Annotated in this window: 56 protein-coding genes and 1 riboswitch (2 of these 57 only partly in view); of the genes, 28 read left to right on the top strand and 28 right to left on the bottom strand. The window is 69.3% G+C overall.

The genetic code is table 11. The annotated features are described in order from the left end of the window. The 5 genes in view from AC07PR_RS28215 to AC07PR_RS28195 are tightly spaced (at most 13 nt apart) and all read right to left on the bottom strand, a layout consistent with a single transcriptional unit that may run on beyond the window. Positions 1-100: the start of a hypothetical protein gene (locus tag AC07PR_RS28215; RefSeq protein WP_495137220.1), read on the bottom strand. Its footprint begins 1,508 nt before the window's first position; the window shows 100 of its 1,608 coding nt (coding positions 1-100); the start codon lies at positions 98-100; its stop codon lies off the left edge, out of view. Positions 101-113: 13 nt separating this feature from the next. Then, entirely contained in the window at positions 114-1,043 is a 930-nt protein-coding gene (locus AC07PR_RS28210) for a tyrosine recombinase XerC (RefSeq protein ID WP_495137219.1), read from the bottom strand. Next, positions 1,021-1,743, bottom strand: coding sequence for a DUF484 family protein (locus AC07PR_RS28205; RefSeq protein ID WP_495137218.1), 723 nt, complete (start codon positions 1,741-1,743; stop codon positions 1,021-1,023). Before AC07PR_RS28205 ends, AC07PR_RS28210 begins: the two co-directional genes overlap by 23 nt. Beyond that, entirely contained in the window at positions 1,740-2,615 is an 876-nt protein-coding gene (gene dapF / locus AC07PR_RS28200; protein ID WP_377157948.1) for a diaminopimelate epimerase, read from the bottom strand. Before dapF ends, AC07PR_RS28205 begins: the two co-directional genes overlap by 4 nt. Positions 2,616-2,624: 9 nt before the next feature. Further along, on the bottom strand, positions 2,625-3,515 hold the full coding sequence (locus AC07PR_RS28195; RefSeq protein WP_377157949.1) for an LpxL/LpxP family acyltransferase: 891 nt from the start codon (positions 3,513-3,515) through the stop codon (positions 2,625-2,627). Between the two features lie 178 nt (positions 3,516-3,693). Here AC07PR_RS28195 and metK point away from each other — a divergent pair, with 178 nt between their 5' ends. From metK to AC07PR_RS28175, 4 genes are all read left to right on the top strand, one after another. Continuing rightward, positions 3,694-4,872 carry a methionine adenosyltransferase gene (gene metK / locus AC07PR_RS28190; protein WP_377157951.1) on the top strand — a complete coding sequence of 393 codons (1,179 nt, stop codon included), beginning with the start codon at positions 3,694-3,696 and terminating at the stop codon, positions 4,870-4,872. A gap of 197 nt (positions 4,873-5,069) precedes the next feature. Then, on the top strand, positions 5,070-6,125 hold the full coding sequence (locus tag AC07PR_RS28185) for a GGDEF domain-containing response regulator (RefSeq protein ID WP_377157953.1): 1,056 nt from the start codon (positions 5,070-5,072) through the stop codon (positions 6,123-6,125). 86 nt (positions 6,126-6,211) lie between these two features. Then, positions 6,212-7,234 carry a GGDEF domain-containing response regulator gene (locus AC07PR_RS28180; protein WP_377157955.1) on the top strand — a complete coding sequence of 341 codons (1,023 nt, stop codon included), beginning with the start codon at positions 6,212-6,214 and terminating at the stop codon, positions 7,232-7,234. Positions 7,235-7,360: 126 nt separating this feature from the next. Then, positions 7,361-8,458, top strand: coding sequence for a DNA glycosylase AlkZ-like family protein (locus tag AC07PR_RS28175; protein ID WP_495137217.1), 1,098 nt, complete (start codon positions 7,361-7,363; stop codon positions 8,456-8,458). A 6-nt stretch (positions 8,459-8,464) separates the two neighbouring features. Here AC07PR_RS28175 and AC07PR_RS28170 read toward each other — a convergent pair whose 3' ends face one another. Next, entirely contained in the window at positions 8,465-9,493 is a 1,029-nt protein-coding gene (locus AC07PR_RS28170) for an aldo/keto reductase (protein WP_495137216.1), read from the bottom strand. A 189-nt stretch (positions 9,494-9,682) separates the two neighbouring features. On the opposite strand from AC07PR_RS28170, the gene AC07PR_RS28165 reads away from it, so the two are divergent. Both AC07PR_RS28165 and AC07PR_RS28160 read left to right on the top strand, forming a co-directional pair. Further along, a complete protein-coding gene (locus tag AC07PR_RS28165; protein WP_297531928.1) occupies positions 9,683-10,624 on the top strand; it encodes an AraC family transcriptional regulator in 942 nt (313 codons plus the stop codon). A gap of 8 nt (positions 10,625-10,632) precedes the next feature. Beyond that, positions 10,633-11,598 carry an AraC family transcriptional regulator gene (locus AC07PR_RS28160; RefSeq protein WP_495137215.1) on the top strand — a complete coding sequence of 322 codons (966 nt, stop codon included), beginning with the start codon at positions 10,633-10,635 and terminating at the stop codon, positions 11,596-11,598. A 72-nt stretch (positions 11,599-11,670) separates the two neighbouring features. On the opposite strand, the gene AC07PR_RS28155 is transcribed toward AC07PR_RS28160, so the two are convergent. Together AC07PR_RS28155 and AC07PR_RS28150 are read right to left on the bottom strand one after the other, a co-directional pair. Next, on the bottom strand, positions 11,671-12,348 hold the full coding sequence (locus tag AC07PR_RS28155) for a hypothetical protein (protein WP_495137214.1): 678 nt from the start codon (positions 12,346-12,348) through the stop codon (positions 11,671-11,673). Positions 12,349-12,456: 108 nt separating this feature from the next. Further along, positions 12,457-13,296 carry an oxidoreductase gene (locus tag AC07PR_RS28150; RefSeq protein WP_495137213.1) on the bottom strand — a complete coding sequence of 280 codons (840 nt, stop codon included), beginning with the start codon at positions 13,294-13,296 and terminating at the stop codon, positions 12,457-12,459. A gap of 534 nt (positions 13,297-13,830) precedes the next feature. Here AC07PR_RS28150 and AC07PR_RS28145 point away from each other — a divergent pair. The 4 genes from AC07PR_RS28145 to AC07PR_RS28130 all read left to right on the top strand — a co-directional run bounded on the left by AC07PR_RS28145 (position 13,831) and on the right by AC07PR_RS28130 (position 15,305). After that, the gene (locus AC07PR_RS28145; RefSeq protein ID WP_197507081.1) at positions 13,831-14,001 is read left to right on the top strand and encodes a hypothetical protein; all 171 of its coding nucleotides are present in this window, start codon (positions 13,831-13,833) and stop codon (positions 13,999-14,001) included. A gap of 85 nt (positions 14,002-14,086) precedes the next feature. Continuing rightward, on the top strand, positions 14,087-14,344 hold the full coding sequence (infA, locus tag AC07PR_RS28140; protein WP_067278543.1) for a translation initiation factor IF-1: 258 nt from the start codon (positions 14,087-14,089) through the stop codon (positions 14,342-14,344). 50 nt (positions 14,345-14,394) lie between these two features. Beyond that, entirely contained in the window at positions 14,395-14,604 is a 210-nt protein-coding gene (locus AC07PR_RS28135) for an oxidoreductase-like domain-containing protein (protein WP_495137212.1), read from the top strand. 218 nt (positions 14,605-14,822) lie between these two features. After that, on the top strand, positions 14,823-15,305 hold the full coding sequence (locus tag AC07PR_RS28130) for a hypothetical protein (RefSeq protein ID WP_377157966.1): 483 nt from the start codon (positions 14,823-14,825) through the stop codon (positions 15,303-15,305). Here the strand turns inward: AC07PR_RS28130 and AC07PR_RS28125 are convergent. After that, complete coding sequence (locus AC07PR_RS28125) at positions 15,233-16,024, bottom strand: HAD family hydrolase (RefSeq protein ID WP_483108713.1); 792 nt, start codon at positions 16,022-16,024, stop codon at positions 15,233-15,235. The two genes, AC07PR_RS28130 and AC07PR_RS28125, sit on opposite strands and share 73 nt — an antisense overlap. 71 nt (positions 16,025-16,095) lie before the next feature. Beyond that, positions 16,096-16,194, top strand: a riboswitch (S-adenosyl-L-homocysteine riboswitch). A gap of 102 nt (positions 16,195-16,296) precedes the next feature. On the opposite strand from AC07PR_RS28125, the gene ahcY reads away from it, so the two are divergent. The 4 genes from ahcY (at position 16,297) to AC07PR_RS28105 (ending at position 20,100) form a co-directional block, all read left to right on the top strand. Further along, the gene (gene ahcY, locus AC07PR_RS28120) at positions 16,297-17,730 is read left to right on the top strand and encodes an adenosylhomocysteinase (protein WP_377157968.1); all 1,434 of its coding nucleotides are present in this window, start codon (positions 16,297-16,299) and stop codon (positions 17,728-17,730) included. A gap of 34 nt (positions 17,731-17,764) precedes the next feature. Beyond that, entirely contained in the window at positions 17,765-18,496 is a 732-nt protein-coding gene (locus AC07PR_RS28115) for a TlyA family RNA methyltransferase (RefSeq protein ID WP_495137211.1), read from the top strand. Beyond that, the gene (gene metF, locus AC07PR_RS28110) at positions 18,493-19,332 is read left to right on the top strand and encodes a methylenetetrahydrofolate reductase [NAD(P)H] (RefSeq protein ID WP_483108712.1); all 840 of its coding nucleotides are present in this window, start codon (positions 18,493-18,495) and stop codon (positions 19,330-19,332) included. The genes AC07PR_RS28115 and metF overlap by 4 nt, the downstream gene beginning before the upstream one ends. Before the next feature lie 129 nt (positions 19,333-19,461). Continuing rightward, the gene (locus AC07PR_RS28105; RefSeq protein WP_495137210.1) at positions 19,462-20,100 is read left to right on the top strand and encodes an OmpW/AlkL family protein; all 639 of its coding nucleotides are present in this window, start codon (positions 19,462-19,464) and stop codon (positions 20,098-20,100) included. Positions 20,101-20,182: 82 nt separating this feature from the next. Here AC07PR_RS28105 and pepQ read toward each other — a convergent pair whose 3' ends face one another. Continuing rightward, a complete protein-coding gene (gene pepQ, locus AC07PR_RS28100) occupies positions 20,183-21,517 on the bottom strand; it encodes a Xaa-Pro dipeptidase (protein ID WP_495137209.1) in 1,335 nt (444 codons plus the stop codon). Positions 21,518-21,549: 32 nt separating this feature from the next. After that, complete coding sequence (locus tag AC07PR_RS28095) at positions 21,550-22,143, bottom strand: 5-formyltetrahydrofolate cyclo-ligase (RefSeq protein ID WP_483108709.1); 594 nt, start codon at positions 22,141-22,143, stop codon at positions 21,550-21,552. 100 nt (positions 22,144-22,243) lie between these two features. On the opposite strand from AC07PR_RS28095, the gene AC07PR_RS28090 reads away from it, so the two are divergent. Next, positions 22,244-22,801 carry a TfoX/Sxy family protein gene (locus AC07PR_RS28090; RefSeq protein WP_495137208.1) on the top strand — a complete coding sequence of 186 codons (558 nt, stop codon included), beginning with the start codon at positions 22,244-22,246 and terminating at the stop codon, positions 22,799-22,801. Here the strand turns inward: AC07PR_RS28090 and AC07PR_RS28085 are convergent. Next, complete coding sequence (locus tag AC07PR_RS28085; protein WP_377157977.1) at positions 22,746-23,108, bottom strand: DUF2917 domain-containing protein; 363 nt, start codon at positions 23,106-23,108, stop codon at positions 22,746-22,748. The two genes, AC07PR_RS28090 and AC07PR_RS28085, sit on opposite strands and share 56 nt — an antisense overlap. Positions 23,109-23,234: 126 nt before the next feature. On the opposite strand from AC07PR_RS28085, the gene AC07PR_RS28080 reads away from it, so the two are divergent. Beyond that, positions 23,235-24,218 (top strand): LysR family transcriptional regulator, encoded by a 984-nt coding sequence (locus tag AC07PR_RS28080; protein ID WP_377157978.1) that lies wholly within the window; start codon positions 23,235-23,237, stop codon positions 24,216-24,218. A gap of 167 nt (positions 24,219-24,385) precedes the next feature. Here the strand turns inward: AC07PR_RS28080 and AC07PR_RS28075 are convergent, their stop codons facing one another. Continuing rightward, on the bottom strand, positions 24,386-24,988 hold the full coding sequence (locus AC07PR_RS28075) for a 5-formyltetrahydrofolate cyclo-ligase (RefSeq protein WP_495137207.1): 603 nt from the start codon (positions 24,986-24,988) through the stop codon (positions 24,386-24,388). Positions 24,989-25,014: 26 nt separating this feature from the next. Between AC07PR_RS28075 and AC07PR_RS28070 the strand changes: the two genes are divergently transcribed. Both AC07PR_RS28070 and AC07PR_RS28065 read left to right on the top strand, forming a co-directional pair. Beyond that, complete coding sequence (locus AC07PR_RS28070; protein WP_495137206.1) at positions 25,015-27,114, top strand: lytic transglycosylase domain-containing protein; 2,100 nt, start codon at positions 25,015-25,017, stop codon at positions 27,112-27,114. 50 nt (positions 27,115-27,164) lie between these two features. Continuing rightward, positions 27,165-27,866: a glutathione S-transferase family protein gene (locus tag AC07PR_RS28065; RefSeq protein ID WP_495137205.1), complete on the top strand. Its 702-nt coding sequence runs from the start codon at positions 27,165-27,167 to the stop codon at positions 27,864-27,866. Positions 27,867-27,935: 69 nt separating this feature from the next. On the opposite strand, the gene AC07PR_RS28060 is transcribed toward AC07PR_RS28065, so the two are convergent. Next, positions 27,936-28,211 carry a hypothetical protein gene (locus AC07PR_RS28060; RefSeq protein ID WP_495137204.1) on the bottom strand — a complete coding sequence of 92 codons (276 nt, stop codon included), beginning with the start codon at positions 28,209-28,211 and terminating at the stop codon, positions 27,936-27,938. A 172-nt stretch (positions 28,212-28,383) separates the two neighbouring features. Between AC07PR_RS28060 and AC07PR_RS28055 the strand changes: the two genes are divergently transcribed. Further along, positions 28,384-29,613, top strand: coding sequence for a multifunctional CCA addition/repair protein (locus tag AC07PR_RS28055; protein WP_377157983.1), 1,230 nt, complete (start codon positions 28,384-28,386; stop codon positions 29,611-29,613). Between the two features lie 14 nt (positions 29,614-29,627). Here the strand turns inward: AC07PR_RS28055 and AC07PR_RS28050 are convergent, their stop codons facing one another. The 12 genes from AC07PR_RS28050 to purE all read right to left on the bottom strand — a co-directional run bounded on the left by AC07PR_RS28050 (position 29,628) and on the right by purE (position 42,726). Further along, positions 29,628-30,809 carry a histidine kinase gene (locus AC07PR_RS28050; protein WP_495137203.1) on the bottom strand — a complete coding sequence of 394 codons (1,182 nt, stop codon included), beginning with the start codon at positions 30,807-30,809 and terminating at the stop codon, positions 29,628-29,630. A gap of 170 nt (positions 30,810-30,979) precedes the next feature. Continuing rightward, positions 30,980-32,089 (bottom strand): class I SAM-dependent methyltransferase, encoded by a 1,110-nt coding sequence (locus AC07PR_RS28045; RefSeq protein ID WP_495137338.1) that lies wholly within the window; start codon positions 32,087-32,089, stop codon positions 30,980-30,982. Between the two features lie 137 nt (positions 32,090-32,226). Further along, a complete protein-coding gene (locus tag AC07PR_RS28040) occupies positions 32,227-34,332 on the bottom strand; it encodes a putative bifunctional diguanylate cyclase/phosphodiesterase (RefSeq protein ID WP_495137202.1) in 2,106 nt (701 codons plus the stop codon). Next, positions 34,333-35,361: a uracil-DNA glycosylase gene (locus tag AC07PR_RS28035; protein ID WP_377157989.1), complete on the bottom strand. Its 1,029-nt coding sequence runs from the start codon at positions 35,359-35,361 to the stop codon at positions 34,333-34,335. Next, on the bottom strand, positions 35,358-35,855 hold the full coding sequence (gene rimI, locus AC07PR_RS28030; protein WP_377157990.1) for a ribosomal protein S18-alanine N-acetyltransferase: 498 nt from the start codon (positions 35,853-35,855) through the stop codon (positions 35,358-35,360). Before rimI ends, AC07PR_RS28035 begins: the two co-directional genes overlap by 4 nt. After that, positions 35,852-36,574, bottom strand: coding sequence for a tRNA (adenosine(37)-N6)-threonylcarbamoyltransferase complex dimerization subunit type 1 TsaB (gene tsaB / locus AC07PR_RS28025; RefSeq protein WP_377157992.1), 723 nt, complete (start codon positions 36,572-36,574; stop codon positions 35,852-35,854). Before tsaB ends, rimI begins: the two co-directional genes overlap by 4 nt. 94 nt (positions 36,575-36,668) lie before the next feature. After that, positions 36,669-37,367, bottom strand: coding sequence for an OmpW/AlkL family protein (locus AC07PR_RS28020; RefSeq protein WP_377157994.1), 699 nt, complete (start codon positions 37,365-37,367; stop codon positions 36,669-36,671). Positions 37,368-37,397: 30 nt separating this feature from the next. Beyond that, positions 37,398-38,795: an alpha/beta hydrolase family protein gene (locus tag AC07PR_RS28015; RefSeq protein ID WP_495137201.1), complete on the bottom strand. Its 1,398-nt coding sequence runs from the start codon at positions 38,793-38,795 to the stop codon at positions 37,398-37,400. Positions 38,796-39,050: 255 nt separating this feature from the next. Beyond that, complete coding sequence (locus AC07PR_RS28010) at positions 39,051-39,989, bottom strand: SGNH/GDSL hydrolase family protein (protein WP_483108698.1); 939 nt, start codon at positions 39,987-39,989, stop codon at positions 39,051-39,053. 22 nt (positions 39,990-40,011) lie between these two features. Beyond that, a complete protein-coding gene (locus AC07PR_RS28005) occupies positions 40,012-41,016 on the bottom strand; it encodes an L-threonylcarbamoyladenylate synthase (protein ID WP_377161600.1) in 1,005 nt (334 codons plus the stop codon). 85 nt (positions 41,017-41,101) lie between these two features. Next, a complete protein-coding gene (locus AC07PR_RS28000) occupies positions 41,102-42,262 on the bottom strand; it encodes a 5-(carboxyamino)imidazole ribonucleotide synthase (protein WP_377158000.1) in 1,161 nt (386 codons plus the stop codon). Continuing rightward, positions 42,262-42,726: a 5-(carboxyamino)imidazole ribonucleotide mutase gene (gene purE, locus AC07PR_RS27995; RefSeq protein ID WP_495137337.1), complete on the bottom strand. Its 465-nt coding sequence runs from the start codon at positions 42,724-42,726 to the stop codon at positions 42,262-42,264. Before purE ends, AC07PR_RS28000 begins: the two co-directional genes overlap by 1 nt. A 170-nt stretch (positions 42,727-42,896) precedes the next feature. Here purE and AC07PR_RS27990 point away from each other — a divergent pair, with 170 nt between their 5' ends. Continuing rightward, positions 42,897-43,856, top strand: a complete 960-nt coding sequence (locus tag AC07PR_RS27990) for a tetratricopeptide repeat protein (protein ID WP_377158002.1) — start codon at positions 42,897-42,899, stop codon at positions 43,854-43,856. Positions 43,857-44,075: 219 nt separating this feature from the next. On the opposite strand, the gene AC07PR_RS27985 is transcribed toward AC07PR_RS27990, so the two are convergent. Beyond that, a complete protein-coding gene (locus tag AC07PR_RS27985) occupies positions 44,076-44,834 on the bottom strand; it encodes a DeoR/GlpR family DNA-binding transcription regulator (RefSeq protein WP_495137200.1) in 759 nt (252 codons plus the stop codon). A 286-nt stretch (positions 44,835-45,120) separates the two neighbouring features. Here AC07PR_RS27985 and AC07PR_RS27980 point away from each other — a divergent pair, with 286 nt between their 5' ends. Genes AC07PR_RS27980 through AC07PR_RS27950 form a run of 7 tightly spaced genes read left to right on the top strand, consistent with a single transcriptional unit; the run spans position 45,121 to position 53,488 of the window. Then, a complete protein-coding gene (locus AC07PR_RS27980; protein WP_495137199.1) occupies positions 45,121-47,385 on the top strand; it encodes a TonB-dependent receptor in 2,265 nt (754 codons plus the stop codon). 25 nt (positions 47,386-47,410) lie between these two features. After that, positions 47,411-48,610: an alkaline phosphatase D family protein gene (locus AC07PR_RS27975; protein ID WP_495137198.1), complete on the top strand. Its 1,200-nt coding sequence runs from the start codon at positions 47,411-47,413 to the stop codon at positions 48,608-48,610. Beyond that, positions 48,607-49,713 carry an ABC transporter substrate-binding protein gene (locus tag AC07PR_RS27970; protein ID WP_495137197.1) on the top strand — a complete coding sequence of 369 codons (1,107 nt, stop codon included), beginning with the start codon at positions 48,607-48,609 and terminating at the stop codon, positions 49,711-49,713. Before AC07PR_RS27975 ends, AC07PR_RS27970 begins: the two co-directional genes overlap by 4 nt. Then, positions 49,710-50,702: an alkaline phosphatase family protein gene (locus AC07PR_RS27965; RefSeq protein ID WP_495137196.1), complete on the top strand. Its 993-nt coding sequence runs from the start codon at positions 49,710-49,712 to the stop codon at positions 50,700-50,702. Before AC07PR_RS27970 ends, AC07PR_RS27965 begins: the two co-directional genes overlap by 4 nt. Next, positions 50,699-51,532, top strand: coding sequence for a hypothetical protein (locus AC07PR_RS27960; protein WP_495137195.1), 834 nt, complete (start codon positions 50,699-50,701; stop codon positions 51,530-51,532). Before AC07PR_RS27965 ends, AC07PR_RS27960 begins: the two co-directional genes overlap by 4 nt. After that, the gene (locus tag AC07PR_RS27955) at positions 51,529-52,374 is read left to right on the top strand and encodes an ABC transporter permease subunit (RefSeq protein ID WP_495137194.1); all 846 of its coding nucleotides are present in this window, start codon (positions 51,529-51,531) and stop codon (positions 52,372-52,374) included. Before AC07PR_RS27960 ends, AC07PR_RS27955 begins: the two co-directional genes overlap by 4 nt. 55 nt (positions 52,375-52,429) lie before the next feature. Then, positions 52,430-53,488, top strand: coding sequence for an ABC transporter ATP-binding protein (locus AC07PR_RS27950; protein ID WP_495137193.1), 1,059 nt, complete (start codon positions 52,430-52,432; stop codon positions 53,486-53,488). Positions 53,489-53,557: 69 nt separating this feature from the next. Here the strand turns inward: AC07PR_RS27950 and AC07PR_RS27945 are convergent, their stop codons facing one another. After that, complete coding sequence (locus AC07PR_RS27945) at positions 53,558-54,241, bottom strand: glutathione S-transferase family protein (RefSeq protein WP_495137192.1); 684 nt, start codon at positions 54,239-54,241, stop codon at positions 53,558-53,560. Between the two features lie 133 nt (positions 54,242-54,374). On the opposite strand from AC07PR_RS27945, the gene AC07PR_RS27940 reads away from it, so the two are divergent. Continuing rightward, positions 54,375-54,737, top strand: partial view of a hypothetical protein gene (locus AC07PR_RS27940; RefSeq protein ID WP_377158016.1) — the 5' portion only. It continues 90 nt past the right edge of the window; the window shows 363 of its 453 coding nt (coding positions 1-363); it begins with the start codon at positions 54,375-54,377; its stop codon lies beyond the right edge, outside the window.

Raw genomic sequence — 54,737 nt, 5'->3', positions numbered from 1 at the left:
GCGCCTGGGCCTGCACATGGGCCGCGAGCAGTGCCGAGCACAGCAGCAGCGGACGGGACGGGAACGGGGCGTTCGAAGCGTTCAGGACGGAGCGGAGCATCGTTGTCGATCGGTTATTTCTTGCGGGCGCGCGGGTGCGCCGCGTCGTAGACCTTGGCCAGGTGCTGGAAGTCCAGCCGGGTGTAGATCTGCGTGGTGCTGATGTTGGCGTGGCCCAGCAGTTCCTGGACCGCGCGCAGGTCGCCGCTGCTCTGCAGCAGGTGCGACGCGAACGAGTGGCGCAGCATGTGCGGATGGACGTGCGTGGGCATGCCCGCCGCCAGCGCGCGCTGCTTGAGACGCTTGCGGATCTGGTCGGCGCTGAGCCGGCCGCCGCGCGGACCGACCAGCAGCGCCGGCTCGTCCGCCGCGGCCCAGTGGCCGCGCAGCGCGATCCAGGCCTTCAGCGCCGTCACCGACGGACCGCCCAGCGGCACGGCGCGGCGCTTCGAGCCCTTGCCGAGCACCTGCGCCTCGGCATCCTCGAGCACGATCCAGCCGGCCGACGACGCCTGGTGGCGCAGGTCCAGGCCCACCAGTTCGGACACGCGCAGACCGCTGCCGTAGAGCAGCTCGACAAGGCAGCGTTCCAGCGCCTCGACGACCGGATCGGCCGCGTCCTGATGGTGTTCCGAGAGCCGCACCGCGTCGTCGACGCCGAGCGCCTTCGGCAGCGGCCGGCCCTGCTTGGGCGCGTGCAGGTCGGCGATCGGGTTCGCGTCGACCAGACCGTTCTGACCCAGCCAGCGGTACCAGCCGCGCCACGCGGACAGGATCAGCGCCAGCGTGCGCGGCTTGAGCTTCTGCGTGTGCAGCTTGGCGAGGAAACGCCGCGCCTGGTGCGCGGACAGGCGCAGCAGGTCCAGGTCCTCGACCGAGGCGAGCCCGGTCAGCCGCTGCAACGCGTCCGTGTAGAGCGTCAGCGTGCGCTCCGCCAGGCGGCGCTGCACGCGCAGGTGTTCCAGGTAGCGCCGTTGCTCGTCAGTCAGGCTGAGCGGCGACATGAGGAGCCACAGGGGAAGCGACGTGCGGGTCGGCGTCCAGCAGGCGCGAGAGCGCGGCGCTCGCGATCTCGCCGACGCGGGCCAGGAACTCGGTGCCCATCTCGGCCGTGTAGCGCGTCGGATCCGGCGAGCCCAGCACCAGCAGCCCGAACGGCTGCGCCGGAGCGCCCGTCGTCAGCGGCACCAGCGCCAGCGAGGCCACGTCGTCCTCGAGCCAGCGCGCCGCCTCGAAGCCCGAATTGATGCCGCAGTACGGCTGGTTCAGGCTGCCCACGAAGGTCTTCACGTCCGGGTTGACCTCGGCCGCGAACGGCGCCAGCGCGTGGCCCGCGTCGACGTTCCACAGCCGCAGGCCCGCCTGCGGGATCAGGAACTGGTGGCGCAGCTCGCGCAGCAGCACTTCCGGCAGTTGCCGGTCGTCGCGCGTCAGCATCAGCGCCAGCGTCCAGCGGTGCAGCCGGTCGGCGATCGCGACGTTCTCCTGCCCGTTGCGGATCATCTCGATGATCTTGTGCTCCAGGCCGCGGATCTTGTCGCGCAGCAGCTCCGCCTGGCGCTCCTGCAGCGAGACCGCGCGCTGGCCGTGCGGATGCGAGATCCGGACGTTGGCCAGCAGTTCGGCGTGACGTTCGAAGAACGCCGGGTCATTCGCCAGGTAGTCGGCGATGTCTTGTTCGGTGATGCCTTCGATGCCGCTCACAGTTCGATTTCTCCTTCAAAGACCGTCTGTGCCGGCCCCGTCATGTAGACCGGGGCGGACAGCCCCGGGCCGCCCGGCGTCATGCCGGCCCATTCGATGCGCAGGTCGCCGCCGCGCGTGTGCACCTCGACCGCGGCGTCCAGCCAGCCCAGCCGGATGCCCGCCACCACCGCCGCGCACGCGCCGGTGCCGCAGGCCAGCGTCTCGCCGGCGCCGCGCTCGAACACGCGCAGCTTCACTTCGCCGCGGCTGACGATCTGCAGGAACCCGGCGTTGACACGGCGCGGGAACGATTCATGGTGCTCGACCAGCGGCCCGACGATCCCCACCGGCGCGTGATCGACGTCGTCGACCCGCTGCACCGCGTGCGGATTGCCCATCGACAGCACGGCGACATCCGCCGTGATGCCGTCACCCAGGTCGAGCGGCCAGCGCTCGAAGCCGTTCTCGTGGCGCGGCGCCGATTCCTTCGGATCGAACGGGATCCGCGGCAGGTCGAAGACCGGCGCGCCCATGTCGACCGTGACACGACCGTCGTCCTGCAGGCGCAGCTCGAGCAGCGCGTTGATCGTCTGCACGCGGATGGTCCGCTTGTCCGTCAGGCCCTTGTCGACGACGTAGCGCACGAAGCAGCGCGCGCCGTTGCCGCACTGCTCCACCTCGGAACCGTCCGAGTTGAAGATGCGGTAGCCGAAGTCCACGTCCGGCGACTTGGACGCCTCGATCACCAGGATCTGGTCGCAGCCCACGCCGAAACGGCGATCGCCGACACGCCGCAGCTGTTCGCTCGTCAGCGGCATCGGATGGCGCGTGGCGTCCAGCACGACGAAGTCGTTGCCGGCGCCCTGCATCTTGGTGAAGCGCAGTTTCATGGAAGCGGATTATCGGGAATACAGCGACGGCTCGCCGGGCGGTCTCGTCTTGAATCGCTTGTGGACCCAGAAATACTGGGCCGGGTGCTCGCGGATCCGGTCCTCGAGCCAGCGGTGGAAGTGGTTCGCGTCGGCCTCCATGTCGCCGCTGGGATAGCCCGCCAGCGGTTCATGCGCATGGATGACGATGCCCTCGCCCTTGGGCAGCATCGTGACGATCACCGGCTGCACCACCATCTTCATCGTCTGCGCGATCTTGGCCGGCGCCAGCAGCGTGTTGGCCGGCACGCCGAAGAACGGGATGAAGGCCGAGTCCTTCGGGCCGAAGTCCATGTCGGGCAGGTTCAGGAAGGAGTAGCCGTCGCGGATCGCCCGCAGCACGCTGCGCACGCCCTCGTGGCGGTCGACCAGCTTGGTCGTGCCGAAGCGCGAACGTGCCCGGCGCAACGCCTCGTCGAACAGCGCGTTGCTCTGGCGCTGGTAGATGCTGGCGCCAGGTCTTGCCTGGTTGAGCATCAGCGCCGGACCGATCCAGTCCAGGCCCACGAAATGCGGCATCAGCCACATCACCGGGCGGTCGACCTGCTCGGAGAGCTTGATGTTGCCCTCGATGCGCATCAGCCGCAGCAGGCGCCGGTCCGAGGCGTACCAGAGCAGCCCCCGCTCCAGCAGGCTGCGGCCCAGCCAGCCGAAATGCTCGCGCACCAGGGCTTCGCGTTCGGCCAGCGGCTTGTCCGGAAAACACAGCTCGACGTTGCGCAGCGCGACGCGCCGGCGCGACCCGGCCACGCGATGCAGGACCCCGCCCAGCCCCCATCCGAGGGCCGCCAACCAGCGCAGCGGCAGCCAGTGCAGCAGCCACAGGAGCGCGATCAGCGCATATGTACCCAGTTTTCCCATCCACCCATCCGTGGGCCCTGCCGGGCCTTGGTCTTTCATATAATCTCGCCCCAGTCGCCGAGTTAATCTGGACAACTTGCGGGGCGACTCATAAATCCCGCTAAAGCGTTCGCCGCCTGACTCCCGTCTCGGCAACGCCAGAAGGCTGTGCCCGAAGACTGAATCACAGGAGTTTAAATTGGCGAGCGATTTCCTCTTCACCTCGGAATCCGTGTCCGAAGGCCACCCCGACAAGGTGGCGGACCAGATCTCCGACGCGATCCTCGACGCGATCCTGGCGCAGGACCCGCGATCGCGCGTGGCGGCCGAGACCCTCTGCAACACCGGCCTGGTGGTGCTGGCCGGCGAGATCACGACCAACGCCCACGTCGACTACATCCAGGTCGCCCGCGACACGATCAAGCGCATCGGCTACGACAACACCGAGTACGGCATCGACTACAAGGGTTGCGCCGTGCTCGTCGCCTACGACAAGCAGAGCAACGACATCGCCCAGGGCGTCGACCAGGCCTCCGACGACCACCTGAACACCGGCGCCGGCGACCAGGGCCTGATGTTCGGCTACGCCTGCGATGAGACGCCGGAGCTGATGCCCGCGCCGATCTACTACGCGCACCGGCTGGTCGAGCGCCAGGCGCAGCTGCGCAAGGACGGCCGCCTGCCCTTCCTGCGTCCGGACGCGAAGAGCCAGGTGACGATGCGCTACGTCGACGGCAAGCCGCACAGCATCGACACCGTCGTGCTGTCCACGCAGCATGCGCCGGAGATGTCGCTCGGCGACAAGATGAAGCCCGAGTTCTACGAGGCCGTCATCGAGGAGATCATCAAGCCGGTGCTGCCCAAGGAATGGCTGCAGGACACGAAGTACCTGGTCAACCCGACCGGCCGCTTCGTCATCGGCGGCCCGCAGGGCGACTGCGGCCTGACCGGCCGCAAGATCATCGTCGACACCTACGGCGGTGCATGCCCGCACGGCGGTGGCGCGTTCTCGGGCAAGGATCCGACCAAGGTGGACCGTTCGGCGGCCTACGCGGCCCGCTACGTGGCGAAGAACATCGTCGCCGCCGGCCTGGCCAAGCAGTGCCAGATCCAGGTCGCGTACGCCATCGGCGTCGCGCGTCCGATGAACGTCACGGTCTACACCGAAGGCACCGGCGTCCTGCCCGACGAGCAGATCGCCGCGCTGGTCAACGAGCACTTCGACCTGCGTCCCAAGGGCATCATCCAGATGCTGGATCTGCTGCGTCCGATCTACGGCAAGACGGCGGCGTACGGTCACTTCGGGCGTGAAGAGCCGGAGTTCAGTTGGGAGCGGACGGACAAAGCGAAGGCGCTGCGAGCAGCGGCCGGGCTGTAAGCCCGGAACTTGCGCAGCAAGTTCTTCGCTTTGGGGCGACGCTCATATCCGCGGCAGCGGATGTGAGCGTCGACCACAAACCCCCTCCCCCGAACCGGTCATTTGCCGCACACGCGGAAACTTGATCCCCCGACTCAGGGCTGCCTTGCGCGGCCCTTGTCGTTTCATGAAGTCGGGCATCGCGGCAGAATGACCGCATGCACGCCATGCCGACCTCGCCGTCCCCGCTGACCATCCTGATCGTCGACGACCAGAGTGCCACCCGCGTGGCGCTGACCGCGGAACTGGACCGCGCCGGTCACCGCGTGCTGGAGGCCGACAGCGCCGAGTGGGCGCTGGAGCTGTTCCGCCGCTACCGACCCGACCTGGTGCTGCTGGACGTCGAGATGCCCGGCCACGACGGCTACTGGACCTGCCGCGAGATGCGTGCCGCCGAGCCCGGCGGCTGGACGCCGATCATCTTCCTCAGCCAGTTCAACCAGGACGAGGACGTCTGGAAGGGCATCGAATCCGGCGGCGACGACTACCTGGTGAAGCCGGCCTCCGCGATGATCCTGCACGCCAAGCTGCGCGCGATGCAGCGCCTGGCGCAGATGCGCGCGCGGCTGGTGCAGATGTCCGAGGAACTGCGCGCGGCCAACGCGCAACTGGAGGAACTCTCCAGCGTCGACGCCATGACCGGCCTGATGAACCGGCGCGCACTGGATGCACGGCTGCAGCAGGAACTGGACCTCGCCCGCCGCGACGGCAAGCCGCTGACGCTGATGCTCTGCGACGTCGACCACTTCAAGCGTTACAACGACGCGGCCGGCCACGTTGCCGGCGACGCCTGCCTGCGCCGCATCGGCCAACTGCTCAAGGAAACCTGCCGCCGCCCGAGCGACTGCGCCGGACGCTACGGCGGCGAGGAGTTCGCGCTGGTCCTGCCCAACACGCCGCGCTCCGGCGCGATGACCTACGCCCGCGCGCTGATGCGCACGGTGGAACTGGCCGCGATCCCGCATCCGGATTCGCCGACCGGCGCGACGATCACGCTCTCCGGCGGGATCACCACCTGCCTGCCCGACGACAGCACCAGCGCCGAGGGCCTGATCATCCGCGCCGACGACGCCCTCTACAACGCCAAGTCCACCGGCCGGAACCGCTTCTTCAGCTACGAGATGCAGATGGACACGGCGGAACAGCGCCGCCAGGCCGCGCCGGCGACCGCCGCGCCGACCGCACCCGGCGTGCCGCCGTCGTCCCCGACTTGAGGCATACCCGAACTGCCTTCGGCGGGACCGGCCCCGCATAATCGGCTCCGGCACATCTTGTTGCCGCCTGTCGACGATGCCCGGCCATGGACGCTTCCGCCTCGCTGCCGCCTGCCTCGCTCCCTCCGCTGCGCATCCTGGTCGTGGATGACCAGGCCAGCACGCGTGGGTTCCTCTGCAGGCAGCTGCAGGCGATCGGACATCACACGCTGGAGGCGGACGGCGGCGACAGCGCCCTGGCCCGCTTCGACGGCGACCATCCCGACCTGGTGCTGCTCGACGTCGAGATGCCCGACCACGACGGCTACTGGGTCGCCAGCCAGATGCGCGCGCACGAGAACGGCGGCTGGACGCCGATCATCTTCCTCTCCAGCCGCGACCGCGACCAGGACCTCTGGCAGGGCATCGAGTCGGGCGGCGACGACTACCTGGTCAAGCCCGTCTCCAACACCGTGCTGCAGGCCAAGCTGCGCGCGATGCAGCGGCTGCGGCGGATGCAGACGCGGTTGCAGCAGGTGTCGGACGATCTCCGGCACAGCAATGAACGGCTGGAGAAGCTTTCCGGCGAGGATCCGCTGACGCGGCTGATGAACCGCCGCGCCTTCGACGCGCGACTGGCCCAGGAGATCGCCTGCGCGCGGCGCGACCAGCAGCCGCTGACGCTGGTGCTGTGCGACATCGACCACTTCAAGCGCTACAACGACAGCTACGGCCACCTGGCCGGCGACGCCTGCCTGCAGCGCGTCGCGCGGCTGCTGCAGGAGACCTGCCGCCGTCCTCGCGACTGCGCGGCCCGCTATGGCGGCGAGGAGTTCGCGCTGATCCTGCCGGGCACGCCGCGCTCCGGTGCGATGACCTTCGCGCGGGCGGTGATGCGCACGCTGCGCAACTGCAACATGCGCCACCCGGATTCGGTCGAGCCCCACGTCACGCTGTCCGGCGGCATCACCACCTGCGTGCCGGACGCGGACACCTCCGTCGAAGGCCTGCTGCGGCGCTCCGACGACGCGCTCTACACAGCGAAGTCGCGCGGTCGCAACCGCTTCTTCAGTTTCGAGATGCAGATGGACACCGTCGAGCAGGCGCCGAGCGGCTTCGCGCCGCTGTGAGGCGCATGAGGGCTTCAGTACTTCCGCCGCCGCTGGCCCTCACCCCGGCACTCGACGACTCCCTGCTGACACATCCGGTGTCGTGCCGAGGGTACCGTCAGGGCTTTCGATGACCCCTGCTTCCGAATGCCCGTGATCGACCATGACGCGCTGCGGCGTCACGCCATCGCCCGCACCTTCTTCAAGCCGACGACGCTGCTGCGCGCGATCCAGCGCCTGGGCTTCGTGCAGGCCGACCCGATCCGCGCCCCGGCGCGGGCACAGGACCTGATCCTGATGCACCGGGTCAAGGACTACCGCGCCGGTCAGCTGGAAGCGCGCTACGCGAAGCTGGCCGTCGAGGAGGACGCCCTCGTCAACTACGGCTTCCTGCCGCGCGAGATGCTGTCGCTGCTCCATCCGCGCACCCCGAAGCGCGCCTGGGACGAGGCGATGACCGCCCGCGCCGCCGAGGTCCTCGAGTTCATCCGCGCGCGCGGCCGCACGCATCCGCAGCATGTGCAGCAGGCGTTCAGCCATGGACGCGTCGAGGGCTACTGGGGCGGCGAGCTCAACGCCAGCACGCACCTGCTCGACGGCATGCACTACCGCGGCCTGCTGCGCGTGGCGCGGCGCGACTCCGGCACGCGGGTCTACGAGGTGATCGAGCACCTGCCCCAGGACGACAGCCCCGAGGCCCGCCACGCGCGGGCGGCGCGGCTGCTCGACATGATCGTGGCGCTCTATGCGCCGCTGCCCTCGCCCAGCCTCGGCTACCTGACCTCGCTGCTGGGCTACGGCGCACCGCACCTGAACGTCGAGGCGCGCCACGTGCTGAAGGAAGCCAAGGCGCGCTGGGGCCACGCGAAGATCGACGGCGAGGTCTGGTACTGGCCCGCCGACGAGCATCCGGCGTCACGCGCGCACAAGGTCGAGCCGGACCGGCTGCGTTTCCTCGCGCCGTTCGACCCGCTGGTGTGGGACCGCCGCCGCTTCGAGCGGCTGTGGGGCTGGGCCTACCGCTTCGAGGCCTACACGCCGCCGGCCAAGCGCACGATGGGCCACTACGCGCTGCCGATGCTCTGGGGCGACCGGATGATCGGCTGGGCCAACCTGAAGGTCGAGGCCGGGACGCTGGTCCCGGACCTCGGCTTCATCGACAAGCGGCCGCGTGAGGCGGCCTTCCGCGCCGCGCTGGACGAGGCGTACTACGAGATGGCCGTGTTCCTCGGACTCGAGGAATGACAGCGATCACGCGTTGACCAGCGCCATCGACACCTCGGGGTACCTTTCGCCGGCGACGGGGAACGCGTCGAGCAGCTCGTGCAGTTCCTCGCGCAGCACGTCGTTGAGCCGCAGGCGCGCGGCCATCGCGTTCTCCTCCAGCCGCGCGGTCGAGCGGGTGCCGGGGATCGGCACGATGTCCGGACCGCGGTCCAGCAGCCAGGCCAGCGCCAGTTGCGCCGGCGCCAGGCCGTGGTCGCGGGCCAGCGCGACGATCGCATCGGCCAGCGCGAGGTTCTGCGCCAGGTGGCCGTCCTGGAAGCGCGGATTGACCCGCCGCCAGTCGTTGGCTGCCAGTTGATCGGCGCTGCGGATCGCGCCGGTCAGGAAGCCCCGACCCAGCGGGCTGTACGGCACCAGCGCGATGCCGAGCTCGCGGCAGGTCGGCAGCACCTCGGCCTCGACATCGCGGGTCCACAGCGAGTACTCGGACTGCACCGCCGCGATCGGATGCACCCGGTGGGCGCGGCGGATCGTCTCCGCGGAGGCTTCCGACAGCCCGATGTGCCGCACCTTGCCCGCGCGCACCAGCTCGGCCATCGCGCCGACGGTCTCCTCGATCGGCACGGACTTGTCGACGCGGTGCAGGTAGTACAGGTCGATGTGGTTCACGCCGAGCCGGCGCAGGCTCGCATCGCACGACGCGTGGACATGGGCCGGCTTGCCGTTGACGCCGGCCGAGAGGCCGTCGGCGTTGCGGACGATGCCGAACTTGGTGGCGAGCACCACCTCGCGGCGGCGGTTGGCGAGCAGCCCCGACAGCAGACGCTCGTTGGCGCCGTTGCCGTAGATGTCGGAGGTGTCGAGGAAGTTCATCCCGAGGTCCAGCGCGCGGTGCAGGACGGCCATCGACGTGGCCTCGTCGGCGGGGCCGTAGAAATCGGACATCCCCATGCAGCCGAGCCCGAGCGCGGAGACCTCCGGCCCGTGCGCGCCGAGCCGGCGGCGCGGCAGTTGGGGCAGGTTGTTGAGCGGTTCCCTGGACATGATGGTCATGGCGGCACTCCTTCGAAAGCAAGGTGACGGCGGCGATCGGATGACCGCCGCGATGACCGAGAGCTTAGGAATCCGCCCCCCTCCGGAACCAGCGCAATGCTCGCCCGTCCTTGCCCAATCCTCCGGAACCCCGTCCGGCGCCCTCGCGGGCGCTGGCGGCGCGCGCGACGGACTTGCACAATCCGATGCATGGTCGCACCCACTCCGATTCCCCTCGCCGACGGCTTCCCCGACGCGCTGCAGGCCCTGCGCGCGCAGATGGTGGATCTGACGCTCCGGCACATCGACGGCGAAGGCTCCCGCCCGACCGCCATTCCCTGCCTGCACCTGATCAAGGCCAGCTGCAGCATGCCCAAGACCGCGCCGGCCTTCTACGAGCCCGGCCTGGCCATCGTGCTGCAGGGGCGCAAGAAGGTGGAGCTCGGCACCGAGACGCTGTACTACGACCCGCTGCACTTCCTGCTGGTGTCGATGCCGATGCTGCCCAAGGGCGGCGTCATCGAGGCGACGCCGGACAAGCCCTACCTGTGCGTGCGCATCGACTGCTCGACCGCGACGCTGGCGGAGCTGATGCTCGAGGTCGGCCCGGCGAGCACCGATGCGTCGCCGTCGGCGCAGTCGGGGCTGAACGTCGCGCCGGTGTCGGAATCGCTGCTGAGCGCCGCCCTGCGGCTGATGCAGCTGCTGGACAACCCGTCGGACCAGCGCGTCATGGCGCCGCTGCTGCAGCGGGAGATCTTCTATCGCGTGCTGACCGGCCCGCTCGGTCCGCGGCTGCGCGCGCTGGCGCAGCAGGACAGCGCGACGCGCCGCCTGTCGCGCGCGATCGACGAGCTGAACCGCCGCTTCAGCGAAGCCATCAGCATCGACGAGCTGGCCGCGGTGGCGCACATGAGCGCCTCGACCTTGCATCAGCGCTTCAAGCAGCTCACGAGCATGTCGCCGATGCAGTACCAGAAGCAGCTGCGGCTGCAGCATGCGCGCCGGCTGATGCTCGGCGAAGGGCTGGACGCGGCGGCGGCGGCGCATCAGGTCGGCTACGAGAGCGCCTCGCAGTTCAGCCGCGAATACCGTCGCCTCTTCGGCACGCCGCCGCGCGCCGACATCGAGCAGCTGCTGCGCGCAGGATGAGCCCGCTCATGCAGGACACCGAGGCGCTGAGCGCGATGCTGTCGCGCCATGCGCCGCGTGAGGGCGTCTGGCCGACGGCCCTGCCCCGGCTGTGGATCATCCGGCTCGACGCGCCGGGCGGCGAACTCGCGCACGCGGTTCAGCCGGCCTCGCTGTGCCTGATCTCGCAGGGCGCGAAAGAGGTGCGGCTCGGCGAGGAGCGCTACGTCTACGACGCCGCGCGCTTCATGGTGTTCACGACCGACCTGCCGGTCAGCGGCCGCGTGACCGAGGCGACCCCGGAGCGCCCCTACCTCTGCCTGCGCCTGGACTTCGATCCGGAGGAAGTGGCGGAGCTGGTCGCACGGAGCGGTCCGCCTCGGGCGCCCGCCGCGTCAGGGGCACCTGTGGCAACAGTGGCGCCGGTCGCATCGACGGGCAACGCCGAGGGCGATGACCTCGGCCGCGGCCTCTTCGTCAGCGCGGTCACGGCGGAGATGCTCGACGCATCGGCGCGCCTGATGCGGCTGCTCGATCATCCGGAGGACCAGGCCGCGCTCGCGGCCATGGCGATGCGCGAGCTGGTCTACCGCGTGCTGCGCAGCGAGCAGGGCGAGCGCCTGGCGCAGGTCGCGCGCGCCGACAGCCAGACGCAGCGCGTGCACCGCGCGATCCGCTGGCTGAAGGCGCATTACGCGCAACCGCTGCGCATCGAGTCGCTGGCCAAGGAGGCGCACATGAGCGCGTCGTCGCTGCACCACCATTTCCGCGCGCTGACGTCGATGAGTCCCTTGCAGTACCAGAAGCAGCTGCGACTGCAGGAGGCCCGCCGGCTGCTGATCGCCGAGGGCCTGGAAGTCGCGCGTGCCGGCCATGCGGTCGGGTACGAGAGCCCGTCGCAATTCAGCCGCGAGTACAGCCGCCTTTACGGTGCGCCGCCGTCACGCGACGCAGCGAAGCGGCGCGACACGCCGGCCTCGCGGTTCACGGCCTGAGCGCCGCCGCGATCCGGTTGGCGCCCCGGTCGGCGCCCCGGTCGGCGCCCCATGCCCCCGGGCCGGACGCCCTCACTTGCTGAAGCAGTTCCCCACCATCGCTGGCGCGTCCTTGAGACGATCGTCGGTCGGGTTGATGGCGGCGACGCGGTTCTCGTAGACCCGCGTGCACTTGCTGCCCTGGCGGATCACCTTGGAGCCCGAGCCGCTCGTCGACACGCTCGACACGATGGGCAGGGTGCCTGCGGCGTCCGCGATCGCGGACTCGACGGTGCGCGGCGCGCTGTGGGAACGATCGTCGTTGCGGATCTGATCGGCCATGCGCACGCGCGCATCGGAGGCGGGACCGGCTTTCGGCAGCGCGAGGTTGAGCGTCGTGCGCCCGTTGCCGAGGGGCGCGGACGCCCCCGAGGCCGGCAGTGCCGGTGCCGCCACCGTCTGGATCGACGTCGACGGCGGCGCGGCGGTGATCGTCACCTCGGGCGGCGCCACGAGGATCGGCGCCTGCAACCGCGGAACGTCGAGCCGACGTCGCTCGAGTTCTGGGCGGGCCGCGGGTGGTGTCTCGCGGCTCATCGGGAGCGGCAGCAGCCGCACCTCGGTCAGCCGGGGGCCCTCGGAGGTCCTGCGCCCTCGCCAACCGTGGTCCATCCACAGCATCGACAGGAAGGCGGCCTGCACCAGCAGCGCCGCAGCCAGCCCGATCCATCGCCGCCTGCCTGCGGGACGCTGCCAATGCGACGCCGTCATGCGGGCGCGCCTCCTCGATCCATCGCGCCCTCCCCGGCCGACCTGTCCTGGGGCGCGATGGTAGCCGCGCCCCGTGACCGTTGCCGGAGGCCCGCCCGAGACGGTCGGTCAGACGCCGTCGCGATCCAGCGAGGCCGACAGCCCCGCGTGGGCCTCGACCTCCGCCATCCGCTGGCCGAAGGTCTCGCGCGCCATGCCGAGCGCGTCCGAGCCCGCCACGAAATGCAGCGGCGGCGTCGGCATCGCGGCCAGTTCGACGAAGGCCCGCCCCAGCTTCGCCGGATCACCGGGTTGCTGGTGGTTGTAGGCCTCGTAGGTCGACAGCGGCGGCGTGGGCAGCGTCGCGTAATCCGCGATGGACTGCGTGCCGTAGCGGACCGAACTGGCATCCAGGAAATCGGTGCGGAAGAAGCCCGGCTCGACGACCGTCACGCGGATGTTGAAGCCGGCGAGCTCGGGCGCCAGCGACGCGGTGAAGCCGTCGACGGCGAACTTCGTCGCGCAATACACCGCCGCGCCATCGAAGCCGCGGAAGCCGCCGACCGACGCGATGTTCAGGATGTGCCCGTCGCGCTGACGACGCATCACCGGCAACACCGCGCGGGTGACATGCATCAGGCCGAAGACGTTGGTGGCGAACTGGCGCTCGATGTCGGCGGCGCTGATTTCCTCGAACAGGCCGAGCTGTCCGTAGCCGGCGTTGTTGACCAGCACGTCGATGCGGCCGAAGCGGGCAACGGCCTGCTCGACCGCGTGGACAGCATCGGCCTCGCGGCTGACGTCCAGCGGGAGGCACAGCACGGCCTCGCCGTGATCCGCATATGCCGTCTTCAGCGCGTCGACGTTGCGGCCGGTGGCGACGACACGGTCGCCGGCGGCCAGCGCCGCCTGGGCGATCTCGCGGCCGAAACCGCGGTTGGCGCCGGTGATGAACCAGATCTTGCTCATGGAGTTCCGTCCTTCAGGGGGTTCGGGGCCAGCGGCATGAGGTGCCGGGGCCGGTGTTGGGGGACGGATGAATCGTAGGAACGGGGCGGCGATCGCCCATGCCGATTTCGGCGCACCGCTTGCACGATCCGCCAAAGTACCGTTCCGGCGCCGCCGCAACACCCGGGGATGCGCGCCAACGGCCCTTGTGTTATATTCCCCGACTTGACTCGCACAAGACCACCCTCTTCAGGTCTTCTTCTGCAGCCCCTCCGGTCCCTCCCAAGGACCCTTCTGCGAGCGGCTCGCACCAGCATCACCCCCCGGTTCGTGCGCTTGAGCGTTTCTGGCTTCGGTCTGCCTGTTCGCCATTCGGCTGATTGGCATCAGAAGCCACTTTCCGTGCCTCTTCTGTTCGTATCATCGAATCGGAGTGACACACCTTCCCACACCGCGCCAAGACGGTTGCTTATTGCGATTGCCTGTCAAGGCGCACACCTCAAAATAACGATGCAGAACAAACGCATTGAGGTGGGGCGATTCCTTGTCTCACCGATGACCAAACCCCATGCCGACGGCGGATTCGCCGCGGCCGTCTCGATCCAGTCGGGACGCGGCATGGCCAGCATTGATCGTGTCATGCGATTCGTGCCGACCTTCGAGACCCGCCGCGCCGCGTTGCGCTACGCGGAGACCGAAGGCACCGCCTGGGCGCGCAGCCACTGAGCCGCGCGCCGCTGATTCCCGAGGCGAGGGCCTGCGGCAGACCGCGGCTGGCGCCCTTTTCATTTTCAAGAATGGAGCAAGCCATATGGCCAAGGAAGAACTGATCGAGATGCAGGGTGTCGTCAACGAAATCCTGCCGGACTCGCGCTTTCGCGTGACGCTGGAAAACGGCCATCAGGTCATCGCCTACACGGGCGGCAAGATGCGCAAGCATCACATCCGCATCCTGGCCGGCGATGCCGTCTCCCTGGAAATGTCGCCGTACGACCTGACCAAGGGCCGGATCACCTTCCGTCACCTGCAGCGTTCGAACCACTCGGGCCCGCCGCCGGTCCGTCGCTGACGCGCCTTGCCGCGGGAGGCCCCAGGCCCCCCGCGCGAGAATCGCCAGCCATGACCGACGTCCAGTCCGACTCCGCCGCCGTTCCGGCCTCGCTCGAGGTCGGCGACGATCCGATGCCCGTGCCGCCGCCGCAGCCGGACATCGATGCGTGCTGCGGCAACGGCTGCGACCCGTGCATCTTCGACCTGCACGATCTGGCGATGGACGCGTACCGGCAGGCCCTGCGTGCCTGGAAGTCGCGCCATCCCGAGGCGTCCTGAACGTCGAAGTCCTGACGATTCTCCGAACCCCACCCGAAGGGCCGCCTCGCGCGGCCCTTTCCTTTTGGCGAGCCCGCCGCCCCCTCCACGGGGTGCTTTCCTTTCGTGACGTTTTCGGGGACATCCCCCGGTTCAGAACTGAGGCTCGATGGCCGACATCAAGGACAGGCGCCGCACTTGCCACAGCGGCGCGGTGCTCCCGCTCTCCGGAGGTCCAGATGTTCATGACCGGCCAGAACCGCTTCCATGTCGCGCATTCCGACGCGCAGGCCAATCTACGCTTCGCGCTGGCGCGGTTGAGCACTGATTGGCGAGGCCTCGATCCATTCGGACTCGAGATCCTGCTGCGCCACCTGCTGATGGCGGAGCACCGCTGCATGCCGCATCCGAGCGTGCTTCGGGAGCGCCCGACCAATCGCTGGCTGCTGCCGCGGCTGCGCCGCCGGCGGATCGAGGTGGCGGAGCGTCTGGTCGCCCTCGGGGGCCGGGTCAGCCATGCGGCGCTGGCCCGGGTACTGCCGCGCGGGCATGACTGGCCGGGCGTCTCCGCGCTGGTCGGCCGTCATGCCTGGGACCCGGTCGAGGGCCGCCAGCCGCGTCCCCACCGCCCGGTTGCCGATGAGCCGGCCTACCCGCGCGTCGACAGCAGCGCCCGGGCCACTTCCGCGAAGCCGTCGCCGCGCTCGGTCGCGGTGACATAAGCGGGCGGGTGGTCCAGCATCGGCAGGAAACGCGCGATGTTGGCGACGCCCACCGACAGCGGCATGCGTTCGAACATCAATTGATCGTTCGTCGAGTCGCCCACGTACACCCACTCGGCGGGATCGAAGTCCAGGCCCGTCAGCCGCTTCACCGCCCACTGCGCCGCGGTCCACTTGCTGTGATCGCCGATCCAGCCGTTGACGTGGATCGAACTGACCGTCGCCACCAGCCCATGCGCGCGCATCCGGTCGCAGACGGCGGCGATCGCGTCGTCGTCGAGCGTCGTGAACTCGCTGTGGTCGACGGCGATGTCGGTCAGCCGGCCGGCGCTGTCGCGCGCGAGCACGGCGCCGGGCACGGTCGCCACGATCTCCCGCGCGCACGCCTGCAGTCGCGCGAAGTTCGCCAATCGCGTCGCGTCGTCCTGGGCAAATTCGGTCGCGAGCGCCTCCCCTTCGCGATGCAGCAGAACCCCACCGTTCTCCGCGACGATCCCCCGCAGGGGCCAGGCCATCGCGAACGGTTCGCTCCAGCCGGCCGGGCGCCCCGTGATCGCAATGACCGGGACGCCGGCCGCGTGCAACCGGTGCAGCGCGTCCAGTGCCGCCGGCGCGATGGCGCCATCCGCCGTCAGGGTGTCGTCGATGTCCGTCAGCACCCCGCGCAGGGGGAGCCAGGCCGCGCGGGGGCAGTCGCTGAGCGGGGGGATCGTTCGCATGGGGGGCGATTGTGGCCCCGAGCGCAACGCTGTCATCGAGCCGCGGCCGGAACTTGACTACAATCGCGCCCTGTTCCGAGGAGCGTTGCGACCTCCCATCCCATCGAGGCCAGGCTCGGAACCGCCGCGCGGCGACATGTCCGCGGCAATGGCAACCGCGCTCACCCGTCGACCCTTCGTTGGCCGGGTGAGGACCGAGCGGCAAATGCCCTCTCCGCATCTCCCCGCGTCCTGATCGTTGGTGTCGACGGCCCTTCTTCGCAGGAGTCCGCATGAACGCCCAACTGAAGCCGCTGGCCCAAGACCAGTACCTGATCAAAGACCTGTCGCTGGCCGCGTGGGGCCGCAAGGAGATCAAGATCGCCGAGAGCGAGATGCCCGCGCTGATGGCCATCCGCGAGGAATACGCCGCCGCGCAGCCGCTCAAGGGCGCGCGCATCACCGGCTCGCTGCACATGACGATCCAGACCGCCGTGCTGGTCGAGACGCTGCAGGCGCTGGGCGCGGAAGTCCGCTGGGCCTCGTGCAACATCTTCTCGACGCAGGACCACGCCGCCGCCGCGCTGGTCGCCGTCGGCACCCCCGTCTTCGCCTACAAGGGCGAGACGCTGGAGGACTACTGGGACTACACGCACCGCATCTTCGACTTCGGCGCCAAGGGCACGCCGGGCGAAGGCCCGAACATGATCCTGGACGACGGCGGCGACGCGACGCTGCTGATGCACCTGGGCCAGAAGGCCGAGAAGGACCTGTCCGTGCTGGCCAACCCGGGCAGCGAGGAAGAGCGCATCCTGTTCGCCGCGATCAAGAAGAAGGTCGCCGAGGACGCCACCTGGTACACCCGCAAGAGCGCCGAGATCATCGGCGTCACGGAAGAGACGACCACGGGCGTGCACCGCCTGAAGGAAATGTCGGCCAAGGGCACGCTGCTGTTCCGCGCGATCAACGTCAACGACTCGGTCACGAAGAGCAAGTTCGACAACCTGTACGGCTGCCGCGAGTCGCTGGTGGACGGCATCAAGCGCGCCACGGACGTGATGATCGCCGGCAAGATCGCCGTGATCGCCGGTTATGGCGACGTGGGCAAGGGCTCGGCCCAGGCGATGCGCGCGCTGTCGGCGCAGGTGTGGGTCACCGAGATCGACCCGATCTGCGCGCTGCAGGCCGCGATGGAGGGCTTCCGCGTCGTGACGATGGAATACGCCGCCGACAAGGCCGACATCTTCGTCACCACGACCGGCAACAAGGGCGTGATCCGCCATGAGCACATGGCCGCGATGAAGCACAACGCCATCGTCTGCAACATCGGCCACTTCGACAACGAGATCGACATCGCCTCGATCGAGAAGTACGAGTGGGAAGAGATCAAGCCGCAGGTCGACCACGTGATCTTCCCCGACGGCAAGCGGATCATCCTGCTGGCCAAGGGCCGTCTGGTGAACCTGGGCTGCGGTACGGGCCACCCGAGCTACGTGATGTCGTCCAGCTTCGCCAACCAGACGATCGCCCAGATCGAACTGTTCGCGCACAAGGACGCCTACGCCGTCGGCCAGGTCTACGTGCTGCCCAAGCACCTGGACGAGCACGTCGCCCGCCTGCAGCTGAAGACGTTGAACGCGCAGTTGAGCGAGCTGACGGACGAGCAGGCCGCCTACATCGGCGTGTCGAAGTCGGGCCCGTACAAGCCCGACACCTATCGCTATTGATCCACTGACCCTAGCCTGACCCGAGACCCGACCCATGCGTGCTGACCAGCTGCTTCTCTCCCTTGGCTTGGCGCCCACGCGCTCGGCCGCCCAGCGGCTGATCGACGCGCGTGCGGTCGAGTGGGAAGGCCCCAAGGGCTGGACTGTCGTGCGCAAGTGCGGCGAGGACCTGCCCGAGACCACCCCCCTGCGCGTGACGGACGACGCCGAGCTGCGTTACGTCTCGCGCGGCGGGCTCAAGCTCGAAGGTGCGCTGGCCAAGGTCGGTGTGTCGGTGGCAGGCTTCTCGGCGCTGGACATGGGCCAGAGCGCGGGCGGTTTCACCGACGTGCTGCTCAAGGCCGGCGCGGCGCACGTGACCGGCATCGATGTCGGCCACAGCCAGCTGCATGAGACCTTGAAGGCGGACCCGCGCGTCACGGCCCATGAAGGCATGCACGTGAAGGATTACGTCCCCGAGGCGCCCTTCGATCTGGTCGTGGGCGACCTGAGCTTCATCTCGATGATCGGCACGCTCAAGCACGTGGTCGGTTGGCTCAAGCCGCAAGGCCAGGCGCTGCTGCTGATCAAGCCGCAGTACGAGCTGGGCCCGAAGGCCTTGAACAAGAACGGCATCGTCAAGGACAAGGCGCAATACGTCGTGCTCAAGGAGCAGGCCGTGGCGGCCGCCGAGAAGCGCGACCTCGTCGTCAGGGGCTGGTTCGAAAGCCCCGTCACCGGCGGCGACGGCAACACCGAATTTTTCATCTGGGTTCAGAAACCATGACGACGCCTGTCAGCATCGAATTCTTCCCGCCCAACACGCCCGTCGGCACCGAGAAGCTGAAGACCGTCGTGCAGGAGCTGCGCGCGGTGAATCCGCAGTACTTCAGCGTCACCTACGGCGCGGGCGGATCGACGCGCGAGAAGACGCTGTCGACCGTCGCGGACATCGCCTCGTCCGGCTTTGAGGCGGCGCCGCACCTGTCCTGCGTGGGCTCGACGCGCGAGAACATCGCGGAGATCCTGGCGACCTACCGCGCGCAGAACATCCGGCGCGTCGTCGCGCTGCGCGGCGACCTGCCCAGCGGCACGGCGACGGCGGGCGAGTTCCGCTACGCAGCCGAACTGGTGCGCTTCATCCGCGAGACGCAAGGCGCGGACTGGGACATCGAGGTCGCCGCCTATCCCGAGTACCACCCGCAGCAGCGCTACGCGGCGCGCGACCTGCAGTTCTTCGCGGACAAGGTGCGCGCCGGCGCCAGCGGCGCGATCACGCAGTTCTTCTACAACCCCGATGCCTACTTCCATTTCGTCGACGCGACGCGGGCGATCGGCGTGGACGTGCCGATCGTGCCGGGCATCATGCCGATCAACAACTTCGCGCGGATCGCGCAGTTCGCGCAACGCGACGGCATCGAGATCCCGCGCTGGGTCGCGCTGAAGATGGAGGGCTACATGGACGACGCCGCCTCGGTGCGCGCCTTCGGCCTGGACGTCGTCACGCGGCTCTGCGAACGGCTGATCGCAGGCGGCGTGCCGGGGTTGCACTTCTATTCGCTCAACCAGAGCGCACTGACGCTGGCGTTGTGTGAACGCCTCGGTCTCGCCGCGAAAGCTTGATAAGGCGCAAGCGCTCCGCGCCATCGCAGGGAACCGCTCCGGTTCGCCGCCGTTCCTTGTGAACGGTCAAGGTTCTCACGGAGCGGTCCGCGTTCAATCCCGGTCATCCCATTGACCAGGAGTGACCGCATGTCCCGCACCACCGCCCTCGCCTCTTTCCACCCCGCCATCGTCGCGGCCGTCGCACTCGCGGCGCTCGCCGCCTTGGCACCGTCGGCCCACGCGCAGAGCAGCCCATGGGTGTATCGCGCCCGCGCGGTGAACATCGACCCGGCGGACAAGGACAAGACCGGACTGGGGCTGTCGCTGAGCCGCAAGACGATCCCCGAGCTCGACTTCAGCTATTTCCTGACCCCGAACTGGGCCACCGAGCTGATCCTGACCGTACCGCAGCGTCACAAGCTCTACAGCAACGGCACGCGCATCGGCACGGTGAAGCACCTGCCGCCGACACTGACGCTGCAGTACCACTTCAACCCGGAAGGGACCTTCCGCCCCTATGTCGGCGCTGGCCTCAACTACACGAGCTTCTCCGGCGTCTACTTCGACCCGGCCGTGCAGACGGCGCTGCAACCGACCATCAAGAAGCACAGCATCGGCTTGGCCGCGCAGGCCGGCTTCGACGTAATGCTCGACAAGCAGTGGTCGATCAACGTCGACGTGAAGAAGATCCAGATGGACACCGAAGTCCGCGCCAAGGGCGTGAACGTCGGGAAGTTCAAGATCGATCCGCTGCTGGTGGGCGTGGGCGTCGGGTACCGGTTCTGATCGGCGCAGCTGAGTGCAGATGAAAGAATGGGTCCGTCAGGACCCCTTCTTCATTGCCCGACAGCGAGCGCCTCTCGCCGCGTCAGCTCAGCGCCGCGAACGCGTCCCGCGTCAGGTTCTCCGGCGCGCCCGTTTCGCGGCAGGCGACATCGTCCTCGATGCGGACACCGCCGAACGCGCTCAGGTGCTTCACCAGCGCCCAATCCACGTTCGCCGCCGCGGGCGTCGCGCGCAGCTTGTCCAGCAGCATCGGGATGAAGTACAGGCCCGGCTCGATCGTCACGACCATGCCGGGCTGCAGCACGCGCGTCAGGCGCAGGTACGGATGGCCTTCCGGCTTGGCGATCGTCCCGCCGTCCTCGCCGGCCATGAAGCCGCCGATGTCATGGACCTGCAAGCCCAGCAGGTGGCCGATGCCGTGCGGCAGGAACGTCGACGTCACGCCTTGCGCGACCATCGCGTCCTCGTCCATCTTCACGATGCCGAGCTGGCGCAGCACCCCGGCGATCTCGCGGTGGGAGTCCAGGTGGATGTCGCGATAGTCCACGCCCGCCCGCACGCGATCGACCAGCCGCAGCTGGGAGGCCTCCATCGCATCGATCAGCGCCTGGAACGACGCGTCGCCGTTGCCGGTCGTGCGGGTGATGTCCGACGCGTAGCCGCAGCTGTGCGCGCCCGCATCCACCAGCAGCGACAGCGATTGCGCCGGCGCGCGCTGGTCCTGGTACTGGTAGTGCAGCACCGCCGCGTGCTCGTTGAGCGCGACGATGTTGCCGTAGGGCAGGTCGCGCTCCGCGAAGCCGCAGGCGTCCAGATAGGCGTTGTGGATGGCCGCCTCGGACCGCCCGTCGCGGAAGGCGCGCTGCGACGCCAGATGCGCCTTGGCGCCCAGCGCCGACGCCTCGCGCAGGCGCAGCAGCTCGTAGTCGGTCTTCGCGGCGCGCGCGTAGTGCAGCGGGTTCAGCACGTCGGGCGGATTGTTCGGGACGATGTCTCCCAATGCCGCGTCCGCTTCGCCGACGATCGCCAGCGTGCCGGGCACCTGCAGATAGGGCAGCGCCTCCTCCGGCTTGCGCACGACGATCAGCTCGAAGTGGTCGACCCAGAAGCCGCTCGGTGCCTCGGGCGGCACGTGCCAGTAGTCCTCGGGCTGTACGTAGACGAGACGCGGCTTGTGCCCCGGCCGGATCACCAGCCAGCTGTCCGGATGACGGATCAGCGGGACCCACAGCTTGAAGTGGGGATTCGGCTGGAAGACGTAGGGCCGGTCGTCGAGGAAGGCGAACTTCTCGGTGCCCGAGGCGATCAGCAGCGCGTCGAATCCGCCGCGCTGCAGCGCGTGTTCGGTGCGGCGCTGCTGCTCCGCGAGGTGGGCGGTGTAGAGGGCGTTCAGGGCGTGGGGATCAACGGAACTCATGGCAGGGCTCACGGCAGAACTCGAGGCGGGATTCATGCGCGGGAATTCTCCCAGACGACCCCCATCTCGGTCAGCATCGCATCGAGCCGCACGTCGTTCGGCTGGGCGGTCAGCGTCGGTTGGAAGCCGTGGCTGAAGCCCACGCCGACGACCACCGGCCGCGGCTGGATCTGCCCGATCGTGCGCAGCATGAAGCCACCGCCGTAACCCATACGGATCCCGCCCGGGCCGTAGCCCAGACAGGGCAGCAGCAGCAACTGCGGATCGAAGGCCTCGGTGTCCTTGGGTTTGGTGATGCCGGTGGCGTCCTCTTCCATCGGGCAGCCCGGGTACCAGACGTGGAAGCGCAGCCGGCCTTCCTCGCGATCGACGACGGGCAGGCCGATGCGACGGTCGCCGTCGACCTCGCTCCAGCGGTACAGCGCCGGCAGCGGATCGAATTCCCCCTTGATCGGCCAGTAGGCGGCGATGCGCTTTTCCTTGCGTCCGATCAGCCAGACGCGCAGCACGCTCTGCACGACGTCGGCGAGTTCAAGGCGGCCCGGCAGGTCCAGGCGTTCGCGGATCAGGCGCTCGCGCAGCGCCTGGCGGTCTTCGGAGATCGGCAGCTTGTCGTTCGGATCCATCCAGCCCATTCGCCTTCCCTGGAGGACCCGGCGGGCCCTGGAGCGGACCATTGTGGCCGCCTCGCGGACAGGGCGCCAGCGCTGATCTAGAGTCGGCGCCATGGCACGCACCACCACCACGGGAACCGTCCGGCACCTCACCGGCGCCGGCGCGGACTTCGCGAATCACTGCATGGAGTTGCTGGCCCCGCTCGGGCCGGTGCTGGCGCGGCGGATGTTCGGCGGCTTCGGGCTGTATGTGGACGGCCTGTTCCTGGCCATCATCAGTCGCGACGAGCTCTACCTGAAGGCCGACGCCGTGAGTCAGTCGCGTTATGTGGACGCCGGCTGCGAGCCGTTCCGGTACTCGAAGACCGACAAGGACGGGCGAGAGGAGGTCGCCAGCCTGAATTACTTCCGGCCGCCGGAGGAGACGCTGGAGTCGCCCGCGCTGATGCTGCCCTGGGGGCGGCTGGCGATGGAGTCGGCCTTGCGCTCCGCCAACGCGAAGCCGAAGGCCAGGACGCCGAAGAAGAGCGCCGGCACCAGCGCCGAACCCAGGACCGTCAGGACGGAGAAGCCGGTCAAGGCGCTGAAGGGTGTCACGACGGCGGCTCCTGCGGTCAAGCGTTCGCCAGGCGCTGGCCGAACAGTTGCCCGAAAGAAGGCAGGCGGCTGACGACGCTCCGCGCCGGCTTGTTGGCGCAAGCCTGCGGCGGCACCATCAGCTGGAAGCGGGCGGTCGGCCAGGCTTCGACGACGAGCTCGGTGCCGCTGGCGACTTCCAGCGTTTCACCGGCCGACAGCCAGAAGTCCTGCGCCGGCAGGTTCAGGTCGCCGCGCTGCGTGACCCAGACGCGACCGTCGAGCACATGCAGTTCACGGCGGCCCGGGCCGATGGGCAGGCTCATGGCCTCGCCCTGCGACAACGTCCACGCGGCGTCGTCGCGGCTGACCTGGATTGATGACTTTTGCATGACATTCATGATCTGCTCCTTGTCCGCCGGGCGGTCCGCGCACCGGCGGCCTTCCTCGTGAACATGGTGCAATACTAGGGTTGACCCGCACGATGGTCCAATGAGTCTTGTCGCGTCGATTGATACCATCCACGCATGAATCCGCCCCGTCATCGCCCGCTCGCCGTCGGTTCGCTGCGCGCCTTCGAGGCGGTCGCCCGGCGTTTGAGCTTCAGCGCCGCCGCCGAGGAGCTCTACCTCACCCAATCCGCCATCAGCCGCCAGATCCGGTCGCTGGAGGAGGAACTGGGCGCCACGCTCTTCCTGCGCGGCACCCGCCACGTCGAGCTGGCGCCGGACGGCAAGCTGCTGCTGTCGGCCGTGGAGCCGATGCTGGAGCGTCTGGACAGCACGGTGCGCCAGATCCGCTCGACGCGGGGCCGGCGCGTCGTCAACGTGACGACCTTCGCCTCTTTCGCGTCGCTGTGGCTGATCCCCCGGCTGGAGGCCTTCCAGCGCGAGCATCCGGACATGGACATCCGCGTCTCGGCGCTGGATCAGCTCGTCGAGATCGACGACAGCGAATTCGACGTCGCGCTGCGCTACGCCGCGCCGAACCGGGTGGCGCCCTCGGCGCAGCGGATGTTCGGCGAGATGCTGACGCCGGTCGTGAATCCCTGGGTCGCCAAGCAGGCGCAGGAGGGCCAGGGACCGCCGCTGAGCCAGGCGGCCGACCTGCGCCAGTACACGCTGGCCGAGGAGGACGACCAGCGTCCCAGCGGCCTGTTCCTGAGCTGGCGGCGCTGGCTGGCGCTGCACGGCGCGCCGGACCTGCAGCCGCGGCGCTGGATGTACCTGAACTTCACCTACCAGCAGATCCAGGCGGCGGTGTCCGGCCAGGCGGTCGCGCTGGCCCGGTTGCCGCTGATCTACGAAGCGCTGGAGCGCGGCGAGCTGGTCGAGCCCTTCGGCGAGGCCGGCCGCACCGACTGCCCGACGGTGTACTGGCTCATGATGTCGGAGCACGGGCGGGCGCGGCCCGAGGTCGTCGAATTCGCACGCTGGATCGGCGAACACGCCGCGCTCACGCGCCGCGCGATCGGCGAGCCGGATCCGCCGGTGGACGAGAACTCCGGCTGAGCAAGAAGGCTTCCGCACTGCCACGCCGCCGGCCCTCACCCCTCCCTCTCCCGCAAGCGGGAGAGGGGGCAAGAGGAGCCGGCGCTGCGAGTAGAACTGGTCGGACTCCCTCTCCCGCTTGCGGGAGAGGGTGGGGGTGAGGGCCAGCGGCGATCCGGTCCGCTCAGTCAGGGCGCAATCAATTCGCGCTCGGTCAGCACCACGGTCATCGCCTGATCGTGCGGCTGGACTTCGAACGCGGCCTCGCAGCAACTCCACCCCAGCCCGATCGTCGTGACCCCGGGGTGCGCCTCGATCCAGCGGTCGAAGTAGCCGCCGCCGTAGCCCAGTCTGAAACCTTCCCGCGTGTAGCCCAGGCAGGGCACCAGCAGCACCTCCGGCACCAGCACCGGCCCGGTCGAGCTGGGGATGCCGCACTCGTCCTTCACCGTCGGTTCCTGGCCGTCCCAGCGCCGGAACGTCATCGACGCCGGCCCGTGGTCGCCGGCTTTACGCGCGAAGGGCAGCGCCAATTGCATTTCTCCCCCGAGCTTGTGGGTCGAGGCCCAGGCCGCTGCGTTAAATTCCCCCTCCAGGGGCCAATAGAGGCCGAGGGTCAGCGGCTCGAGCTGGCGCAGCAGCGGAAGCAGCTGCTCGCCCAGCTTGTCGGCGGCGAGACGCGCCTCGGCACCGGCCCACCATTCGCGGCGGCGCGCCAGCAAGGCGCGACGCAATTCGCTTCGCTCATGGGGCCAGGTCTTGCCGGTTGTGCCGGCGGCTTCGGGAGCCATGGGGGAGTCACTCATCGCAGGTCGGCATGAAGTTCGCTCGGATCACTGTAACCGCCCTCGCCTCCGCCACCGTGACCGTCTCGGCCACCGTCGGTGCCCTGGGGGCCGTGGGCGCCCTCTGCGTGGCCGCCGCGGTCACGGCCCCGCCAGCGCTCGCGCAATCGACCACGACCTTCAACGTCGTGCCCAACCCCCTGCCGCCGCTGCCGGACCTGGTCACCGATGCCCGCGAGGCCTGGCGCATCCGGGACCGCTCGCGACTGGCCGCGATGCGGCAGGTCGCCTTCGACCAGCAGCATCCGCTCGCGCCCTGGTTCGACTACTGGGAGCTGAACGCCCGCCTGTCCGAGGCGCAGCAGCCGGAGCTCAACGCGTTCTATGCGCGCTGGCCGGGCGCCTACGTCGAGGACCGGCTGCGCAACGACTGGCTGCTGGAGCTGGGACATCGCCGCGACTGGGCCAACTTCCGCCGTGACCACGCCGCCTACAAGATGCAGGACGACCGCGAAGTCGCCTGCTACGCGCTGCTCGCGGATCCGCCGGGGCGCGACCTGCGAGACGCCGCGCGCGCCGCCTGGTTCGCGCAACGCGATGCGGACGAGGGCTGCAACATGCTCGCGGCCACGCTGCACGAGAACGGCCAGTTCAAGGATTCGGACGTCTGGCGCAAGCTGCGCTTCATCGTCGAGACCAACAAGCCCCGCGCGGTGAAGCAGGCCGGGGCGCTGCTGTCCAAGCCCGACCAGGAGGCGCTGGCCGAGCTGATGGACAAGCCGGACCGCTACCTGAAGCGCAAGGCCGCGGCCTCGCCGCGCGCCAAGGCCGAGCTGACGATGCTGGCGCTGATGCGGCTGCTGGCGACCGACTACGACAAGGCGGACGACGACGTGCGCCGCTGGGCGGCCAAGCTGCCCAACGACCTGTCCGCGTGGCTCTGGGCCCAGTACGGCAGACAGGCGGCGCTGCGGCTGAAGGACGAGGCCAACGAGCACTTCGATCGCGCGATCAAGCTGCAGGCCAAGCTCGGCCCGGTCGAATGGAGCGACGACACGATCAGCTGGATGGCGCGCGCCGCGCTGCGCGGTGACGCGGGCGCGAGCCGGCCCGAGCAATTGATCGCGGCCATTGCGCTGATGAAGCCGTCGGACCAGAAGGACATCACCTGGCAGTACTGGCGCGCGAAGGCGCAGCAGCAACTGGCGCCGACCGGCCCGTCCGGTGACGCCCAGCGCCGCGAAGCCCAGGAGACGCTGCGCGCGATCGCCTCGCCGCTCAGTTTCTACGGCAAGCTCGCCGCCGACGAATTGAAACTGCGCCTGCCGCTGCCGCCGACGCCTGCGGATCTGACGGCGCCGGAGCGCGCGCAGGGGCTGGCGAATCCGGGCATCCAGCGCGCGCTGATGCTGCTCGCCGTGGGCCTGCGCAGCGAAGGTCAGCGCGAATGGAACTTCAGCCTGCGCGGCCTGTCGGATCGCGAGCTGCTGTCGATCGCGCAGGCCGCTTGCGAACGCGAGCTCTGGGAGCGCTGCATCCAGACCAGCGAGCGGACGAAGACCGAGATCGACCTCGCCCAGCGCTTCCCGATGCCCTACCGCGCGGACGTGTTGAAGCAATCGACGGCGGTGGGTCTGGACCCGGCCTACGTCTACGGCCTGATCCGGCAGGAGTCGCGCTTCATGATGGACGCGCGCTCGCACGTCGGCGCCGGCGGCCTGATGCAGGTGATGCCGGCCACCGCGAAGTGGACGGCCAGGAAGCTGGGCGTCGACTTCAAGCCCGACATGCTGCATGACCGCGACACCAACCTGCGCCTGGGCACCGGCTACCTGAAGCTGGTGATGGACAGCTTCGAGGGCTCGCAGGCGATGGCCGCGGCGGCCTACAACGCCGGCCCGAACCGGCCGCGCCGCTGGCGCGACGGTCCGCAGCTGGACGCCGCGATCTGGACCGAGAACATCCCCATCTGGGAGACCCGCGACTACGTGCGCAAGGTGCTGTCCAACGCGACGATCTACGCGCAGCTGATGGGCCGCGAGCGCGGCATCGTGCTGCGCGACCGGCTCGGCAGCGTCATCGGGCCGGCCGCCGCGTCGGCGCCGGACATCCCGGCCAACGGCACGAACTGACCCCGGCGCGCCGGCGACGGCGCCCTTCCCCTTTGCAGAGAGCTTTCCGCATGCAGCTGATCATCGGCAACAAGAACTACTCGTCCTGGTCGATGCGCCCATGGGTGCTGATGAAGGCACTGGGCATCGATTTCCAGGAGCGGATCGTCCGTTTCGACTTCACGCCCGACTCGGCCTTCTATCGCGAGATCGGCGCGGTCACGCCGGCCGGCAAGGTGCCTGTGCTGGTGGACGACGGCCTCGCGGTCTGGGATTCGCTGGCGATCGTCGAGTACCTGGCCGACCGCTTCCCCGACAAGGCCGTCTGGCCGCGCGACGCCCGCCAGCGCGCGCGGGCGCGTTGCCTCTGCGCCGAGATGCACAGCGGCTTCGGCCATCTGCGCAGCCATTGCATGATGAACATCGACGCCGACCTGACAACCGTCGGCGCACGGCTGCTGCAGACCGAGGCCGGCCTACGCAAGGACCTCGCCCGCGTCGTGGAACTGTGGACCGAGGCGCTGACGCAGAGCGGCGGCCCCTTCCTGTTCGGCGAGTTCGGCGCGGCGGACGCTTTCTTCGCGCCGGTGGTGATGCGGGTGACGCGCTACGGACTGCCATTGCCCGCCCCGTTGACGGCCTACACGGACGCCGTGCAGGCGGCGCCGGGCGTGCGCGAGTGGATCGCCGACGCGATGGCAGAGAAGGACTTCCTCGACTTCGAAGAGCCCTACCGCGACGTCAGCGGACCGGTACCGGTCTTGAAGCCTTGAAATGAAAAACCGCCTTCCGTTGCCTGTGCGGGCAGGCGGCGGAAAGCGGCGAGGTGGGCCGACGCGAAATCAGTGGTCGCGGCGGCGGCGGACCATGAAACCTGCGGCGAGAAGGCCGCCGAGCATCATGGCCTGGTTCGTGGGCTCGGAGACGAAGGACGGCACGACGGTGTCCGCGCCCTCTTGTTCGTTGACATCTGCCAGCTGCACGGGGGCGGGCTGGCTCTGCCGGGTGAAACTGGTGTCAGCGGCGACGTGCACGGAGTTCGTGTCCGGCGCTTGCTGCTCCTGCGCCTGGGCGGCGAGACCAATTCCGCCCAGCAGGAGGAGAAGAACAGACTTCATTCAAGATACTCCCTACTGCTATGCCGGCCTGCCTGACTACAACGTCTCTCTCGGTAGTTGGCCTGTTTGAACAGACACTGGTGTGCAGGTGGCATTGGTGAATATACGGATAGAGAGACTACTTTAGCTATCCCCTTCATCGGGGATGCTGCGCCGCAACATGAGTGTTCAGATGTATCTCGTTGGGGGGGCTGTCCGGGACGCCCTGCTGGGACTGCCCGTGCAGGACCGCGATTGGGTCGTGGTCGGCGCAACGCCCAAGTCGTTGATCGACAAGGGTTTTCTTCCTGTGGGCAAGGATTTCCCGGTCTTCCTGGATCCCGTGACCCATGAAGAGGTGGCATTGGCCCGGACCGAGCGCAAGACGTCTGCCGGGTACCACGGTTTCCAGTTCCACACGGCCCCCGATGTGACGCTTGAACAGGACCTGGCACGCCGGGATCTGACGATCAACGCCATGGCCCAGGCGGAGGACGGGACGCTCATCGACCCCTATGGCGGTCGGCGCGACCTCGAGGCGCGCGTGTTGCGGCACGTCTCGGACGCCTTCGCGGAGGACCCGGTGCGGATCCTGCGGCTGGCGCGTTTCGCGGCCCGCTTCGGTGACTTCACGGTGGCGCCGGAGACGATGGCGTTGATGCGCGCCATGGTCGCCGCTGGCGAAGCCGACGCGCTGGTCGCCGAGCGCGTCTGGCAGGAGGTCGCCCGCGGCCTGATGGAAGGCCACCCGGCGCGGATGATCGAGATCCTGCGCGACAGCGGCGCGCTGGCGCGCATCGCGCCGGAGCTGGAGCGGCTGTTCGGCGTGCCGCAGCCCGAGGCGCACCACCCGGAGATCGACACCGGTGTCCACATGCTGCTGGTGCTGGAGGAATGCGCGCGCGTCGAGGCGCCGCTGCCGGTGCGCTACGCCTCGCTGTGCCACGACCTCGGCAAGGGCACGACGCCCGAGGAGGAATGGCCGCGCCACCTGAAGCACGAATCACGCGGCGTCGAACTGGCGGCGGCGCTGTCGCAGCGCTGGCGGGTTCCGTCGGACTGCAAGGAGCTCGCCGAGCTGGTCGCGCGCGAACACACGCACGTGCACCAGAGCCTCGACTTCAGCGCCGAGGCGCGCCTGCGCCTGATCGAGCGCAGCGACGCGCTGCGCCGGCCGGAGCGCTTCGCCCAGCTGCTGCTGGCCTGCGAGTGCGACGCCCGCGGGCGCGCGGGCTTGCGCGACCGCCCCTACCCGCAGCGCGCGGCGCTGCTGCACGACCTGCGGGCGGTGCAGTCGGTCGATCAGGCGGCGATCTCTTCGGCCGCGCTGGCGGCGGGCAAGAAGGGCCCGGCCATCGGCCAGGCGATCCACGAGGCCCGCAAGGCGGCGCTCAAAGCGTGTGAGAGCGATCGCCCGCGCTGAGGTCGTGGCGTCTCTTATCCCGGGGACGCCGCAGCTTCAGGCTGAAGGAAGGTCCTCGAAGTGCTTGACTGCGACTGAACTTCGTCGGGGTCCATGACCCCTTCCAGGTAGCTCGAATAGCGCTCATGCAGATGCTTGAGCGCTGCGCCCTTGTCGGCCTGGTAGGCCAGCCGTTCCTGGAAGAACTGCATGCGGGCCCGGTTGTCGTCGAGCACCTGACCCCACGTCTTGATGTGGATGGACACGTTGTCATTCTGATGAACAAGACCGGTCGATGTATTCCGGCCGATCTTGAATTTCCCCACGGGACCAATGTCGTCGCTGATCACCCAGAACACCCAATTCACATCCACGTTGCGGAAGCGTTCGTCAGCGATCACCGAGGCGGCGTAGCACTCGATCTGAGAAATCTCGTCGCGGTCGATCTTGATGGAGGGCGCCTTGAGTTCCACAACGAGGTGAGTCAAGTCGTTGGCGCGATAGCGCCGAGTCTGCCTCGACAACATCAGGTCAACGATGCCTCGCGTCTGGGAGACATGCTTGACTGGTGCGCCGATGACGACGTCCTCGCCCAACAGCGCTTTGTGCTTGCGAAGCACTTCGGTCAGCGACATGTCATCAACGGAGAGATGGAACTCCTCACCGAAGATCCATGGGTTCTGGGCGAGGATCCGATGCAGTTGAGCCCGCTCCTTCAGTCGCTGCTTCGGTCCCTTGTCGAAGAGGATCGCTTCAAGGCCGTTCAGGAACTTGAGCCGTTCGGAGACGACCTTCGCTCCATTGATGATCGAAGACATCGATCCCTCGCGCAACAGTTCGGCAAGTTCCTCCTGTTGGCGCACCGGAAGGTTCAAGACCTCGGTCAGGATCAGTTGAAGATCCTCAGGGCCCTTCTCGATCGCCTGACGGAGCATCCGAAGGTGGAGGGCCTTGCTCCGCGGCGCCGCTGCCTCGAAATCGGGAAGATATCGGGCGACATTGAGGGCGACGATGTCGAAGACCTGACGCTCGATCAGCTCGAGTTGAGTCACGGGTTCATCGTCAGGGAACGGATAGATCTTCTCCGCCTTCCATTCGGCAACGAAGCTGCGAGCTTCCTGCGCCGCAATCGAACGGAGGTGGTTCTTGTTCAAGTCAAACGCCCTATGCCTGGCGATCCTCGATTGAACCTCGATCTGGAATTCTTCCTGCTGCATGGCACCTCGCCTCATTCGCTGCTTCGCGCCGGTGTGGCGCATTCGAATGGAGAGGTGATTGAACAACACGCGCGAGGACTCGAACGCCTTCGAGACCCGCAGCTAACTGATGTCAGCCATGCTCGGCTGAATTCCCACCAGCATGAGTCACTCTCGTTGTCGCGCCGCGCTCACAACGTATGCGACCGATCGCCCGCGCTGAACCCCAGCGCATCGAACCCCTCCCCCGGCGCGAAGCCGATGACCTTGAACAGCTCGCCCATCTCGTGCTCGGCGATCAGCCGGTGGGCCATGCCGCGCTGCGCGAGGTCGGCGCCGCTCATCAGGTCGACCAGGCCGCAATTGATCAGGAAATTGGCCTGGCTCGTGTAGCCCAGCACCATCAGCCCCGCGTCCTGTCCCGCCAGCGCGATGCCGGTGAAGTTCACGTGCGCCGTGATGTCCTTCTGCCCGGGCAGCGCCAAGGCATCGGGATCGGCCATGTGCAGGTGATGGCACATCAAGGTGCCGCCCGTGCGCTGCGGGTGGTAGTACTCCGACTCCGGGAAACCGTAGTCGATGAAGAACGCCGCGCCGCGCTTCAGGCGCTCGGCCAGCGTGCGGATGAAGCCCTCGGCCTGCGGATGCACCTCGGTGACCGTGCCGGGCACGAAGCCGATGTCGTGCTCCGGTGGCGTCGGCGGGCGCGCATCGCCGGGCCGGTCGTCGAAGGACAGCGCGCCCTGATCGTCCATCGTCACGCCGCGCCGCAGCCAGTGCTGGCCGTCCCAGCGCAGCAGCTCGACGGGGATCGCGTCCAGCAGCTCGTTGGCGACCAGCACGCCGTGGATCTCGTCGGGCCAGCGGTCCAGCCATTCCACCCGCGGCGCGAAGCGCGCGAGCCGCTCGGCCTGGCGCTCGCGCAAGGTGCCGGACAGATCGACGATGAAGTACTTCGACAACGGCGTTCCCGCCGCGTCCAGGGTCTCCAGCAGCTGCGCCGCGAGCGCGCCGCTGCCGGCGCCGAACTCGATCACCGTGTCGGTGCCGCTGACCGTCAGCGCCTGCGCGACCTGCCTGGCCAGCGCGCGTCCGAACAGTGGCGACAGCTCCGGCGCGGTCACGAAGTCCGAACCCTGCTGCGGCATCGTGCCGAACTTGCGCCGCGCGTTGGCGTAGTACCCCACGCCCGGCGCGTACAGCGCCAGGCTCATGTAGCGGTCGAACGGCAGCCACCCGCCGGCCGCGGCGATCTCGTCGCGCAGCAGCGCGGCCATGGCGGGATCCGTCGCATGCTGCATCGCGGCAGCCGACGCGCCCCGCGACGACGCGGTCGAGGCCCCCTGCGAGGAACGGGAAGCACCCTGCACGGGACTGGCAGCGCCATGCGGCGCGGACGCCGCGCCGTTCAGGCGGGCGGAATCAGGCAACTTGGAAGTCATGTGTCGATCCTGGGAAGCGTCGGCTGACCGCGTTCGGCCAGCCAGGCTTCGAATTCCTCGGCGGGCATCGCCGGCGCGATCACCTCGCCCTGCAGCTCGTCGCAGCCCCACTCGGCCAGCAGGTGCCATTGCCGCGCGTTGCGCACGCCTTCGGCGCCGACGCGCAGGCCCAGGCCCTTGGCCATCTGCACCATGGCGCGCGTGATCGCGGCCGCGCCGCGATCGTCCGGCAGCACCGCCACGAAGCTCTGGTCGATCTTGAGCTTGTCCAGCGGCAGCCGGGTCAGCTGGTTCAGCGCCGTGTAGCCGGTGCCGAAGTCGTCGATCGAGATCGCCAGCCCTTGCGAGCGCAGCGTCTGCAGCAGCTCGGGCAGGCGGTCGATCTCCTCGGTGAGCATGCGTTCGGTCAGCTCGAGTTCCAGCCACTCACCAGGCACGCCGGCCGTCTTCAGCACGTGGGCCACCGACTTCGAGAAACTCGCCAGCCGGAACTGCATGCTCGACAGGTTCACCGCGATCGGCACCGACGCGACACCGCGCTCATGCCAGGCGCGCGTCTGCCGCGCGGCCTCGTACATCACCCACTCGCCCAGCGGCAGCATCAGGCGATGGCGCTCGGCCACGACGATGAAGGCATCCGGCGTCAGCAGCCCGCGCTCTGGGTGCCGCCAGCGCAGCAGGGCTTCGGCGCCGACCAGCTCGCCGGTGCGCGCGTCGACCTGCGGTTGATAGAAGAGCACGAACTGGTCGGCCGTCAGCGCCTGCGCCAGCTCGGTCTCGAGCACCAGGTCCGCGTAGGCGTTCTCGGCCATCGCGTGCTCGAAGAAGCGGTAGGTCGCGCGGCCCGCGGTCTTGGCCAGGTACATCGCGGTGTCGGCGTGCTGCAGCAACTCCTCGGGCGACTCGCCATGCTCCGGGTACATCGCCACGCCGATCGACGGCGTCACCGACAGGTCGCGGCCGTCGGCCTGCACCGGCACCTCGACGACGCTCAGCAGCGCGTTGAGCACCGTCTGCACGTCCTTGCGCTGATGCACGTCCTCGAGCAGCACGACGAACTCGTCGCCGCCGAAGCGCGCCACCAGGTCGCTGCCGCGCAGGCCGCCGCGCAGGCGTTCCGAGACGGTCCGCAGCACGCGGTCGCCTTCGAGGTGACCCAGCGAATCGTTGACCCGCTTGAAGTTGTCGAGGTCGATGAACAGCAGCGCCGCGCGGCGCGCATTGCCTTGCGAGAGCCGTTCGCGCAGCCGCTCCATGAAGGTCGCGCGGTTCAGCAGGCCGGTGAGCGGATCATGCTGCGCGAGGTGCTGGATGCGCGCCAGCGCCTCCAGGTGCGGACGCAGGTCGCGGACGATCGTCATGCGCAGGCGCTCGCCGTTGCGCCACAGGGTCCGCACGATGAATTCGACGTCGATGCGCTCGCCGCTGCGATGCAGGATCGCCGTCGGGTAGCGGGTCTCCGTGCCGCTCATCATCACGTCGCGCACCGTGTCGACCTGATCCGGCGCGATCATCGACAGGGCCGACCGCCCCACCAGTTCCTCGAGCGTGTAGCCCACCAGCTCGCACAGCGGCGGGTTGACGTCGGTCATCACGCCGTCGCGGTGGAAGACGATGCCCTCCATCGACGCCTGCATGAACTTGCCCATCCGCTCCTCGGAGTCGCGCACGGCCAGCTCGGCCTCGCGGAAGCGGGTGATGTCGGAGATCAGCACGAAGCTGGACTGCACCTCGTCTGCGCCCGGCGGCATGTAGGGAATCAGGTTGACCTCGATCCAGCGCGGGCTGCCGTCACGGCGCTCCAGTCGCCGCTCGTAGCTGACGCTGACGCGTTCGCGCAGCACGCGCTGCACGTGGGGCTCGATCTCCAGCGAGGCGTCCTCGCCGATGATCTGCGCGAAGGTGCGGCCCAGGACGCTGGCCTCGTCCAGGCCGAAGCTGCGCGCGTACTGGCGGTTGGCGAAACGGCAGGTGCGCGTGGCCGCGTCGAAGACCGCGATCAGCACCGGCACGTTGTCCGCGAGCAGCCGGAACTGCGCGGCCTGGTCTTCGGCCGAGGGCGCCGGGCAGGCCGGCGGCAGGGGCGGCACCGGCGCTTTCATTCAGTCCGTCCCGGCTGTCGAGGACATGGCGGACGGTGCGCTCGCAGCGGCATCGTCCGCGCGCGGCGGCTGCTCATCCAGCGTCTTCAGCGCGAGGCAGAGGTCCTCCCACGCCCGCGCCTTGTCCGGCAGGTTGCGCAGCAGGTAGGCCGGGTGGTACGTGACCACCAGCGGCACGCCCTGGTAGCGGTGGACGCGCCCCCGCAGCCGGCCGATCGGCTCCTGGCTGCGCAGCAGCTGCTGCACCGCGAAGCGGCCCATCGCCAGGATGATGCGCGGCTGGATCAGTTCGATCTGGCGTTGCAGGAAGGGCTCGCACTGCGCGAGCTCCGACGGATCCGGATTGCGGTTGCGCGGCGGCCGGCACTTCAGCGTGTTGGCGATGTAGACCTGCCGTTCCGGCGTCCCCTCGCCGCGGCTCAGGCCGACCGCGCGCAGCATGCTGTCCAGCAGCTTGCCGGCGGCGCCGACGAAGGGCTCGCCCTGCAGGTCCTCCTGCTCGCCCGGCGCCTCGCCGACGACCATCCAGTGCGCGCGCTCGTTGCCCACGCCGAACACGGTGTTCTTGCGCGACTCGCAGAGCCCGCAGGCGCGGCAGGACGCGACCTCGTCGCGCAGCCCGGGCCAGTCGAGGCGGGCGACGGCCTCGCGCGCCAGGCCACGGGCCTGGGCGAGCGCGGCATCGGCCGCAGCGGCCGCGGTCACCGGTGCCGCAACGGAGGCAGCCACGGGGGCCGCGACGGGAGCCACGTTGGGCGCGGCGGACGGTGTCCTCGCCGGGGCTTCCGGCGCGCGGCGCGGCGCGGGCGGCTCCGCCAGGGCGACCTCGGCGTCGACCATCGGCGCGCGCGCCGCGGGCGCGGCGTGCGGGTCGGTCGATCGCGCGGGCGCCACGGCACGTTGCGCGACGGGCGCAGCAGGCGCGACAGGCGCAGGCGCCTCGGTCGACGGCGCCGCGCCGGAAGCGGGCGTCCACAGCTTGAGGCCCATCGCCTCCAGCATCGCGCGTTGACGATCGTTCCAGCTCATGGGGCGGGCTCCATCAGGCGCAGCGTCATCAGGATGGCATCCTCGCGGCCATCCGCGCCAGGGTAGTAGCCGCGACGCAGGCCGCTCTGCACGAAGCCGTAGCGCTCGTACAGCCGGCGCGCGCGGACGTTGCTCTCGCGCACCTCCAGCCACACCTGGTGGCAGCCGCGGGCCCGCGCCAGCAGGCCCAGCGCGTCGAGCATGCGCCGCGCCAGTCCCTGCCCTTGCCGCTCCTGGGTCACGGTGATGTTGAGCAGGTGCATCTCGTCGATCACCTGCATCGCGAGGAAGTAGCCGCAGAGCCGCGCCTGCTCGTCACGCATGACGAAGCCGACGTAACCCGCAGCCATCGAATCGATGAAATTGCCGCGCGTCCACGGATGGCTGTAGGAGACGGCCTCGATGGCCATCACCTCGTCGAGGTCCAGCGCGCGCAGCGGCTGCAAGGATTGCAGCGACGGCGGCCAGGCCAGATCGCGGGGTTGGGCGCTCATCTCGTGGGCGCTCCCTTGGCGGCCTCGCGCTCGGCGGTGGTCAGGGCCACCTTGTCGCGCACGTACAGCGGCAACGCGTTGGCGGCGTCCTCCGCGAGGCCGGCATCGAAGGCCTGGCGCGCGAGCGCGCCCAGCGCGCGGGCGCGCGAGGCGGTGGTCGGGAAACGCCGGGCCGCGCCGGTCTCCAGCGCAAAGGCGCCCAGTGCCGAGCCGGCGACGATCGTCGGCGGTTCGTCCTGCCACAGCGCGCGCAGCGGATCGAGGTCCGTCAGCACCGGCTCAAGGGTCGTCGACCACCGCGCGCCGTTCCAGCGGTAGCGGCCGAGGTAGATCTGGTTCATGCGGGCGTCCATCGCGACCCACACGTCGAGCGATGGTAGCTCCCCACCGGCAGCGAGGAGCTGCTGGCGCGTGTCCTCGGCGACCAGCATCAGGCTGTCCAGGGCGAGCACCGGCTTGCCCGCGCCGAACGCCAGGCCCTGCGCCACCGAACACGCGGTGCGCAGCCCCGTGAACGCGCCTGGCCCGCGGCCGAAACCGACCGCATCCACGGCGGCCAGCGGCAGGCCGGCCTGCTTCAGCAGCGCCATCACGTCGGGGACCAGCCGCTGGGAGGCCAGGGCCCCGCCATCGGCGTCCACAAAAGCATCATGGCCCTGGCCCACGAGGGCCAGAGCCATGTGTTCGGTCGAGCTATCCAGGGCCAGCAACACGCTCATGGCTGAAGTGTAGTGGCCCGGGACGTCGCGGGGCCGGGAGATCCCCCGGCCCCGTGGGGCGCGATGTCGATCAGGGATCGGCCTGGAAGGCCGATCAGAACGAGTAACCCAGCGACAGCGTGTACACCACCGGACGGAAGTTGATGTCCGTGTGCAGCTCTTCCACGCCGTCCTTGGTCGTCGTGAACGAGCGCATCTTGCTGCGCACGTCCGCGTAGGCGACCGTCGCGTTCAGCGACCACTGCTTCGTGTAGGCCACGGTGAAGCCCGCGTGGGCGGCCAGGCCCCACGAGTTCTCCAGCGTGATGCGGGTCGGGCCGCCGCTGATCGCGTCGCCGGTGGGCGTGCTGCGCTTCTTCTCGAAGTAGGTGTAGTTCACGCCCGCGCCGACGAAGGGATGGAACTTCGGGATCCATTCGCCGAGGTGGTAGTTCACGAACACCGTCGGCGGCATCTGGCGCACGACCGCGATCTGGCCGGCGTTGGCGAGCACGCCGTTGCCGTAGATCTTGTGCGACGGCGGGATGCCCAGCGCGATCTCGCCGCTCCAGCGCGGCGCGAAGCGGTAGGTGTAGCCGAAGCCCGTGGTGGTCGCGTCACCGACGCGGATCTGCGCGCCCGGCGCCGGGAACTGCTTGCTGCCGCCTTCCAGGGGCGCGGCCTTGCTGTTCACGTCGATGTGGGCCAGGCCCAGGTAGACCGTGTGCGTGCCGACCGCCGGCTCTTCGGCGCGGGCGGCGCCCGCCAGTGCCATCAGCGAAGCGGCCAGGATGAGGGTGATGTTCTTCTTCATGAATGATGTCTCCGTGCTGGTCGTCGGCGATTACGGCTGAGCAGCCAGGACCGATTGGAAGAAGCCGCGCGCCAGCGCATTGCAGAACGGCGGAACCAGCGTGCCGTGATAGGCCCCCTGCACCGCTGCCGCACCGGCCGCGCCACCGCCCGCCGCGGCGGACGTGGCCGCCTTGGCTTGTGCGAAGCCGCCCGCGATCGTCGCCGCCGTCACCTGGCCGGCCCAGGCCATCGAGGCCGAGCTTTCCAGGTTGGACGCCGGGTACAGCTTGCCGCGCGTGGCGAAGTCGGCTTGCGCCTGGACGGTGTTGGTGAAGAACACGGTCGGGTCGCCCGAGCCGCCGCACAGCGCGACCGGCGCCTTCGGCGTCCAGCCCAGCAGCGTGTTGGTCTGCAGCGCCGTGCGGAAGTTCGAGGTCGGGTACGCGGTCTTGAACGCGGGGTTCAGCAGACCACCGGCGCCGAACAGGTTGGTGAACGTCGGATCGTTCGGCAGCTTGCCTTCCTGGATCAGCGTGGTGATCGACTTCTTCGACGGGAACAGCGTCTCCGCGGTCGCGGCGAACTGCGCGGCGTACACGTCGGTCGGCGCCGAGTAGATGTTGCCGTAGGCCTTCTGGTAGCTGGTCAGCATCAGCGGCAGGAACAGCGTCGCGCCGGCGTTGACCGGGCCGGTGTTGACGATCTGGTCGCTGAAGCCCACCAGGTTGTACGGGCCGGACATCGGCGCGGCGGCGGTGACGGGGAACTCGGTCGCGTAGTCGCGCTCCATCACCTTCTGCGTCGCCATCGCCACGTGGCCGCCTTGCGAGTAGCCGGCCAGCAGCAGCTTGGCCGACGGCTTCACGGCGCTCTCGGCGGCCAGGTGGGTCCGGGCGGCGCGCATCGCGTCGATCATCTCGATCGCGGACTGCTCGGCGTTCAGGTAGGTCGTGTACTGCAGGCCCGAACGGTCGTAGCCGAGGTAGTTCGGCGCCACGACGATGAAGCCCTGGGCGGCGTAGAACGCCGCGACCAGCGAGCCTTCGGCGTTGTTCTGGATGTCGGCGATGTTGTAGGCCTGGTCCGTCGTCGTGCCGTGGGCATAGAGCACCACCGGGCGGTTGCCCGTGCAGGCGGCGCCGGTGCCAGCCGGCACCAGCACGGCGGCGGAGGCGGTGGCCGGCAGGCCCTGGGGATCACGCGTCCAGTAGTAGACGTAGCGCACGTCCACGTCGCACGCGGCCTTGCCGCTGATCGCCTGCACGCCCTTCGCCGCGGTGCCCGCGTCGATCTGGGCGGCGGTCGCCGCGCCGGCCTTCAGGCCCAGTTCCAGCGTGCCGCGCGCCGGCGGCGGATCATCGCTCGAAGGATTGCTGCCGCCGCCGCAGGCGCTCAGCATGGCCACGGCGGCCAGCGTCAGGCTGGCCAGTTTGAATTGGCTGTTCATTCGGACTTCTCCAGGGGTTGTCTCCGTCGTCTGCACCGTCCCGGCGATCGCGGTCGGCACTAAATCGAACGGTCGTTCGTTTTTCTCAGGGATCACTTTAAGCGCACGCCCGACGGCGCTTACAAAAGGAAAACCCTGACAAGCCACAGCATGCCAGGGTCGTTGGGACGACGGACGCACAACCTGACCCCATCGAGGCGCGGTTGCAACACTTCCGTCATCAGACTGCGCGCGATGCGCGCGTCAGGATCGGTCTCAGAACGGGTTGTTCGTCGCCCGGTTGATGGCCTGCGAGGCCATGTTGTTGTGCATCACCGGACCGACCAGACGATCGCTGGCCCACATGTGCGTGGCCGAGGTGGCGTTGGCCACCAGCGTCTTGTCGGTGCAGACCGGCGGCAGCGAGCTCGCCAGGCAGGCGGCGTCCGTCGAGTTCGACGCGGAGTACAGCGTCGGATAGCGGCTCATCGTGCCCATCAGCTCATCGGTCAGGATGAGGCCGATGTAATGGCCGTCGTTGCGGATCTTCAGACGCATGCCGGCGTTGAAGCGGCGTGAGAGTTCCGTCAACAGCGCGGCACGATCGGTGTCGGCGTGGACCGCCTTCTCGCGGATCGCGAACGGCGACAGGCCCATGTCCTGCACGGTGGACAGGATGATGCGGCCGTCGGCGTCGACGATGCGGTTGACCTGCGCGGCCAGGGCCTCGCCGCGCGCCTGCGCCGCGTTGCCCAGCGTGCCGGCGTCCTGCGCCGGGTACTGCGCGTACAGCTCGAGCACGTCGTTGGCGCCGGCCAGGATGGTGACCAGGTCCTTCGAGTTGAAGCCGTCGAGCGCGAACTGGCGGTCGATCTGCCCGGTGATGTCGGCGACCTTGGCACCGGCGGTGGCATACATGCGCGCGGTCGGCGTGGCCAGCTTGTCCGGATTGCATTCGGCGAACACCAGGCCGAAACGCGCGGCAACCTGCTGCGTCCACACCTGGTTCAAGGTGCAGGTCACGGCCGCGGTGGTCGCGTCGGTCCCGTTGATCGAGTACTTCGTGCCGTCGCTGCGGATGGTGCTCGTCTCGTCACCGAAGGCGATGACGCGCGTGGCGCGGAAGGGGTCGATCTGCTCGCCGCCGCCGCCGCAGGCGGCCAGCATCGCGGTCGCACCCAGCAGCACGGCCAGGTGGCGCTTCACACTCTTCATGAACTCTCCAAATCTCGAAAACTCAGCGGGGCGCGAAGGCCGCCGCCGCGCGGGACAAGCGGTCCCGCACCCCATCCCAGGCGGCCTCTTGCGGAGGCGCCTCGATCCAGATCTCCGTCGCGCCCGCCGCGTCCAGCTCGCGCAGGACGGCAAACAGCTGACGCGCCGCCGCGCGCGCCTGGGCCGGCATGGCCCGGTGCAGCGCCGGCGCGCCGGTCCCGGCGAAGGACGAGCGGGAATATACCGCCAGCCCCGCCGGACGGTCGCCCGCCAGCGCGGCGCGTAACGCTTCCGAGCCCATCAGCCGGACCGTCGCCCGCGGCGCGTAATGCGCAGCGAGTGTGCCCGACGCGCGCGGCGCCTGTGCGTCGGGCGCGTGTAAAGCGAGGCCCGCGGCGGCTTCCAACTGCGCCGGGGTCAGCACGCCGGGCCGCAGCAGCACCAGGCCGCCGCGGCTGACGTCGACGATCGTCGATTCGATGCCGACCTCGCACGGACCGCCGTCCAGCACGGTCAGGCCGGGGTCGAACTCGTCGGCGACGTGCGCGGCGGTGGTCGGGCTGACGCGGCCGAAGCGGTTGGCGCTCGGCGCGGCCAGGCCCTCGACGCCGAGGGCGCGGCACTCCGCCATCAGGGCGCGGAAGACCGGATGCGACGGGCAGCGCAGGCCCACCGTGTCCTGCCCGCCGGCGGCCGCCGCGGCGATGCCGGGCACGCGGCGGACGATCAGCGTCAGCGGGCCGGGCCAGAAGGCCTCGATCAATTGGTGGGCGACCGGCGACAGGTCTTGCCCGAAGACCCGGGCGCCCTGCTCGTCGAGCACGTGCACGATCAGCGGGTGGTCGCTGGGGCGGCCCTTGGCGGCGAAGATCTTGGCGACCGCGTCGTCCTGGTCGGCCCGCGCGGCCAGGCCGTAGACGGTCTCGGTCGGCACGCCCGCGAGCTCCCCCGCGGCGAGCACGCGCGCGGTGGCCCGCACCGCGTCGGGCGATTGGCCATCGAGCACCTGGAAGCCGGACTCCGTCATCACGCCATCACCACGTCCCATCACCACGTCGTTACCCGCGTCGTTACCCGCGTCGTTCTCTGCGTCATCGCCCACGCCCTCGGCCTCACCACGCCTCGGGCAGGCCGAGGAGCGCGCAGGCGCGCCGAGCGCTCGCGCGGGCGTCCTCGGCGGTCGCGCCGATCACGTTCAGGTGGCCCATCTTGCGGCCATGGCGCGCCTGCGCCTTGCCGTACAGGTGCAGCTCGGCGCCGGGCAGTGCCAGCACGCCGGCCCAGTCGGGCGTCCGTTCCCGCCCTTGCGCGTCGAACCACAGATCGCCCAGCAGATTCAGCATCACCACCGGCGAATGCAGGCGCGGCTCGCGCAGCGGCAGGCCGGCCATCGCGCGGACCTGCATCTCGAACTGCGAGACGTCGCAGGCGTTCATCGTGTAGTGGCCCGAGTTGTGCGGGCGCGGCGCCATCTCGTTGACGACCAGGCGGCCGTCCTTCAGCACGAAGAACTCGACGCACAGCACGCCGACGTAGCCCATGCCGGTCGCGATCGCGGCGGCCGAGCGGCGCGCCTGCGTCTGCAGCGCATCGTCCACGTCGGGCGCGGGCACCTCGGTCACGGCGAGGATGCCGTCGCGGTGCAGGTTCTGCTGGACCGGGAAGGTCACGACCTCGCCGTCGGCGCCGCGCACGACCAGCACGCTCAGCTCCAGCGCGAGCGGCAGCATCTGTTCGAGCACGCAGTCCACGCGGCCGAGTTCATCGAAGGCGGCGGCGAGCTGCGCCCGGTCGGCGACGCGGCGCTGCCCCTTGCCGTCGTAACCGAGGCGGGCGGTCTTGAGGATGCCCGGCAGCAGCGTGTCCGGCACCGCGGCCAGATCCGCGGCGGTGTGCAGCACCGCGTACGGCGCGCAGGGCACGCCGCTGGCGTCGAAGTGGGCCTTCTCGCGGGCGCGGTCCTGGCAGACCGCCACGGCGGACGCGCCGGGCGCGACGACGCGCACCCGGGCCAGATGCTCCAGCGCGCGGGCGGGCACGTTCTCGAATTCGGTGGTGACCGCGTCGCAGCGGCGCGCGAGGTCGTCGAGCGCCGCCGGATCCAGGTAATCGGCCTTCAGGTGTTCCTGGGCGACGGCCCCGGCGGGGCTGGACGCATCCGGGTCCAGCACCACGCAGCGGTAGCCCAGCGCCTGGGCGGCGTGGACGAACATGCGGCCGAGCTGGCCGCCTCCCAGCACGCCCAGCGTCGCGTCACCCGGCAGCAGCGGCATCAGCGCAGCTCCTCGGTCATCGCGGCGGCGGCGGCGGTCTGGCGCCGGCGGAAGGCGTCCAGCTTCGCGCGCAGGTCCGGGTTGTCGCGGGCCAGCACGGCCACGGCGAACAGCGCCGCGTTGCCCGCGCCGGCGTTGCCGATGGCGAAGGTCGCGACCGGGATGCCCTTGGGCATCTGCACGATCGAGTGCAGCGAATCCACGCCCTGCAGGTGGCGGCTGGCGACCGGCACGCCGAGCACCGGCACGAGGGTCTTGGCGGCCAGCATGCCCGGCAGGTGGGCGGCGCCGCCGGCGCCGGCGATGATCGCCCGCAGCCCGCGGCCTTCCGCCTGCTCGGCGTAGGCGAACATCTCGTCGGGCATGCGGTGGGCCGAAACAACCCGTGCCTCGAACGGCACGCCGAACTCGGTGAGAATGTCGGCGGCGTGCTTCATGGTCTCCCAGTCACTGCTGGAGCCCATCACCACGCCGATGACGGGGGCGATGTCGGGAGTGGTGGCGCTGCTCACGGGTCGGTCCTCGATTGTCAAATCGTGAAACCTTGAATTGTAGGCGGGGAGCCTCAGGTGCCGTTCTTGCCGTTCCTGTTCCGACAGGATCGCGTCGCCGCCCGCTCCCGCCCTGCCCCACCATGACCGACATCACCCTCCAAAACTTCGAAGCCGACCTCCTGCAGGCCTCCATGCAGCAGCCGGTGCTGCTCGACATCTGGGCGCCGTGGTGCGGCCCCTGCCGCACGCTGGGGCCGATGCTGGAGAAGCTGGAGGTGGCCTACGCGGGCCGCTGGAAGCTGACCAAGCTCAACAGCGACGACCAGCCGGAGATCGCCACGCAGCTGAGCCAGGCCTTCGGCGTGCGCTCGATCCCGTTCTGCGTGATGTTCGTCGGCGGCCAGCCGGTGGACGGTTTCGTCGGCGCGATCCCCGAAGCGCAGATCCGCGAGTTCCTGGACCGTCACGTGCCGACCGGCGAGGCGCTCGAGGCCGAAGAGGACCTGGCCGAGGCGCAGGCGCTGCTCGAGGAAGGCGATGCCGACGGCGCGCTGGAGAAGCTGCAGGCCGCGGTCCTGGCCGATCCGAACAACGAGGTGGCGCGCTTCGACCTGATCCGCGCGCTGCTGGAAGACGACCAGCTCGAACACGCCAAGGCTGCCTTCGCGCCGGTGGCGCACCAGGCGGCGGACACGATCACGCCGCACGCGAGATTCAAGGCGCTTGCCGCCTGGATCGCTGCCGCCGAGCGTGCCGAGCAAGGCCTGGACCCGGCCGCGCTGCAATCGGCGATCGCCAACAACAAGCGCGACTTCGACGCGCGCTTCGCGCTCGCGCAGGGCCTCTTCGCCGGCCGCGACTTCACCGGCGCGATGGAAGAGTTGCTCGAAATCATCATGCGTGACAAGACCTGGAACGACCAGCTGGCGCGCAAGACCTATGTCGCGATCCTCGAGATCATGACCAAGCCGGTGCAGGCGGCGCACGGCGCCGCCGCGCCGCAGGCTGGCGGCCTGCAGCTGTCGGGCCACAGCACCGTGGCGCCGGCCGACCCGCTGGTCGACCAATACCGCCGCAAGCTGAGCATGGCGCTGTTCTGACCTGACCCCGAAGTCGGCTGACTTCCCAGACCCAGCGCGCTGCGCGCGCCCCTCACCCCTACCCTCTCCCGCAAGCGGGAGAGGGAGTAAGAAGAGCGCCAACCTGACTCACTCTCCCGCTTGCGGGAGAGCAACCGTGTCAAGCGCCTCTTGCTCCCTCTCCCGCTTGCGGGAGAGGGCGGGGTGAGGGCCAGCGGCGGTGGAAGCACTGAAATCCTCTCAGAACATCACCTGCGCCACCCCAGCGCGCGTCAGCCGATCCAGCTCCTGGGGATCCGCCTCGTTGTCGGTGACGAGCACGTCGATATCGGCGCAATCGCAGACCTGCATCCGGCTGCCTTGCCCGAGCTTGCTGGCATCGGCGAGCAGCACACGCTGACGCGCCCGTGCCAGCATCGCCTGCGCCACGGCCACCTCCGCCCACAGATAGCTTGACGCGCCTTGCCGCGCGTCGAGTGCCGTCGGCGAGATCAGCGCGATGTCCACGCGATGCCGCGCGATTTCCGCGACGGTGAATTCGCCGAAGGTCCCCGACGTCTCCGGCACATACGCCCCGCCGAGCATCAACAGCTCGTGCCCCTGGCGCCCTGCCATCGCGTCGCACACCGCGACCGAGTTCGTGATCACGCGCAGCTCCTGCGCCTGGGCGAGCGCCTGCGCCAGCGCATGCGTCGTCGATCCCGCATCGATGAACAGGCTCATCCCCGGCTTCACCAGCGAAAGCGCCTGCCGCGCGATCGCCTGCTTCTGCCGCCGACGCGACTGCGCGCGCTCTGCGTAGCTGGCCTCGGCCGGCACCTCCGACTGCACCGCGCCGCCGTGCACACGGGCGAGCTTGCCGCCCTGCTCCAGCTCGATCAGGTCGCGACGCACCGTCTCCCGCGACACGCCCAGCTCGCGCGCCGCTTCGTCCGTCGTGAGGCGGTGCCGCTCCCGCAACAGCAAGAGGATTTTGTCGTGTCGTTCCTGGGACCACATGGATCGCTTGTTCTCCCTGCCGGAGCCTTGGCCGCCGCATCCCTGTCGATGGGTTCAGCCGTCACCGGACTTCGCATTCACCCAAACCCACGCAGCGCCTTCATGACAGTTTGAGGATTTATTTGTGATGTTGTGGATATCCAGCAGTCATCGCGCGACCGGCTGTGGTTTTCCGTGTTTGTCGTTGTCTTGTCGTGGACGGTTGTGACAGTGCGGGTCGTTCGTTGGTCAAACCGACCGCATTGACGACCTCTCCTCCGACACCTCAACGCACCGAGTCCCCACCATGAAGCACCCGATGCCCACCGCGCTGGTCCTGGCCCTGAGCCTGGCCTATGTCTTCCCCGCCGCCGCCCAATCGACCGACGCCGCGAAGTCCGCCGACACGACGGCCGCCGCGTCGTCCGAACGCTCCGAGCTGGAGCGCGTCACCGTCTCCGTCGGCCGCGGCCAGCTGCGCTCCGTGCAGAGCCTGAGCCAGACCGAGTTCGACAACGCCCTGGCCGGCAGCAGCCCGCTGGCGACCGTCGCCCGCCTGCCCGGCGTGAACTTCCAGTCCGCCGACGGCCTGGGCAACTACGAGTGGTCGACCCGCTTCACCGTGCGCGGCTTCTCGCAGAACCAGATCGGCTTCACGCTCGACGACGTGCCGCTGGGCGACATGTCCTACGGCAACTTCAACGGCCTGCACATCAGCCGCGCGATCTCGAGCGAGAACGTCGGACGCGCCTCGCTGTCGCAGGGCGCCGGCGCGCTGGAAACGGCCTCGTCCAGCAACCTGGGCGGCACGCTGCAGTTCTATTCGAGCGACCCGCTGGACAAGTTCGGCTTCCGCGCCTCGCAGACGATCGGCAGCGATTCCGCCGCCCGCACCTTCCTGCGCGTGGACAGCGGCCGCACGGTGGTCGGCGACTTCTATGTCAGCTACACCAACCAGGACGCCGACAAGTGGAAGGGTGACGGCAAGCAGAAGCAGGAGCAGTGGAACCTGAAGTGGACCAAGGCGATCGGCGACAGCCGCCTGTCCGCCTTCATCAACACTTCGCGCCGCAAGGAAGTGGACTACCAGGATCTGTCGCTGGACCTGATCAAGCGCAAGGGCGACACGCTGGACAATTTCTACCCGAACTTCGCCGCCGCGGTGAACGCCTCCAACACGCTGTGCGGCAACAACGGCAGCACCTACGTGGCCGCCTGCGACGACCAGTATTACGCCGGCGCCGGCCTGCGCAACGATGAGCTCTACGGCGCCACCGCCGACCTGCGCCTGGCGCAGAACATCACCTGGAAGACGACGGCCTACTACCACCACAACAAGGGCATGGGCCTGTGGTTCACGCCGTACCAGGCCTCGCCGGACGGCACGCCGATCTCGGTGCGCACGACCGAGTACGGCATCAAGCGGGGCGGCGTGGTCTCCAACGCCGAGTTCGACCTGGGCGACCACCTGATCAAGGCCGGCGTCTGGTTCGAGGACAACGACTTCGACCAGGCCCGCCGCTTCTACGCCGCCACGGCGAACACCAGCGTCTACCAGTTCCCGAGCAACCCGTTCCTGACGCAGTGGCAGTACGCGTTCAACACGAAGACCTCGCAGTTCTCGTTGTCCGACACCTGGTCGGTGGCCAAGGACCTGACCGTCGGCGCCGGTTTCAAGGCGCTGAAGGTCAAGATCGACGGCCAGCTGGAAGCGGGCACCGGCATGCCGTCGGGCTCGATCACCGCGGAGAAGGGCTTCCTGCCGCAGCTGGGCATCAACTACCGCCTGTCGGCCAACAACGAGCTCTACGGCACGCTGGCCCGCAACATGCGCGCCTACCAGGGCGCGGCGACCGGCACCTCGCCGTTCGCGACGACCACCGCCGGCTTCAACGCCATCAAGGGCAGCCTGAAGCCCGAGACCTCCGACACCGTCGAAGCCGGCTGGCGGACCAGCGGCCGCGGCTATGAAGGCTCGGTCAGCGCCTACCTGGTCAACTTCAAGGACCGCCTGCTGAGCGTGCAGCAAGGCTCCGGCATCCAGGGCAACCCGGTCGTGCTGTCCAACGTCGGCGACGTGCGCGCCACCGGCGTGGAAGCGGCCCTGTCCTTCCGCCTGGCCTCGGCGCTCACCTGGTACAACAGCGTGAGCCTGTCCAAGTCGACCTACCGCGACGACGTCGTCAGCGGCACCACGACGATCGCGATCCGCGGCAAGCGTGTGGCCGACGCGCCGGACACGATGATCAAGTCGCAGCTGGGCTACGACGACGGCGCGCTGTTCGGCAACATCGGCGTGGATTACATGTCCAAGCGCTACTACTCGTACACCAACGACGCCTCGGTCCCGGACCGCACGCTGGTGAACCTGAGCGCCGGCTACAAGCTGAAGAACGTGTCGATGCTGCGCGAGCTGAGCCTGCAAGGCAGCGTGACCAACGTGTTCGACAAGCACTACATCTCGACGATCGGCTCGAACGGCTTCACGAACAGCGACCCGACGGGCACCTACGCGACGCTGCTGCCGGGTGCGCCCCGTCAGTTCTTCGTGACGCTGACCGGGAAGTTCTGAGGCCATGGCCGGGGATGTCGATGACGTGAAAGGCGCTCCCGATGCGGGCGCCCGGCTGACACGCCGTCAGCTGCTGGCGGGCTCGCTGGCGGCGCCTCTCGCGGTGCCGCTGGCAGGCTGCGCCACGACGGAATCGGCGGACCCGGCGACTCCGGTCGCCGACCCGACCGCGAAGGTCGATGCGGAGGCGCCCCGGCGATTCCGCGTCGCCTTCGGGTCCTGCGCGAAGCAGTCCAAGCCGCAGCCGATCTGGCGCGCGATCGGGGCGGCGAAGCCGGACCTGTTCGTCTTCCTCGGCGACAACCTGTACGCCGACGCCCGCGACGAAGCCACGCTGCGACAGCGTTACGCCGAGTTCATGGCGGTGGAGCCGCTGCAGGCATTCCGGCGCTCGACGCGCCACGTCGCGATCTGGGACGACCACGACTTCGGCGACGACGACGAGGGCGCGGACTATCCGCTCAAGCAGCTCTCGCAGCAGCTGTTCTGCGATGCGTGGAACGAGCCCGCGGATTCGCCGCGCCGTCGCGCGGACGGCATCTACCAGAGCTACGTCTTCGAAGCGCTCGGCCGGCGCATCCAGGTGATCCTGCCGGACCTGCGCTTCAACCGCACGATGCTGACGGCGGACCCGTCGCTGAAGTCGAGCTACGCGGCGATGGTGCTGCGCGCCAAGCTCAGCGGACAGCCGATGACCGGCTGGTACGTCCCGGACGCGCGGCCCGAGGCGACGCTGCTCGGCGAGGCGCAGTGGACGTGGCTCGAAGCCCAGCTGCGCGTGCCGGCGGACGTGCGGCTGATCGGCTCCAGCGTGCAGTTCGCGGCCGATGGCAGCGGCTGGGAAGGCTGGGCCAATTTTCCGCGGGAGCGCGCCCGGCTGGTCGAGCTGATCCGCACGACGCGCGCCGAAGGCGTCGTCTTCCTCAGCGGCGACATGCATTACGCGGAGCTCTCCAGCATCGATGTCAACGGCGGCTACCCGCTGTGGGACGCGACCTCGAGCGGCCTGACCGAGGTCTGGGACATCCCGACGCCCAATCGCAACCGGCGCTCGGCGGTGATGGCGGAACTCAACTTCGGCGTGCTCGACATCGAGCCTGTCCCCGAAGGGGAGGATGATCTTCGCCTGCGCTTCGCGCTGTGCGACGTGAATGGAAAGGCCAAGGTGACGAAGACCCTGACGTTGTCGGGCCTGCGCTTCCCGGCCAAGGAGAAGACCGCATGACCCTGTCCCGACGCAGCCTGCTGCGGACCCTGCCCGCTTCGCTGCCTGCCCTCGTGCCCGCCCTGTGTGGGCCTTTTGCGTCTGACGCCTTCGCCCAAGGCGGCCAGCCGGCCTCGATCGCGCTGGACGCGCTGATGACCGCCGCCCGCAAGGAGGGCCGCGTGAACAGCCTGGGCATGCCCGACGACTGGGCCAACTGGCGCGCGACCTGGGCCGACCTGCAGCGGCTTTTCGGCCTGGCGCATGTCGACACCGACATGAGCAGCGCCGAGGAGATCGCCAAGATCGAGGCCGAGAAATCCAACGCGAGCGCGGACATCGGCGACGTGGGTTTCGAGTTCGGCGCGATCGCGAAGGCGCGCGGCATCACGCAGCCCTACAAGCCGACGACCTGGGCGCAGGTGCCGGACTGGGCCAAGGATGCCGACGGCCATTGGGCGCTCGCCTACACCGGCACGATCGCGTTCGCGGTCAACCGCAAGCAGCTGAAGGACGTGCCGCGGAGCTGGCAGGCGCTGTTCGCGTCCAAGGCGCGCGTGATGATCGGCGAGGTCGGCCGCGCGGCGCAGTCCAACGCGGCGGTGCTGGCGGCGGCGGTCGCGCTGGGCGGCGACGAGACCAAGCTGCAACCGGCGCTGGCCGCCTTCGCGCAGATCGCGAAGGACAAGCGGCTGATCGGCACCAACGCGACGCCCGCGCTGATGGAGCGGGCCGAGGCCGACGTCTTCCTGCTGTGGGACTTCAACGCCCTGTCCTACCGCGCGAAGCTGCCCAACGCGGCGGACTACGAGGTGCTGATCCCGTCGGACGGCTCGATCACCAGCGGCTACACGACGATCCTCAACCGCTGGGCGCCGCATCCGAACGCGGCGATGCTGGCGCGCGAGTACATCTTCAGCGATGCCGGCCAGATGAACCTCGCGCGCGGTCACGCCCGGCCGATCCGCATCGCGCAGCTGCCGCTGCCGCCGGACCTGAAGGCGCTGCTGGTGCCCGAGGCGCAGTACGCGAAGGCGCGCGCGCTGAAGCCCGCCGTGTGGACCGAAGAGGTCAAGAAGCTGCCGCGCGCGTGGCAGCGCGAGGTGCTGGGAGCGGCGCGATGACCACGAGCACCGGCCCTCTTCCTCCCCCTTTCCCCGGCGCCTCGGCGAGCGCCGGAGCGCCTGCGCCCACGGCTGCGGCCGCAACGATCTCCACTGCCCCGCCAGCCTCGCTGCCGACCTCCTCGTCCTCGATCGACGCCGCGGCGGAAGCAGCCGCCGCGATCGCCCAGGCGGCGGATCCGGCGCGCAAGCTGGTCGTGCTGCTGGCCGACGGTCTGCGCGCCGACACCGCGCGCGACTACATGGGCTACCTGCAGGCGCTCAACGAGGCGGGCCGCGCGCAATGGCGCTCGCTGCGTTGCGAGCTGCCGAGCCTGTCGCGCCCGCTGTACGCGACGGTGATCAACGGCGAGCCGCCGTTGACGCACGGGATCCTCGGCAACGGTCAGGCGGGGCAGCAGCTCGCGCATCATCTGTTCCAGCGACTGGACGCGCAGGGCGTGCCGGCGGCGGTCGCCGCGTATCACTGGTTCTACGAGCTGCTGGCGGGCGAGGTCTTCGATCCGCTGCGCCATCGCGACGCGGTGCCGACCGGTTGCGGCATCCAGGCGGCGCGCTGGTACTGGGAGGACGACTATCCCGACAGCCACCTGCTCGCCGACGCCGAAGCACTGCGCCGCGCACACCTGCCGGTGCAAGGCCCGTCGCTGCTGTTCATCCATCCGATGGGGCCGGACCTCGCGGGTCATGTGCACGGCGGTGAATCGACGCAGTACGCGATGAGCGCGCGCAAGCTCGACATGCTGCTCGCGCAGCTGCTGCCGCGCTGGCACGCCGACGGCTTCGACCTGCTGCTGACCAGCGACCACGGCATGAACGCCGATCGCATGCACGGCGGCCCGCTGCCAGTCGAGCGCGAGGTTCCGCTGGTCTGGGTGCCGCACGACGGCGCGGTGGGCTTGGAACTGCCCGAGCGTCAGACCGGCATCGCAGACTGGATCCTCGCGCGGCTGGGCATCAAGGACGCCATGGGCGGCGCGCTCGCATGAGCCTGAACGCGCGGACCGCCACGCGCCTCGCCGGGCCGCTGCTCCTGCTGACGGCGGCCGCCCTGCTGCTGCCCTTCGGCTGGCGCGCCATCGCGCTGCTGGTCGACTGCATCGGCCAGGGCAACGGCTGCGCCGTCGGCGAGCTGACCGCCGACGGCTACTACCTCGAAGCCGCCTGGAACACGCTGTGGCTGGGCATGCTGTCGGCGCTGATCGGCCTGGCCATCGGTCTCGGCGCGGCGATCGCGTTGTTGCGCGTGCCGCAGTTGGAATCCTCCGTGACCTTGCTCGCGAGCCTCGGCGCCAACTTCTCCGGCGTGCCGCTCGCGGTGGCGCTGCTGCTGCTCTTCGGCGCGCAAGGCGTCGTGACGGCGACGATGCAGGCCGCCGGGCTCGGGCCATGGGTGGACCTGCAGGGGTTGGACGGGCTGCTACTCGCCTATGTCTGCTTCCAGGCACCGCTCGCAACGCTGCTGCTCATCGCGCCGGTCAAGATGCTGGACGGCTCGCTGCAGGACGCCGCAGCCACGCTCGGCGCGGGGCCGGTGCTGTACTGGCGGCGCGTAGGTCTGCCCCTGATGCTGCCGAGTCTGGTGGAGGTTTTCGGCCTTCTCTTCGCCAACGCGGCGGCGGCCTTCGCCACGCCGTTCGCGCTGAGCGGCACGGCGGCGCATGTGCTCGCGGTGCGCATCGCCTCGCTGGTGAGCGGCGACATCTTTGCGCAGCCCGAACTGTCGGCGCTGCTGGCGCTGGTGCTGTTCGCAATGCTCGCGGTGGTGATCGGCCTGACGCGCTGGACGGCAGCGCGACTGCGGAGGGGCCGCGCATGAGCGCCACCTCGACCTCCACCACGAACCGTCCCGTGATCTCGGCGCTCGCGCTGTCGGCGTTGCTGATCGTGGTGCTCGTGCCGATGGCGGCCTTGCTGGTCTACGGCCTCACCGGGCGATGGGACCGCCACTGGTGGCCGGAAGATCCGACGCTGCGCTGGATCGTCGAAGCCGTCGCCGATCCGCGCGTGCAAGGCGCGGTAGTGCGCACGACGCTGCTCGCCTTGGCGAGCGCGACGCTGGCGCTGGTCTGCGGCGCGCTGGCGACGATTCCCGCGGCCCTCGCAGTGCAGCTCGACGACGGCCCGGCCGCACGTCGACTGCAGCGCAGCTTGGACCTCGTGGCGCTGTTGCCCTTCGCGATCGCGCCGGTGGTGATCGCGATCAGCGCGCTGGAGCTCTTCGTCGGCCGCTGGGGCGGCTGGCTGCCGCTCCCGCTCGTCTACGTCGCGGTGGTTGCGCCGACGCTCTTCCCGCTGATCCACAAGACGCTGCAATCGGCGCTCGCGCAGTTGAACGCGGCCTCGCTGATCGAGGCGGGCCGCACGCTGGGCGCGAGCGACGGCCACACGGTGCGGCGCGTGCTGCTGCCGATGCTGGCGCCGGCGCTGCTCGCGGCGTTCCTGCTCGCGTGGGTCACGGCGGCGATGGAATTCGCGATCGCGAACCTGCTGCTCGGCGGACAGCTGGAGCTGCTGCAACCGCTGATGAACAGTCTGCGCAACGCCAACGGCCACCAGGCGGCGGCCTTGATGGTGCTGGCCTTCGCCGGCGTCGGCGCGGTCGTCGCGGCGGTGGCCGCGCTCACCCGCCGCTGGACTTCAGCCGCGTCGCGTCGATGAGCGCTCGCCTCGCCACGACCTTGCGTTCCCGCCTCACTTCAACGACCTCCGTGCGATGACCTCGACCGCTCCTTCGACTTCCCACGATACCGACGTGCCGGCGCAACTCGCGGTCCGCGGTGCCGAGCTCGCGCTGGGCGGGCGACCGGTGCTGCGCGGCATCGACCTGACGCTGGCGCGCGGCGAGGTCGTCGCGCTGCTCGGCGCCTCGGGCTGCGGCAAGACGACGCTGCTGCGCTCGATCGCGGGGCTGCAGCGGCTGGACCGCGGGTCCATCGCGATGGCGGGACAGTACGTGGAGTCGTTGCGACCGCAGGCGCGCGACATCGGCATGGTGTTCCAGCACTACGCGCTGTTCCCGAATCTCTCGGTGCGCGAGAACATCCGCTTCGGCCCGCTGGCTCGCGGCGAGGAAGTGGCCCTCGCCGACGCGCGGGCGGACGAGCTGCTCGATCTCATTGACCTGCGCGCGCTGGCGGACAGGCTGCCGCAGGCGCTGTCGGGCGGACAGCGTCAACGCGTGGCGCTCGCACGGGCGCTGGCGACGCGGCCGATGCTGCTGTTGATGGACGAGCCGTTTTCCGCGCTCGACGAGCACTTCCGGCTGCCGCTGCGGCGGCAGTTCCGGCAACTGCAGCGAGAGCTCGGCCAGAGCTGCGTGATCGTCACGCACGATCGCGAAGAAGCATTCGAGATCGCCGACCGCGTGGCGGTCATGTTCGACGGCGTCATCGCGCAATGCGCTTCGCCGCGCGAGCTACGGCGCGCGCCGGCGAACCGGCGGGTGGCGGATTTCCTCGGGATCTTCAACCGGCTCGACGCCCGGACCTTGGACGGCGCGTGGCGACGCGACGGGGGCCACTGGATCGCGCCCGTGGAGGCGCTGGCGATCGAGGAGGGCCAGGGTGCCGGCGACGCTTCGCGGGAAGCGCTGCGATTCACGGCCACGCTGCGGGCGAGTTATCCCGGGCAGCAGCGCGTGGCGTGTGAGCTGGAGGGGCCGGAAGGTCAGACGCTGACGCTGTGGCGCAGTCATGAGGAGGCCGAGCTCGCTCCCGGCAGCGTGGTGCAAGTGGCGATCGCCGAACCTGCGTTGCGGTGGATCGAGGAATAGCCGCCGGTGCGGCATGGCGACGATTCCGGGTTGCGCCTCATGGCGGAGGGCAGGAGCGGTTGAGGCCGGTCAGTCGATCTTCGGGCGATACGCCACCGGCAACGCCTCCCGATACGGATAGAACTTGAAGTACGGTCGCGCCTCTTCAAGCGTTCGTACAACAGAGGGGCGTTGCATCAACCGCTCGAAGTACGCCGCGAGCCGTTGCTGCGAGGGCGCGAACGGCACCAGCGTCGCCGCATAGAACAGCGACGGCGCCGCCGCGCAGTCCGCCATGCTGAAGTGCTCGCCCGCGGCCCACGCGCGATCGGCGAGGCGCTCATCCAGCATCCCGTACGCCATCGCCAGCGTGTCGCGCGCCTTGTTCACCGCGATCGGATCGCGGTCCGCTTCCGCGCGCAACCGGTCCCCGACGATCGCCTGCATCGGCAGCATCACGTAGAGATCGAGCAGCCGATCCATCAACCTCACCTCCAGCGCCGCGTCCTCATCGGTCGGCACCAGTTGCTGATCCGGCCGCCCGTATCGCTTGGCGAGGTACTCGATGATCACGCTGGTCTCCGGCACCACGCGATCGCCATCGACCAGCAGCGGCATCTTCCCCGTCGGCCAGCGCGCGAGGAACTCCGCCCGCTGCGCCGGATCGCCGAGGTCCAGGAACCGCCGCTCGACGTCGATGTCCAACTCGTTCAGCGCGATCAGCGCCTTGTGGCAGAACGATGAGAGCGGATGGAAGTGCAGGCTCAGCGCCATGTCATTCACCTTGATGAGGTAGCCGTGAGAGACAGGTTAACTCGCGACCGCGTTGCGAAGTTAGGGGCAGAGCTTTCGATCCCCATCGCCTAAGTTTCCTGGCCCCGCCCCGGGGCGGCCTGGAGGCAACAACATGAAGAAGACACTCGTGAAGGCGCTGCTCGCGCTCAGCGCCTGCACCGCCGCGTTGACCGCGCCGACCACCGCAACGGCCGGCGACTGGCCCCTCGCGATGGGCGACTACTGGGAAGTCACCGGCGTGCACCTCAAGGACGGCGCCGCGTTGACCTACGCGGAGTTCCTCGCCAAGGAGTGGAAGGCCGACCAGGAGTTCGCCAAGTCCAAGGGCTGGATCAAGGGCTACCTGCTGCTGAGCAACGCCTACCCGCGCAAGGGCGAGCCCGACCTCTACCTGATCCTGATGACCGACCGCATCGCCACCGGACCCGAAGGCGAGAAGCGCAATGACGAGTACCTCGCCTGGCGCAAGAAGACC

The sequence above is a fragment of the Roseateles sp. GW821-FHT09H11 genome (assembly GCF_059415845.1).
Note: the sequence above shows the minus strand (reverse complement) of the source record. Positions and strands in the feature narration are given on the sequence as shown.

Bases quoted from the DNA above. Each gene is read 5' to 3' on its own strand.
- infA (WP_067278543.1), top strand. From the start codon at position 14,087: ATGGCCAAGGAAGAACTGATCGAGATGCAGGGTGTCGTCAACGAAATC.
- AC07PR_RS28150 (WP_495137213.1), bottom strand. From the start codon at position 13,296: ATGAGCAAGATCTGGTTCATCACCGGCGCCAACCGCGGTTTCGGCCGC.
- AC07PR_RS28010 (WP_483108698.1), bottom strand. From the start codon at position 39,989: ATGAAGAGTGTGAAGCGCCACCTGGCCGTGCTGCTGGGTGCGACCGCG.
- AC07PR_RS28105 (WP_495137210.1), top strand. From the start codon at position 19,462: ATGTCCCGCACCACCGCCCTCGCCTCTTTCCACCCCGCCATCGTCGCG.
- AC07PR_RS28065 (WP_495137205.1), top strand. From the start codon at position 27,165: ATGCAGCTGATCATCGGCAACAAGAACTACTCGTCCTGGTCGATGCGC.
- rimI (WP_377157990.1), bottom strand. From the start codon at position 35,855: ATGAGCGCCCAACCCCGCGATCTGGCCTGGCCGCCGTCGCTGCAATCC.
- AC07PR_RS28040 (WP_495137202.1), bottom strand. From the start codon at position 34,332: ATGAAAGCGCCGGTGCCGCCCCTGCCGCCGGCCTGCCCGGCGCCCTCG.
- AC07PR_RS28050 (WP_495137203.1), bottom strand. From the start codon at position 30,809: ATGCAGCAGGAAGAATTCCAGATCGAGGTTCAATCGAGGATCGCCAGG.
- AC07PR_RS28080 (WP_377157978.1), top strand. From the start codon at position 23,235: ATGAATCCGCCCCGTCATCGCCCGCTCGCCGTCGGTTCGCTGCGCGCC.
- AC07PR_RS28145 (WP_197507081.1), top strand. From the start codon at position 13,831: ATGACCAAACCCCATGCCGACGGCGGATTCGCCGCGGCCGTCTCGATC.
- AC07PR_RS28130 (WP_377157966.1), top strand. From the start codon at position 14,823: ATGTTCATGACCGGCCAGAACCGCTTCCATGTCGCGCATTCCGACGCG.
- AC07PR_RS28075 (WP_495137207.1), bottom strand. From the start codon at position 24,988: ATGGCTCCCGAAGCCGCCGGCACAACCGGCAAGACCTGGCCCCATGAG.
- AC07PR_RS27955 (WP_495137194.1), top strand. From the start codon at position 51,529: ATGAGCGCCACCTCGACCTCCACCACGAACCGTCCCGTGATCTCGGCG.
- AC07PR_RS28180 (WP_377157955.1), top strand. From the start codon at position 6,212: ATGGACGCTTCCGCCTCGCTGCCGCCTGCCTCGCTCCCTCCGCTGCGC.
- AC07PR_RS27945 (WP_495137192.1), bottom strand. From the start codon at position 54,241: ATGGCGCTGAGCCTGCACTTCCATCCGCTCTCATCGTTCTGCCACAAG.
- dapF (WP_377157948.1), bottom strand. From the start codon at position 2,615: ATGAAACTGCGCTTCACCAAGATGCAGGGCGCCGGCAACGACTTCGTC.
- ahcY (WP_377157968.1), top strand. From the start codon at position 16,297: ATGAACGCCCAACTGAAGCCGCTGGCCCAAGACCAGTACCTGATCAAA.
- AC07PR_RS28125 (WP_483108713.1), bottom strand. From the start codon at position 16,024: ATGCGAACGATCCCCCCGCTCAGCGACTGCCCCCGCGCGGCCTGGCTC.
- purE (WP_495137337.1), bottom strand. From the start codon at position 42,726: ATGGGCTCCAGCAGTGACTGGGAGACCATGAAGCACGCCGCCGACATT.
- AC07PR_RS27965 (WP_495137196.1), top strand. From the start codon at position 49,710: ATGACCACGAGCACCGGCCCTCTTCCTCCCCCTTTCCCCGGCGCCTCG.
- AC07PR_RS28115 (WP_495137211.1), top strand. From the start codon at position 17,765: ATGCGTGCTGACCAGCTGCTTCTCTCCCTTGGCTTGGCGCCCACGCGC.
- AC07PR_RS28175 (WP_495137217.1), top strand. From the start codon at position 7,361: ATGCCCGTGATCGACCATGACGCGCTGCGGCGTCACGCCATCGCCCGC.
- AC07PR_RS28005 (WP_377161600.1), bottom strand. From the start codon at position 41,016: ATGACGGAGTCCGGCTTCCAGGTGCTCGATGGCCAATCGCCCGACGCG.
- AC07PR_RS27990 (WP_377158002.1), top strand. From the start codon at position 42,897: ATGACCGACATCACCCTCCAAAACTTCGAAGCCGACCTCCTGCAGGCC.
- pepQ (WP_495137209.1), bottom strand. From the start codon at position 21,517: ATGAGTTCCGTTGATCCCCACGCCCTGAACGCCCTCTACACCGCCCAC.
- AC07PR_RS28000 (WP_377158000.1), bottom strand. From the start codon at position 42,262: ATGCCGCTGCTGCCGGGTGACGCGACGCTGGGCGTGCTGGGAGGCGGC.
- AC07PR_RS28060 (WP_495137204.1), bottom strand. From the start codon at position 28,211: ATGAAGTCTGTTCTTCTCCTCCTGCTGGGCGGAATTGGTCTCGCCGCC.
- AC07PR_RS27960 (WP_495137195.1), top strand. From the start codon at position 50,699: ATGAGCCTGAACGCGCGGACCGCCACGCGCCTCGCCGGGCCGCTGCTC.
- AC07PR_RS28195 (WP_377157949.1), bottom strand. From the start codon at position 3,515: ATGGGAAAACTGGGTACATATGCGCTGATCGCGCTCCTGTGGCTGCTG.
- AC07PR_RS27980 (WP_495137199.1), top strand. From the start codon at position 45,121: ATGAAGCACCCGATGCCCACCGCGCTGGTCCTGGCCCTGAGCCTGGCC.
- AC07PR_RS28210 (WP_495137219.1), bottom strand. From the start codon at position 1,043: ATGTCGCCGCTCAGCCTGACTGACGAGCAACGGCGCTACCTGGAACAC.
- AC07PR_RS27950 (WP_495137193.1), top strand. From the start codon at position 52,430: ATGACCTCGACCGCTCCTTCGACTTCCCACGATACCGACGTGCCGGCG.
- AC07PR_RS28035 (WP_377157989.1), bottom strand. From the start codon at position 35,361: ATGAGCTGGAACGATCGTCAACGCGCGATGCTGGAGGCGATGGGCCTC.
- AC07PR_RS27985 (WP_495137200.1), bottom strand. From the start codon at position 44,834: ATGTGGTCCCAGGAACGACACGACAAAATCCTCTTGCTGTTGCGGGAG.
- AC07PR_RS28055 (WP_377157983.1), top strand. From the start codon at position 28,384: ATGTATCTCGTTGGGGGGGCTGTCCGGGACGCCCTGCTGGGACTGCCC.
- AC07PR_RS28170 (WP_495137216.1), bottom strand. From the start codon at position 9,493: ATGACCATCATGTCCAGGGAACCGCTCAACAACCTGCCCCAACTGCCG.
- AC07PR_RS28020 (WP_377157994.1), bottom strand. From the start codon at position 37,367: ATGAAGAAGAACATCACCCTCATCCTGGCCGCTTCGCTGATGGCACTG.
- AC07PR_RS28090 (WP_495137208.1), top strand. From the start codon at position 22,244: ATGGCACGCACCACCACCACGGGAACCGTCCGGCACCTCACCGGCGCC.
- metF (WP_483108712.1), top strand. From the start codon at position 18,493: ATGACGACGCCTGTCAGCATCGAATTCTTCCCGCCCAACACGCCCGTC.
- AC07PR_RS28160 (WP_495137215.1), top strand. From the start codon at position 10,633: ATGCAGGACACCGAGGCGCTGAGCGCGATGCTGTCGCGCCATGCGCCG.
- AC07PR_RS28070 (WP_495137206.1), top strand. From the start codon at position 25,015: ATGAAGTTCGCTCGGATCACTGTAACCGCCCTCGCCTCCGCCACCGTG.
- AC07PR_RS28185 (WP_377157953.1), top strand. From the start codon at position 5,070: ATGCACGCCATGCCGACCTCGCCGTCCCCGCTGACCATCCTGATCGTC.
- AC07PR_RS28165 (WP_297531928.1), top strand. From the start codon at position 9,683: ATGGTCGCACCCACTCCGATTCCCCTCGCCGACGGCTTCCCCGACGCG.
- AC07PR_RS28085 (WP_377157977.1), bottom strand. From the start codon at position 23,108: ATGAATGTCATGCAAAAGTCATCAATCCAGGTCAGCCGCGACGACGCC.
- AC07PR_RS28015 (WP_495137201.1), bottom strand. From the start codon at position 38,795: ATGAACAGCCAATTCAAACTGGCCAGCCTGACGCTGGCCGCCGTGGCC.
- AC07PR_RS28095 (WP_483108709.1), bottom strand. From the start codon at position 22,143: ATGGATCCGAACGACAAGCTGCCGATCTCCGAAGACCGCCAGGCGCTG.
- tsaB (WP_377157992.1), bottom strand. From the start codon at position 36,574: ATGAGCGTGTTGCTGGCCCTGGATAGCTCGACCGAACACATGGCTCTG.
- AC07PR_RS28045 (WP_495137338.1), bottom strand. From the start codon at position 32,089: ATGCAGCATGCGACGGATCCCGCCATGGCCGCGCTGCTGCGCGACGAG.
- AC07PR_RS28135 (WP_495137212.1), top strand. From the start codon at position 14,395: ATGACCGACGTCCAGTCCGACTCCGCCGCCGTTCCGGCCTCGCTCGAG.
- AC07PR_RS27970 (WP_495137197.1), top strand. From the start codon at position 48,607: ATGACCCTGTCCCGACGCAGCCTGCTGCGGACCCTGCCCGCTTCGCTG.
- AC07PR_RS28155 (WP_495137214.1), bottom strand. From the start codon at position 12,348: ATGACGGCGTCGCATTGGCAGCGTCCCGCAGGCAGGCGGCGATGGATC.